The 55243-nt window shown below is 69.5% G+C and carries 52 protein-coding genes (2 of these 52 running past the window's edge); 26 read left to right on the top strand and 26 right to left on the bottom strand.

The window, feature by feature from the left end:
- Positions 1-748: the end of a sensor histidine kinase gene (locus tag DA1_RS15275; protein WP_034389702.1), read on the top strand. 1223 nt of this gene lie to the left of the window's left edge; the window shows 748 of its 1971 coding nt (coding positions 1224-1971); its start codon lies off the left edge, out of view; its stop codon occupies positions 746-748.
- On the opposite strand, the gene DA1_RS15280 is transcribed toward DA1_RS15275, so the two are convergent.
- The gene (locus tag DA1_RS15280) at positions 717-2276 is read right to left on the bottom strand and encodes a serine hydrolase (protein WP_016449576.1); all 1560 of its coding nucleotides are present in this window, start codon (positions 2274-2276) and stop codon (positions 717-719) included. The two genes, DA1_RS15275 and DA1_RS15280, sit on opposite strands and share 32 nt — an antisense overlap.
- Positions 2277-2417: 141 nt before the next feature.
- On the bottom strand, positions 2418-3536 hold the full coding sequence (gene mnmA / locus DA1_RS15285) for a tRNA 2-thiouridine(34) synthase MnmA (RefSeq protein ID WP_034389700.1): 1119 nt from the start codon (positions 3534-3536) through the stop codon (positions 2418-2420).
- A 102-nt stretch (positions 3537-3638) separates the two neighbouring features.
- Here mnmA and DA1_RS15290 point away from each other — a divergent pair, with 102 nt between their 5' ends.
- Complete coding sequence (locus tag DA1_RS15290; RefSeq protein WP_034389698.1) at positions 3639-4565, top strand: LysR substrate-binding domain-containing protein; 927 nt, start codon at positions 3639-3641, stop codon at positions 4563-4565.
- Between the two features lie 2 nt (positions 4566-4567).
- Here the strand turns inward: DA1_RS15290 and DA1_RS15295 are convergent, their stop codons facing one another.
- From DA1_RS15295 to DA1_RS15320, 6 genes are all read right to left on the bottom strand, one after another.
- Positions 4568-5350, bottom strand: a complete 783-nt coding sequence (locus tag DA1_RS15295; protein ID WP_013804640.1) for an enoyl-CoA hydratase — start codon at positions 5348-5350, stop codon at positions 4568-4570.
- 11 nt (positions 5351-5361) lie between these two features.
- Positions 5362-6366 (bottom strand): Bug family tripartite tricarboxylate transporter substrate binding protein, encoded by a 1005-nt coding sequence (locus DA1_RS15300; RefSeq protein ID WP_034389696.1) that lies wholly within the window; start codon positions 6364-6366, stop codon positions 5362-5364.
- 36 nt (positions 6367-6402) lie between these two features.
- Positions 6403-7569: a CaiB/BaiF CoA transferase family protein gene (locus tag DA1_RS15305; RefSeq protein WP_174549396.1), complete on the bottom strand. Its 1167-nt coding sequence runs from the start codon at positions 7567-7569 to the stop codon at positions 6403-6405.
- Positions 7570-7986: 417 nt separating this feature from the next.
- Positions 7987-8748, bottom strand: a complete 762-nt coding sequence (locus DA1_RS15310; RefSeq protein ID WP_034398065.1) for a citryl-CoA lyase — start codon at positions 8746-8748, stop codon at positions 7987-7989.
- A gap of 31 nt (positions 8749-8779) precedes the next feature.
- A complete protein-coding gene (locus DA1_RS15315) occupies positions 8780-10279 on the bottom strand; it encodes a class I adenylate-forming enzyme family protein (protein WP_034389693.1) in 1500 nt (499 codons plus the stop codon).
- A 56-nt stretch (positions 10280-10335) separates the two neighbouring features.
- Positions 10336-11346 carry a tripartite tricarboxylate transporter substrate binding protein gene (locus DA1_RS15320; RefSeq protein ID WP_034389692.1) on the bottom strand — a complete coding sequence of 337 codons (1011 nt, stop codon included), beginning with the start codon at positions 11344-11346 and terminating at the stop codon, positions 10336-10338.
- Between the two features lie 133 nt (positions 11347-11479).
- Here DA1_RS15320 and DA1_RS15325 point away from each other — a divergent pair, with 133 nt between their 5' ends.
- The 5 genes from DA1_RS15325 to DA1_RS15345 all read left to right on the top strand — a co-directional run bounded on the left by DA1_RS15325 (position 11480) and on the right by DA1_RS15345 (position 17048).
- On the top strand, positions 11480-12286 hold the full coding sequence (locus DA1_RS15325) for an IclR family transcriptional regulator (protein ID WP_013804645.1): 807 nt from the start codon (positions 11480-11482) through the stop codon (positions 12284-12286).
- A 56-nt stretch (positions 12287-12342) separates the two neighbouring features.
- Positions 12343-13305: a LysR substrate-binding domain-containing protein gene (locus DA1_RS15330; RefSeq protein WP_012202727.1), complete on the top strand. Its 963-nt coding sequence runs from the start codon at positions 12343-12345 to the stop codon at positions 13303-13305.
- Between the two features lie 87 nt (positions 13306-13392).
- Complete coding sequence (gene tcuA / locus DA1_RS15335; protein WP_034389691.1) at positions 13393-14817, top strand: FAD-dependent tricarballylate dehydrogenase TcuA; 1425 nt, start codon at positions 13393-13395, stop codon at positions 14815-14817.
- 5 nt (positions 14818-14822) lie between these two features.
- Positions 14823-16025: a tricarballylate utilization 4Fe-4S protein TcuB gene (gene tcuB, locus DA1_RS15340; RefSeq protein ID WP_034389690.1), complete on the top strand. Its 1203-nt coding sequence runs from the start codon at positions 14823-14825 to the stop codon at positions 16023-16025.
- A 42-nt stretch (positions 16026-16067) separates the two neighbouring features.
- Positions 16068-17048 (top strand): Bug family tripartite tricarboxylate transporter substrate binding protein, encoded by a 981-nt coding sequence (locus DA1_RS15345; RefSeq protein ID WP_174549397.1) that lies wholly within the window; start codon positions 16068-16070, stop codon positions 17046-17048.
- 15 nt (positions 17049-17063) lie between these two features.
- Here the strand turns inward: DA1_RS15345 and DA1_RS15350 are convergent, their stop codons facing one another.
- The 3 genes from DA1_RS15350 to DA1_RS15360 all read right to left on the bottom strand — a co-directional run bounded on the left by DA1_RS15350 (position 17064) and on the right by DA1_RS15360 (position 19982).
- A complete protein-coding gene (locus tag DA1_RS15350) occupies positions 17064-17567 on the bottom strand; it encodes a carboxymuconolactone decarboxylase family protein (RefSeq protein ID WP_034398063.1) in 504 nt (167 codons plus the stop codon).
- Between the two features lie 147 nt (positions 17568-17714).
- The gene (locus DA1_RS15355; RefSeq protein ID WP_034389689.1) at positions 17715-18701 is read right to left on the bottom strand and encodes a tripartite tricarboxylate transporter substrate binding protein BugE; all 987 of its coding nucleotides are present in this window, start codon (positions 18699-18701) and stop codon (positions 17715-17717) included.
- Positions 18702-18752: 51 nt separating this feature from the next.
- The gene (locus tag DA1_RS15360; RefSeq protein WP_013804649.1) at positions 18753-19982 is read right to left on the bottom strand and encodes an alpha-hydroxy acid oxidase; all 1230 of its coding nucleotides are present in this window, start codon (positions 19980-19982) and stop codon (positions 18753-18755) included.
- Positions 19983-20093: 111 nt separating this feature from the next.
- Between DA1_RS15360 and DA1_RS15365 the strand changes: the two genes are divergently transcribed.
- A complete protein-coding gene (locus DA1_RS15365) occupies positions 20094-21011 on the top strand; it encodes a LysR family transcriptional regulator (protein WP_013804650.1) in 918 nt (305 codons plus the stop codon).
- A 34-nt stretch (positions 21012-21045) separates the two neighbouring features.
- Positions 21046-21393 carry a helix-turn-helix domain-containing protein gene (locus DA1_RS15370; RefSeq protein ID WP_155294164.1) on the top strand — a complete coding sequence of 116 codons (348 nt, stop codon included), beginning with the start codon at positions 21046-21048 and terminating at the stop codon, positions 21391-21393.
- 92 nt (positions 21394-21485) lie between these two features.
- On the opposite strand, the gene DA1_RS15375 is transcribed toward DA1_RS15370, so the two are convergent.
- Positions 21486-22520 (bottom strand): LacI family DNA-binding transcriptional regulator, encoded by a 1035-nt coding sequence (locus tag DA1_RS15375; RefSeq protein WP_230590697.1) that lies wholly within the window; start codon positions 22518-22520, stop codon positions 21486-21488.
- A 177-nt stretch (positions 22521-22697) separates the two neighbouring features.
- Between DA1_RS15375 and DA1_RS15380 the strand changes: the two genes are divergently transcribed.
- From DA1_RS15380 to DA1_RS15405, 6 genes are read left to right on the top strand one after another with little or no spacing between them, the layout of a single operon-like run.
- Positions 22698-23687, top strand: a complete 990-nt coding sequence (locus DA1_RS15380) for a substrate-binding domain-containing protein (protein ID WP_034389684.1) — start codon at positions 22698-22700, stop codon at positions 23685-23687.
- A 13-nt stretch (positions 23688-23700) separates the two neighbouring features.
- Positions 23701-25200: a sugar ABC transporter ATP-binding protein gene (locus DA1_RS15385; protein WP_034389682.1), complete on the top strand. Its 1500-nt coding sequence runs from the start codon at positions 23701-23703 to the stop codon at positions 25198-25200.
- A complete protein-coding gene (locus DA1_RS15390) occupies positions 25193-26227 on the top strand; it encodes an ABC transporter permease (RefSeq protein WP_034389680.1) in 1035 nt (344 codons plus the stop codon). Before DA1_RS15385 ends, DA1_RS15390 begins: the two co-directional genes overlap by 8 nt.
- Positions 26224-27261: an ABC transporter permease gene (locus DA1_RS15395; protein WP_034389678.1), complete on the top strand. Its 1038-nt coding sequence runs from the start codon at positions 26224-26226 to the stop codon at positions 27259-27261. Before DA1_RS15390 ends, DA1_RS15395 begins: the two co-directional genes overlap by 4 nt.
- A complete protein-coding gene (locus DA1_RS15400) occupies positions 27258-28127 on the top strand; it encodes a sugar phosphate isomerase/epimerase family protein (protein WP_034389676.1) in 870 nt (289 codons plus the stop codon). The genes DA1_RS15395 and DA1_RS15400 overlap by 4 nt, the downstream gene beginning before the upstream one ends.
- Positions 28124-28765 carry a nucleoside/nucleotide kinase family protein gene (locus tag DA1_RS15405; RefSeq protein ID WP_034389673.1) on the top strand — a complete coding sequence of 214 codons (642 nt, stop codon included), beginning with the start codon at positions 28124-28126 and terminating at the stop codon, positions 28763-28765. The genes DA1_RS15400 and DA1_RS15405 overlap by 4 nt, the downstream gene beginning before the upstream one ends.
- Before the next feature lie 22 nt (positions 28766-28787).
- Here the strand turns inward: DA1_RS15405 and DA1_RS15410 are convergent, their stop codons facing one another.
- The gene (locus DA1_RS15410; RefSeq protein ID WP_034389671.1) at positions 28788-30389 is read right to left on the bottom strand and encodes a gamma-glutamyltransferase family protein; all 1602 of its coding nucleotides are present in this window, start codon (positions 30387-30389) and stop codon (positions 28788-28790) included.
- A gap of 18 nt (positions 30390-30407) precedes the next feature.
- Positions 30408-31415 carry a Bug family tripartite tricarboxylate transporter substrate binding protein gene (locus DA1_RS15415; protein WP_034389669.1) on the bottom strand — a complete coding sequence of 336 codons (1008 nt, stop codon included), beginning with the start codon at positions 31413-31415 and terminating at the stop codon, positions 30408-30410.
- Between the two features lie 153 nt (positions 31416-31568).
- Between DA1_RS15415 and DA1_RS15420 the strand changes: the two genes are divergently transcribed.
- The 5 genes from DA1_RS15420 (at position 31569) to DA1_RS15440 (ending at position 34967) form a co-directional block, all read left to right on the top strand.
- On the top strand, positions 31569-32489 hold the full coding sequence (locus tag DA1_RS15420; RefSeq protein WP_034389667.1) for a LysR family transcriptional regulator: 921 nt from the start codon (positions 31569-31571) through the stop codon (positions 32487-32489).
- 436 nt (positions 32490-32925) lie between these two features.
- Positions 32926-33594, top strand: a complete 669-nt coding sequence (locus tag DA1_RS15425) for a hypothetical protein (protein ID WP_034389665.1) — start codon at positions 32926-32928, stop codon at positions 33592-33594.
- Complete coding sequence (locus DA1_RS15430) at positions 33591-34139, top strand: GTP-binding protein (protein ID WP_034389663.1); 549 nt, start codon at positions 33591-33593, stop codon at positions 34137-34139. The genes DA1_RS15425 and DA1_RS15430 overlap by 4 nt, the downstream gene beginning before the upstream one ends.
- Entirely contained in the window at positions 34129-34512 is a 384-nt protein-coding gene (locus DA1_RS15435; RefSeq protein ID WP_016449547.1) for a roadblock/LC7 domain-containing protein, read from the top strand. The genes DA1_RS15430 and DA1_RS15435 overlap by 11 nt, the downstream gene beginning before the upstream one ends.
- Positions 34513-34607: 95 nt before the next feature.
- Positions 34608-34967, top strand: a complete 360-nt coding sequence (locus DA1_RS15440; protein ID WP_034389661.1) for a hypothetical protein — start codon at positions 34608-34610, stop codon at positions 34965-34967.
- 59 nt (positions 34968-35026) lie between these two features.
- Here DA1_RS15440 and DA1_RS15445 read toward each other — a convergent pair whose 3' ends face one another.
- Positions 35027-35740, bottom strand: coding sequence for a Crp/Fnr family transcriptional regulator (locus DA1_RS15445; RefSeq protein WP_034389659.1), 714 nt, complete (start codon positions 35738-35740; stop codon positions 35027-35029).
- A gap of 87 nt (positions 35741-35827) precedes the next feature.
- Here DA1_RS15445 and DA1_RS15450 point away from each other — a divergent pair, with 87 nt between their 5' ends.
- Positions 35828-37861 (top strand): alkyl/aryl-sulfatase, encoded by a 2034-nt coding sequence (locus tag DA1_RS15450; RefSeq protein ID WP_034389657.1) that lies wholly within the window; start codon positions 35828-35830, stop codon positions 37859-37861.
- Here the strand turns inward: DA1_RS15450 and DA1_RS15455 are convergent.
- From DA1_RS15455 to DA1_RS15505, 11 genes are all read right to left on the bottom strand, one after another.
- Positions 37855-38586, bottom strand: coding sequence for a uracil-DNA glycosylase (locus DA1_RS15455; RefSeq protein WP_034389655.1), 732 nt, complete (start codon positions 38584-38586; stop codon positions 37855-37857). The genes DA1_RS15450 and DA1_RS15455 overlap by 7 nt on opposite strands.
- 157 nt (positions 38587-38743) lie before the next feature.
- Positions 38744-40237: a fibronectin type III domain-containing protein gene (locus tag DA1_RS15460; RefSeq protein WP_080736781.1), complete on the bottom strand. Its 1494-nt coding sequence runs from the start codon at positions 40235-40237 to the stop codon at positions 38744-38746.
- An 18-nt stretch (positions 40238-40255) separates the two neighbouring features.
- Positions 40256-40999: a right-handed parallel beta-helix repeat-containing protein gene (locus DA1_RS15465; RefSeq protein ID WP_051940489.1), complete on the bottom strand. Its 744-nt coding sequence runs from the start codon at positions 40997-40999 to the stop codon at positions 40256-40258.
- 185 nt (positions 41000-41184) lie between these two features.
- Positions 41185-41988, bottom strand: coding sequence for an indole-3-glycerol phosphate synthase TrpC (gene trpC / locus DA1_RS15470; protein ID WP_012202702.1), 804 nt, complete (start codon positions 41986-41988; stop codon positions 41185-41187).
- Positions 41989-42038: 50 nt separating this feature from the next.
- On the bottom strand, positions 42039-43073 hold the full coding sequence (gene trpD, locus DA1_RS15475) for an anthranilate phosphoribosyltransferase (protein WP_013804671.1): 1035 nt from the start codon (positions 43071-43073) through the stop codon (positions 42039-42041).
- A 29-nt stretch (positions 43074-43102) separates the two neighbouring features.
- Positions 43103-43690 carry an anthranilate synthase component II gene (locus DA1_RS15480; RefSeq protein WP_012202700.1) on the bottom strand — a complete coding sequence of 196 codons (588 nt, stop codon included), beginning with the start codon at positions 43688-43690 and terminating at the stop codon, positions 43103-43105.
- Positions 43691-44088: 398 nt separating this feature from the next.
- Positions 44089-44712 (bottom strand): hypothetical protein, encoded by a 624-nt coding sequence (locus DA1_RS15485; RefSeq protein ID WP_034389651.1) that lies wholly within the window; start codon positions 44710-44712, stop codon positions 44089-44091.
- Between the two features lie 28 nt (positions 44713-44740).
- On the bottom strand, positions 44741-46351 hold the full coding sequence (locus tag DA1_RS15490; RefSeq protein ID WP_034389649.1) for a vWA domain-containing protein: 1611 nt from the start codon (positions 46349-46351) through the stop codon (positions 44741-44743).
- 2 nt (positions 46352-46353) lie between these two features.
- Entirely contained in the window at positions 46354-47598 is a 1245-nt protein-coding gene (locus tag DA1_RS15495) for a toxic anion resistance protein (RefSeq protein ID WP_034389647.1), read from the bottom strand.
- Positions 47599-47620: 22 nt separating this feature from the next.
- Positions 47621-48733, bottom strand: a complete 1113-nt coding sequence (locus DA1_RS15500; protein ID WP_034389645.1) for a hypothetical protein — start codon at positions 48731-48733, stop codon at positions 47621-47623.
- A 167-nt stretch (positions 48734-48900) separates the two neighbouring features.
- Positions 48901-50397: a hypothetical protein gene (locus DA1_RS15505; RefSeq protein ID WP_034389643.1), complete on the bottom strand. Its 1497-nt coding sequence runs from the start codon at positions 50395-50397 to the stop codon at positions 48901-48903.
- Between the two features lie 382 nt (positions 50398-50779).
- Between DA1_RS15505 and DA1_RS30455 the strand changes: the two genes are divergently transcribed.
- The 5 genes in view from DA1_RS30455 to rbbA are tightly spaced (at most 33 nt apart) and all read left to right on the top strand, a layout consistent with a single transcriptional unit that may run on beyond the window.
- The gene (locus DA1_RS30455) at positions 50780-50944 is read left to right on the top strand and encodes a hypothetical protein (protein WP_155294163.1); all 165 of its coding nucleotides are present in this window, start codon (positions 50780-50782) and stop codon (positions 50942-50944) included.
- 15 nt (positions 50945-50959) lie between these two features.
- On the top strand, positions 50960-51727 hold the full coding sequence (gene fabI, locus DA1_RS15510; RefSeq protein ID WP_013804678.1) for an enoyl-ACP reductase FabI: 768 nt from the start codon (positions 50960-50962) through the stop codon (positions 51725-51727).
- Between the two features lie 33 nt (positions 51728-51760).
- Positions 51761-53236, top strand: a complete 1476-nt coding sequence (locus DA1_RS15515; protein ID WP_034389642.1) for an efflux transporter outer membrane subunit — start codon at positions 51761-51763, stop codon at positions 53234-53236.
- A gap of 17 nt (positions 53237-53253) precedes the next feature.
- Complete coding sequence (locus DA1_RS15520; RefSeq protein WP_012202692.1) at positions 53254-54345, top strand: HlyD family secretion protein; 1092 nt, start codon at positions 53254-53256, stop codon at positions 54343-54345.
- Positions 54342-55243, top strand: the start of a protein-coding gene (gene rbbA, locus DA1_RS15525; RefSeq protein ID WP_034389640.1) for a ribosome-associated ATPase/putative transporter RbbA. It continues 1855 nt past the right edge of the window; only the first 902 of its 2757 coding nucleotides appear in the window; the start codon lies at positions 54342-54344; its stop codon lies beyond the right edge, outside the window. The genes DA1_RS15520 and rbbA overlap by 4 nt, the downstream gene beginning before the upstream one ends.

The following is a 55243-nucleotide window of genomic DNA, read 5'->3' on the forward strand; positions in this document are numbered from 1 at the left end:
GCTGACCGACAGCGTGGCACGTGCCTGCGACGAGCTCGGCGGCACGCTGGCGCGCGAGCATGCGCTGGCGCTCAGCCACTCGCGGCTGCAGGAACGGATGCAGCTGGCGCACGACCTGCACGACAGCCTGGGCGGCTCCCTGGTGCGCTCCATCGCCATGGTGGAGCAGGCGGGTGGCCCCATGCACAACCGCCAGTTCCTGTCCGTGCTCAAGCTGCTGCGCGACGACCTGCGCCAGATGATCGACAGCGGCACCAGCGTCTCCGTCACCGTGCCGGACACACCCCAGGCCTGGATCGCGCCGCTGCGCCACCGCTTTGCCAGCCTGTTCGACGCGCTGGACATGCAGTCCGACTGGCAGGTACCTGCCGCCTGGCCGCAGCCGCCCGGTGCGCTGCAGTGCCTGGCGCTGACGCGCGTGCTGGAGGAAGCGCTGGCCAATGTGATCAAGCACAGCCGCGCCCAGTGCGTGCAGGTGCAGCTGCAGTGGCCCGAGCCGCATTGGCTGATGCTGCGCATCACCGACGACGGCGCAGGCTTTGACGTGGCCGCCGTGCAGCAGGCCGGCATGGGCGTGGGCCTGCGCAGCATGCAGGCGCGCCTGCAGCGCCTGGGCGGCCATCTGGACATGGATTCAGAGCCCGGCGCCACCGTGCTGGCCGCCTGGCTGCCCGTGCCCGGCGATCACCTGCACGACGGCACGGAGCAGGCCACCCTCAGCGGGAAAAGCGCCCTATCCCCGCACTGACGCCGGCCGGCGTCAGCACATCGTCGAAATACTCCAGCGTGAGCTGGTTGCCGTCGAACGTGGCCTTGGACAGGCTGCCCGGCGAATCGCCCTCGGGCACGAAGCTGAAGACCTCGCCATCCCAGTGGCTGAGCAGCATGCGCTGCGAACCCAGGCTGACCTGCAGTCCACCGCCACCCGTCTGCAGGCTGACCTGGGCCGGCCCGTAGAAGCGGTTGGCGTAGCTGCCCACATAGGCGCCCAGCGGCCGGGGCGGTCGGGGGAAAGGGGGCCGGGTCTTGCCTGCCAGCTCGCCGTGCGGCTGCATGATGGGTGCCAGCCGCTTGGTCCAGATGCTCTCCCAGTCCTGGCGCTGGCGGCCCCATTCGACCTGGTCCAGGAACTGCGAGACCACGATCTCGGGCACGCCGATGGGCATGCCGTTGGTCAGCACCACGATGCCCAGCTTGAGCTCGGGCATGACGGTGAAGCTGGTCGCGCTGCCCGTGCCGAAGGCACCCGAGTGGCTGTAGGTGGTGCGCCCCGCCTCGGACACGCCCACGTTGAAGCCGAAGCCGTAGTAGCGCGCAGGCTCGCCGTTGCCGGCCGGCGACTGCAGCATCTGCGGCGACAGCGCCGTGCGCAGCGCCTGCGCATCGACCACCTGGCGGCCCTCGAAGCGGCCCTCGTCCAGCAGCATGGTCATCCAGCGCGCCATGTCGCGCACCGTGGAGCTGACGCCGCCGGCGGCCGACTGCGCATCGGGCCGGCGCACCGGCCCCGTCTGCCACACGCCGTTGACGCGCAGGTGGCCGGCCGCGCGGTTGGCGCGCGCCTCGAAATCGGCAAACAGCGAGCTGGTCTGCGTCATGCCCAGCGGGCCGTAGACGGCCTGCTGCGACAGCGCGGCCCAGGACTGGCCCGCGATGGCAGCCACCGCCTCGGCGCCCGTGGTCAGGCCGAAGTTGCTGTAGGCGTACTGGGTGCCCACGGGCCGCAGCGGCAGGTAGCGCAGTCGCTCCAGGATCTGGCGCTGGCTGTAGCCCAGCTCCTCCAGCGCATCGCCGGCCTGGCCGGGCAGGCCCGAGCGGTGGGCATACATGTCGCCCACGGTGATGCGCTGGGCCGCGTCGGCATCCTCCAGCGTCCACCAGGGCAGGCCCTGCTGCACGCGCGTGTCCCAGGACACGCGGCGCTGGCCCACCTGCTGCGCCACCACGGTGGCGCCCACGGACTTGGAGACGGAGGCGAGCTGGAACACCGTGTCCGCATCCACGGCCAGCGACGAGCCCAGACGGCGCACGCCCATGCCCTGGGCATAGACCAGGCGGCCTTCATGCACCACCGCCACGGCCACGCCGGGCACGCCCGTGCGCCGCATCTGCGCGCGCACCTGGCCGTCGAGTTGATCGAGCGCACGCTTGACGCGGTCCGTCACGGGCGGATCGATGGGATCGCCCCAGGACACCTCGCCGTTGCATCCGGCCGTGGCCACGGCGCCCAGGGCCGCTCCCAGAAAATGCCGGCGCGCAAGAATCGATGAAGCCATGGGGTCTCCTGTGGTGCTGTCGTGAAGAACAAAAGGAAAAAGAAAAAGGGGCGGTTGTGCCGCCCCCCGTGACGATAGCAAAACGCGCCGGGCCGAATCCTGCCCGGCGTCAATCCGCATCAGTGCCGCGTCAGTGCTGCATCAGTGCGGATCCACTGCCGCGATGATGCCGCCGCCCAGGCACACGTCGCCGTCGTAGAGCACGGCCGACTGGCCGGGCGTGACGGCCCATTGCGGCTCGGGAAAATCCAGCCGGAAGCCTTCGGGCGTGGCGCCCGAGACCAGGGCCGGCGAGTCGGGCTGGCGGTAGCGCGTCTTGGAGCCGTAGGCCTTGCCCTCGGCGGGCGCGTGGCCGGCCACCCAGCTGACCTGGTCGGCCAGCAGCGACTGCGACAGCAGCCACGGATGGTCATGGCCCTGCACCACGCGCAGCGTGTTGGTGTCCAGCTCCTTGCGCGCCACGAACCAGGGCTCGTGGTCGCCGCCGCCGCGCGGCGCGCCCTTTTCCTTGACGCCGCCGATGCCCAGGCCCGAGCGCTGGCCCAGCGTGTAGAACGACAGGCCCACATGCTTTCCCAGCTTGCGGTTGCGGTCGTCGAGGATGTTGCCGGGCTCCTTGCTGATGTAGCGGTTCAGGAAGTCGCGGAACGGCCGCTCGCCGATGAAGCAGATGCCCGTGGAGTCCTTCTTCTTCGCGTTGGGCAGGCCGATCTCCTCGGCAATGCGGCGCACCTCGGTCTTCTTCAGTTCGCCCACGGGGAACATGGACTTGGACAGCTGTGCCTGGTTGAGGCGGTGCAGGAAGTAGCTCTGGTCCTTGGCCGGGTCCAGCCCCTTGAGCAGCTCGAACAGCTGCGTGTCGGGGTTCTGGCGCACGCGGGCGTAGTGGCCCGTGGCGATCTTTTCGGCGCCCAGGCGCATGGCGTGGTCCAGGAAGGCCTTGAACTTGATCTCGGCATTGCACAGCACGTCGGGGTTGGGCGTGCGGCCGGCCTGGTACTCGCGCAGGAACTCGGCGAAGACGCGGTCCTTGTACTCGGAGGCGAAGTTCACATGCTCGATCTCGATGCCGACCACGTCGGCCACGGCGGCGGCATCGATGAAATCGACATTGGACGAGCAGTATTCGCTGTCGTCGTCATCTTCCCAGTTCTTCATGAAGATGCCGACCACTTCATGGCCCTGTTGCTTGAGGAGATGGGCCGTGACAGCGGAGTCCACACCGCCCGACAGGCCCACCACGACGCGGTGTTTAGTCATGGCAGCGATTATCCCCGCGCCCTTCAAAGGCTGCGCGCCACGGGCTTTGCAGCCCTGCGCCAGCAGGAATAATGGCCCTCTTGCCCCCTAGGAAACGCCCGCATGCGCTACGACCTGACCGATCTGAAGCTGTTCATGGCCATCGCCCAGGCCGGCAATCTCTCGCGTGCCAGCCAGGCGCGGCACCTGACGCCCTCGGCCGCCAGCCAGCGCCTGCGCAACCTGGAGCAGGCCCTGGGCTGCCAGCTGTTCACGCGCGAGCACAAGGGCATGCGGCTGACCGAGGAAGGCCACGCCATGCTCGAGCATGCGCGCGGCGTGTTCGCTGCCATCGACGGCATGGAGGCCGAGGCCGCCCTGCTGGGCAGCAGCCTGCAGGGCAAGGCAACGCTGGCGGCCAACAGCTCCTCGCTGCACGGCTTCATCGGCCCGCACATCGGCGAGTTCCTGACCGCCTTTCCCGAGGTGAACCTCACCCTGGTGGAGCAGACCAGCGAGACGATTGCCGCCAGCGTGGCCGAGGGCGAGGCCGACCTGGGCGTCTACGCGGGCGAGCCCATGGCGGGCGCCGTGGCCTGCGAAACCTTTGCGCTGGACCGCCTGGTGGTGATTGCCCCGCCCGGCCATCCGCTGGTGCCCCAGCCGGGCGAGAGGCCAGAGGACGGCGAAGGCCCTTCCTGCCGGTTCTTCGACACCCTGTCCCATGCCTTCGTGGGCATGGCGCTGACCAGCAGCAACTACGCCTTTCTGCGCGAGCTGGCCAAGCGCCATGGCCGGCCGCTGCGCTGCCGCATCCACGTGGACGATTTCACCTCCATCGTGCGGCTGGTCTCGCAGGGTGTGGGCCTGGCCATCATTCCGCACAGCATCTACCGTAGGCTCGGCACCGCGCATGCGGTGGCCTGCCTGTCGCTGGAGGAAACCTGGGCACGGCGCCCGCTGCAGCTGGTGCGCTCCAGCGAACGGCCGCTGACGCCCACCGCGCAGCGGCTGCGCAGCTTTCTGAAAGGGCTGGCCGACAAGGCCTAGGTTCAGGGCTGGGGCTGGGCTTGGGCCTTGGCCTGCTTGCGCTCCAGGAAGGCATTCATGTGGTGCTGCGGCTCGCCCGTGTTGAAGGCCGCGCCGAACTCGGCCACGCTGTCGGTGATGGCCGAGTCCACGCCCATGCCCTCCCAGCGGCGCAGCAGGCGCTTTTGCTGGCGCAGCGCCTCAATGCCGATCCCGCCCAGCCCCTCGGCAATCTGCGCGATGCGCGCATCGAGCTGGTCGCCGGGCACGCATTCGTTGAGCAGGCCCCAGCGCTCGGCCTGCAGGGCGCCGATGTTCTCGCCCGTGAGCAGCAGCCAGCTGGCGCGCGTGCCGCCGATCTGCGCGGGCATCATGGCCGCGTGGATCACCGAGGGAATGCCGACCTTGACCTCGGGCATGCCCACCACGGCATCATCGGCCGCGATGCGCAGGTCGGCCGCCATGGCCAGCTCCAGCCCGCCGCCCAGCGTATGGCCCTGCAGCCGGGCGATCACGGGCACGGGGAAATGCCGCACCGCGTTGCACAGGTCGCGCAGCCCGCTGATGAAGGCGCGTGCCGAGGCGGCGTTGAGCGACGCCATCTCGCGGATGTCCGCCCCCGCAACGAAGGCGCGCGTGCCCGATCCGCGCAGCACCAGGCAGTGCAGATCAGGGCGCTCGGCCAGCTCGGCCAATTGCGCGGTCAGCGCGCGGATCACGGGCGTGCCCAGGATGTTCAGCGGCCCGCCGCCGGTGATGGTGAGCACGGCGGTCTGCGGGGTGGGAAAGGTCACTTGTGCATGCACGGCAGATCTCCTCAAAGTTTCTCGAATCCGATGTCGCGGATCAGTTGGGACCAGGCGCGGTTGGAGCGCTCCACCGTCTGCCTGAACTGCGCAGGCTCCTGGAAGTCCACGACGGCGCCCTGCTGCTCGATGGTCTTGATCAGCTCGGGCTTTTGCAAGGTCTTGCGCATGGCTTCGCTGAGCCTGGCAAGAATGGCGGGATCGAGCCTGGCAGGCGCGCCCAGGCCGTACCAGGACATGTCGTTCATGGGCTTGAGACCGGCCTCGGCATAGGTGGGCACGCCGGGCAGGGCCGGCAGGCGCACGGGGCTGGACACGGCCAGGGCACGCAGCTGGCCGCCTGCGATCAGCGCGCCCGAGGACGGCATGTTGTCGAACACCACATCGAGCTGCCCCGCCATCAGGTCGTTGAGCGCCGGCCCCAGGCCCTTGTAGGGCACATGGGTGAGGGTGGTGCCCGTGGTGCTGCCGAACAGCGCACCGCTCAGGTGGCTGAGCCCGCCATTGCCCGAGGAGCCGTAGTTGAGCCGGCCCGGCGCGGCGCGCGCCGCGTCGCTCACATCCTTGGCGCTCTTGTAGGCCGAGCCTGCGCTGACCACCATCACGCCCGGCACATTGGCGATGTTGGTGATGGGGGTGAAGTCCTTCACGGGGTCATACGCGGGCTTGGCGTAGACGTTGGGATTCACGGCATGCGAGCTCTCCACCATCATCACCAGGGTGTAGCCGTCGGCCGGCTGCTTGGCCGCATAGGCCGAGCCCGTGCTGCCGCCCGCGCCGGGGCGGTTTTCCACCACCACGGGCTGGCCCAGCGTCTCGCCCAGGTAGCGGGCCGCCACGCGCGCGATCACATCGGTGGCGCCGCCCACCGCATAGGGCACGACCAGGCGTACGGGCCGCTCGGGATAGCTTCCTGCCCCTGCCGCCCCCGCTGCCCCTGCTGCATATGCCAGCGGCATCCCCGCCAGCGCGGCGGCTGCCACGGCGGCCTTCAGTGCTTTCATGCGTTTCGTCATCCTTGTCTCCTTCTTGGCTTGTCGATGTCTAGGGATTCAGAGGTCCTGCGGCGCCGCACCGAGCACGGGCGGCGGCGGCACCTGGGCGCCGCTGCCGGCCGGCACCATGGGGTTGCGCACCAGCTTCAGCGTGCCCAGCTGCGGGTGCTCCACCGTCTGCAGCATCTGGCGGTACCGGACCTGCGGATGGGCGAAGACCTGTTCCATGGTGTTGATGCAGCCCCAGGGCACCTGGGCGGTGTCCAGCGCATCGGTCAGGGCCTGCAGCGGCCAGCGGCCCAGCGCCGCGCGCAACAGCGGGCGCAGCTGCGGCATGCCGGTCAGGCGCGCGGCATTGGTGGCGAAGCGCGCGTCCAGGTGCCAGTCCGTGCCCAGCACGGAGCACAGGGCGGCGAACTGCCCGTCATTGCCGATGGCCAGGATGAAATGCCCGTCTTCGCAGGCAAACACCTCGTAGGGCGCGCAATTGGGATGGGCGTTGCCCGTGCGGCGCGGGTTCTCGCCGCTGACCAGGTAGTTGGCCGCCTGGTTGGCATTCATGGCCACGGCCACGTCCAGCAGCGCCAGGTCGATGTGCTGGCCGCGCCCCGTGCGCTGGCGCTGCACCACGGCCGCCAGCACGGCGCTGGTGGCATACATGCCCGTCATCAGGTCCACCACGGCCACGCCCGTGCGCAGCGGGCCCGCGCCCTCCTCGCCATCGGCCACGCCCGTGTAGCCCATGAGGCCGCCCAGCCCCTGGAACACATAGTCGTAGCCGGGCTTGTGCGCAAAAGGGCCGCTCTGGCCGAAGCCCGTGATCGACAGGTAGATCAGCCCGGGGTTGATCGCGGCCAGCGCCGCATAGTCCAGGCCGTGGCGCGCCAGCGCGCCGGCCTTGTAGTTTTCCACCAGCACGTCGGCATCGCGGATCTGGCGCAGCAGCCAGGCATGCGAGGCCGGCTCGGTGAAGTCCAGCGCCACCGACTGCTTGCCGCGGTTGCAGGACAGGAAGTAGGCCGACACGGCCTCGCCACCGGGCGCCTGCACGAAGGGCGGGCCCCAGGCGCGCGTGTCGTCGCCCGTGCCGGGACGCTCGATCTTGAGCACCGATGCGCCCAGGTCGGCAAGGTTCTGGGTGCACCAGGGTCCCGCCAGGATGCGGGACAGGTCCACCACGCGCAGGCCGTCGAGGGCGCTGGACAATCCATGGGTTTGTTGCATGGACTCCATGCTCGCGGCATGGCGCGCGGTGGTCCATCGGTCATTGCTTCATGCTGCGTTCGCGTGGGCTTCATGCTGCTTGTGCCTTGGCGCGTCCAGCGGCTTGCCTGCGCGGCAGGCAGGGGCCGGGTCTCGGCCCGGCGGCCGACCCCCTTTCTTGATCGCCAAGAAAGGGGGACAAAGAAGGCGACCCCGAATGTCCGCGACCCTTCGCTTCGCTGCGGGCAACCTGCACCGGGCCGCCTGCGGGGTTCGCCGTGAAACTCACTTCGCGCTGCGCGCTCCGTTCAGACAATCACGGCGAGTCAGATGACGAGGCAGTCCTGTCCTTCGGCAGGACTGCAACCCCGCAGACAACCCGGCGCAGGCGCTGACATACGGGGGAGTTGCTGCGGGCCGTCGCTGCGCTCGGCCCCTTTACCGGGCATGGGCTACTGCTTCCTCCACCGTTTCCCAGATGAACCGGCCCGACGGGCTTTGCTGCTCCTCCACCACATGCGCCACCAGCCCGGCCGCCCGCGAGATCACGGCAAAGCCGCGCATCACGGCTGTGGGCACGCCGATCTCGCCCAGCAGGGCGGCCACGGCCCCCGTGGCATTGATGGTGATGGGCCGGCCCGCTGCGGCGTCCACGGCGGCAGAGAGGATTTCGAGCGCGCGGATTCTGCTGCCCGCCAGTTCGGGTTCGGCGCGGCCCATGTCCAGCAGCTTGTAGGCGCGCGGGTCCACGGGCTTGTGCAGGTGGTGGCCAAAGCCGGGGACGGGGCTTTTCAACGCCTTGTGGTGCTGGGCGATGGCGCGGGCCTCGGCCTCGGGGTCGGCGGCGGCGGCGATGCGGTCGAGCAGCGCGGCGCAGTTCTCCATGGTGCCCACGAAGGAGCTGCCCACGGCCAGCAGGCCGGCCGAGACGGCGCCCTGCAGGTTCTCGGGCGCGCTCATGTAGATGAGGCGCGTGGCGATGGCGCTGGGCGTGAGGCCATGCTCCATGAGCACGATGAGCACCACATCGGCGATGCGCAGGTCCACGGGGCGCGGCGTGCGGCCCAGGATCTGCATCAGCATCACCTCGGTGAAGGTCTTCTTGCCCATCAGGTCCTCGACCAGGTCGGCATCGCGGTAATGCAGGCTGGTGAGGGTGTGGGTGCACAGGCGGGTGACGGGGGGTTGGGGGGTTGCCATGGCCAGGGTCTCCTTGTGATGGTGTGCGGGATCAACGGGGTGCCAGCGCAAGCTCGCGCACGGCCGTCTTGAGCAGCTTGCCCACGGGCGAGCGCGGCAGGCTGGCGTGAAAGTGGATGCGCTTGGGTGTCTGCACGGGGCCCAGGCGCTGGCGCACGAAGGCGATCAGCTCGGCCTCGTCCGGCCGCTGGTCGGGACGCAGTTCGGCGCGCAATTGCACGGCGGCCTGCACGGCCTCGCCCCAGTGGTCGTCGGGGATGCCGAAGACCACGCACTCGTGCACGGCCGGGTGCTGGCCCAGGGCGTTTTCCACATCCACGGGATAGACGTTGAAGCCGCCCGTGATGACCAGGTCCTTCAGGCGGTCCTTGAGGTGCAGGTAGCCCTGCGCATCGATCAGGCCCCGGTCCCCCGTGTGCAGCCAGCCGTCCACCAGGGTCTCGGCCGTCTTGCCGGGCAGGCGCCAGTAGCCGCTCATCAGCAGATCGCCGCGCGCCACGACCTCGCCCACCTCGCCCCGGGGCAGCAGGCGGCCGTCGGGCGACATGATGGCCAGGTCGCTGAACCAGGTGGCCCGGCCCACGGAGGTCCACAGGCCTTCGTCCTCGAAGTCCTCGGGCCGCATGGCCGTGAGGATCTGCGGTGCCTCGGTCTGGCCATAGGTGGTGGCCAGCACGGGGCCGAAGAAGGCGCGCACCTGGCGGATTTTCTCGGGCGGCATGGCGGCGCCGCCGTAGATGAGGCGGCGCAGGCCGGGGAAGTCCGCACGGCTGGCGTCCGGCAGCGCCATCAGCATGTAGATCAGGGTGGGCGGCATGAAGCACACGGTGCCGCCGCGCAGGGCAAAGGCGCTGCGCACGGCCCCGGCACCCACGCCGTCCAGCAGCACATGGCAGCCGCCCTGCGCCAGGATGGGCAGCAGATAGGTGGACGTGCCATGCGTGATGGGCGCGGCCATGACGTAGCGGTCATGCTCATCGAACCCCCAGGCCTGGATCTGGTTGGCAATGCCGGCCATCCAGGCGCGGCAGGGCTGCATCACGCCCTTGGGCAGGCCCGTGGTGCCGCCCGTGAACTTGATGGCCTGGATGGCATCGGCGGGCAGGTCGGGCACCACGGGAACGGCGCCACTGTGCGCCTGCTCCAGCGCCGCCGTGCCCTCGCCCAGCACCAGGTGGATGCCCGGCGCCCCCTGCACCAGTGCAGCGCCGCCGGCATCGCACAGCACGATGGAAGGCTCGGTGGCATCGATGATGCGGCGCACCTCGGACTGCGTGCTCTTGGGATTGAGCGGCACCCAGACCTTGCCGCTGGCCATCACCGCCAGCAGGGCGGCGATATGGTCTGCGCTGTTGCCCGCGCAGATGCCCACGCGGCTTTGCACGGCGGGCTCCAGCGCCTGCAGGCCGGCCGCCAGCGCGGCCACCTTGCGGGCCAGCGCGTCATAGCGGATGCAGCCGCCCGGCGCGTCGATGGCGATGCGCTGCGGCCAGCGCTCGGCCGCGCGCCAGAAAAAATCAATGGGTTGCATGGGGGTCGTCTCCTTGTGGGGCGGTTGTGTCGAGCTTTTGCCGAACGTGTGTCGAACTACTGGGCGGTGGCGCCCGAGGCCTTGACCACCTCGCGCCAGCGCTTGATCTCCGACGCCGCAAAGCTGCGCATCTGCGCCGGGGTGCCGGGTTCGGGCGTGGCGGCCATCTCGCCCAGGCGCTGGCGCAGCTCGGGTGCGGCCAGGGCGGTGTTCAGGGCATGGTTCAGGCGCTCGATCACGGCGGGCGGCGTGCCCGCAGGGGCAGCCAGGCCGAACCACGACTGCACATCGAAGCCCGCATAGCCCGACTCCGCCAGCGTGGGCACATCGGGCAGCAGCGCCGAGCGCCGGGCGCTGGTGATGGCGATCGCGCGCAGCTTGCCGGCCTGCACATGGGGCAGGGCCGAGGGCGCGTTGTCGAACATGGAATCCACCTGCCCGCCCAGCAGGTCGGTGATGGCCGGTGCGCTGCCCCGGTAGGGCACGTGCAGCATGCGCAGGCCCGACAGCTGCCGGAACATCTCGCCCGACAGGTGGATCGACGAGCCGCTGCCCGACGAGGCGAAGCTGATGCCCTGCGCACTCTGCCGGGCGTGGCGCACATAGTCGGCCACGTTCTGTATGGGCAGGCGCGGGTTGACCACGAGGATGTTGGGAATCTTGGCGATCAGGCCGATGGGCTCGAAGTCCTTGACCGGGTCATAGCCGAGCCGGGGGTAGAGCGAGGCATTGATGGTGTTGGCAATGGTGTAGACATACAGCGTGTAGCCGTCCGCAGGCGCCCGCGCCACGGCTTCGGCGCCCACATTGCTGTTGGCGCCCGTGCGGTTGTCCACCACCACGCTCTGGCCCAGCTGCTCGCCCATCCGGGCGGCCACCAGACGTGCGATCACATCGGTGGCGCCGCCGGCCGCATAGCCCACCACCAGCCGCACGGGCCGGGCCGGCCAGGCCGCCGGCTGCGCCAACGCGGCGGTCGCGGCGGCCATGCCGGCCAGTGCGCAGGTGAAGGAACAGGCCAGCAGGCGCCGGCGCGCCCACGGATTGAAACGGGCAGGGGTTGTCATGTCTTGTCTCCAGGTGATCGTTCTGATGTCCGCTTATGTCTGCCTGTGTGGGCTTTCGACGGCCTGCGGCACACTGCGCGCTGCACGCAGGCCCTTTTCTGCCCTGCCTGCAATCACCGGGAAATTCTTTTCCATGCCTTCGCGCAGCACCAATCCAAACGTCCGGCCAGCGGACATTCCAGTCTCCGCCGACGATGCCGGCAGCCGCACGCTGCGCCGTGGCCTGCAGGTGCTGGACGCCGTGCTGGCTGCAGGCCGCGAAGGCCTGCGCGTCGCTGACCTGTGCCGCGCCACCGGGCTGGAGCGCGCCACGGTGTACCGCCTGCTGTCTACCCTGGTGGACAGCGGCTATGTGGCGCACAGGGGGCGCTTCGGCTATGCGGCCGGCCACCGGCTGGCGGCCACGGCCGCCAGCGCGGGCCAGCCCAACATGGCCGTGCGGCTGCAGCCCGTGCTGGAGCGCGTGAGCGCGGGCTGCGCGGACGCGGCGTTTGCCATCGTGCGCGAAGGCGCGGCATCGCACTGCATCGCCCGCCATGTGGGCACGCATCCGGTGCAGATCCTGGTGATCCAGGTGGGCACGCGCCAGCCGCTGGGCGTGGGAGCTGCGGGCCTGGCCCTGCTGGCCGCCCTGCCCGATGCCGAGGTGCAGGCCGCGATGGCGGCCAACGCGCCCGTGCTGGAGCAGTACGGCGGCATGACGCCCGAGCGCATGGCCCTGCTGGTGAAGGCCACGCGCCAGCGCGGCTGGTCCGTCATCGGCAACCACGCCACGCGCGGCGTGCTGGCCGTGGGCATGGCGGTGCGCAATGCCGAAGGCGAGCCCGTGGCCGCCGTCAGCGTGGCCTCCACGCTGGAGCGCATGCCCGGCGAGCGCCAGAAGCTGATTGCGCGCTCGATAGGCGAGGCCCTGGCGGCCCTGCTGCCGCGCGGCATCTGAGGCCAAGCCCCGGTCTGCACCGACAATCGGCGCTGCACACCACGAGCGCCGCCCCCATGGAACTGAGACAACTCCGCTACTTCGTCCGCATCGTCGAACTGGGCTCCATGAGCCGCGCCGCCCTGGACCTGGACATGGTCCAGTCCGCGCTGAGCCAGCAGGTCAGCCGCCTGGAAAGCGAGCTGTCCACCCGGCTGCTGCAGCGCACGCCGCGCGGCGTGGTGCCCACCGAGGCGGGCGTGGCCTTCTTCCGCGAGGCCCAGCTCACGCTGCGCCATGCCGAGCAGGCCGTGCGCAGCGCGCAGCAGGCGCGGCTGTCGGGCTCGGTCAGCGTGGGCCTGGCGCCCACCACCTCGGCCATGCTGGGCCTGCCCATGATGCAGGCCATGCGCGCGCGCTACCCCGATGTGCGCCTGCACATGGTGGAAGGCATGTCCGGCCACCTGACCGACATGCTCAATGCGCGCGCGCTGGACATGGCCGTGCTGTTCGACGCCCGCCTGCACGGCGGTCAGGCCCGCGCAGGCGGGCGGCGCTGGCAGGTGCACCCGCTGATCGAGGAAGAGCTGTTCCTGATCCGCGCACGCGGCCACCACCCCGAGCCGCTGCCGCCGCAGATGGCGCTGGCCGACCTGGCCGGCGAATCGCTGATCCTGCCCACGGGTCTGCACGGCCTGCGCAGCACGCTGGACACGGCCTTCTCGCAGGCGCGCTTCACGCCGCATCTGGTGCTGGAGGTGGACTCGCTGTCCATGGTCATGGCGGCCGTGGATGCAGGCCTGGGCAGCACGGTGCAGCCCTGGGCCTCCATGGGCCGCTATGCCGATGCCGCGCAGCGCTTCGAGTGGTCGCGTATCACGGACAAAGATGCCCTGCGCACCAACTTGCTGTGCAGCCTGTCCGAGGATGAGCTGTCGCCCGCCGCCCTGGCCGCGCGCGTGGTGCTGATCGACTGCGTGCGCCAGCTGCTGCGCGGCGGTGCCTGGGCTGGCACGGCCCTCATCCATCACGAAGACTGATACCCCCATGCCGGCGGGCCCCTGCCCGCCGCGCGGCGTTCTCCCTACATTCGCACTCCCCACGATGGCGAATGCAAGGAGAACTCCATGGACCCCGATGTCCTGGTCATAGGCGGCGGCAATGCCGCCCTGTGCGCGGCCCTGATGGCGCGCGAGGCAGGCCGCAGCGTGCTGCTGCTGGAGGCGGCGCCGCGCGACTGGCGCGGCGGCAATTCCGGCCACACGCGCAACCTGCGCTGCATGCACGACGCGCCCCAGGACGTGCTGGTCGAGGCCTACCCCGAAGAGGAGTTCTGGCAGGACCTGCTCAAGGTCACGGGCGGCATCACCAACGAGCACCTGGCGCGCATGGTGATCCGCGCCTCCTCCACCTGCCGCGACTGGATGCGCCGCCACGGCGTGCACTTTCAGCCGCCGCTGTCGGGCGCCCTGCATGTGGCGCGCACCAATGCCTTCTTCATGGGCGGCGGCAAGGCCCTGGTCAATGCCTACTACCGCAGCGCCGAACGGCTGGGCGTGCAGGTGCGCTACGCGTCGCCCGTGGACCGGCTGGAGATCGAGGACGGCGAGTTCAAGGCCGCCTGGGTGGGCGAGCAGCGCATCACCGCAAAGACCTGCGTGCTGGCGGCGGGCGGCTTCGAGTCCAACCGCGAGTGGCTGCGCGAGGCCTGGGGGCAGAACGCACGCGGCGAATGGCCGTCCGACAACTTCCTGATCCGCGGCACGGCCTTCAACCGCGGCGTGCTGCTGCGCCACCTGCTCGAAGACCATGGCGCCGACCGCATCGGCGACCCCACCCAGGCCCACATGGTGGCCATCGATGCGCGCGCGCCGCTGTACGACGGCGGCATCTGCACGCGCATCGACTGCGTCTCGCTGGGCGTGGTGGTCAACCGCGAGGCCGAGCGCTTCTACGACGAGGGCGAGGACTTCTGGCCCAAGCGCTATGCCATCTGGGGCCGCCTGGTGGCCCAGCAGCCGGGCCAGACCGCCTGGTCCGTCATCGACGCCAAGGCCATTGGCCGCTTCATGCCGCCGGTCTTCCCGGGCGTGCGCGCCGACTCCCTGCCCGAGCTGGCACGCAAGCTGGGCCTGGACGAGGAACGCTTCATGCAGACCCTGGATGCCTACAACGGCGCCTGCCGCGTCGGCCACTTCGACCACACGGCGCTGGACGACTGCCACACCGAGGGCCTGGCGCCCGCCAAGACCCACTGGGCCCGCCCCATCGACACGGCGCCCTTCTACGGCTACCAGCTGCGCCCCGGCGTGACCTTCACCTACCTGGGTCTGGAGACCGACGACACGGCGGCCGTGCGCTTTGCCGGCCGGCCCAGCACCAGCCTGTTCGTGGCCGGCGAAATGATGGCCGGCAACGTGCTGGGCAAGGGCTATACGGCCGGCGTGGGCATGTCCATCGGCACGGCCTTCGGCCGCATCGCGGGCCGCAACGCAGCCCTGGCCGCCGCGGGCCACCCCGCCGTGCGCGGCGCAGTGACAGAGAAGGCTTGACCGAGATGCAGACCCTGAACGCCCTGGCCCAAGAAGCCCAGGACCTGGCCGCCGGCCGGGTCATTCCCATCCTGCCGGTTTCCACCGAAACGGCCGCCGAAGGCGAGGTGGCGCGCGCCCTGCAGATCTGCAACGCCTGCCGCTACTGCGAAGGCTTTTGCGCGGTCTTCCCGGCCATGACGCGGCGCCTGGAGTTCGGCAAGGCCGATGTGCACTACCTGGCCAACCTGTGCCACAACTGCGGCGCCTGCCTGCATGCCTGCCAGTACGCGCCGCCGCACGAGTTCGCCATCAACATCCCCAAGGCCATGGCCGAGGTGCGCGGCCAGACCTATGCCGACTACGCCTGGCCGCCCGCCCTGGGGCGCCTGTACCAGAGGAACGGGCTCACGCTGTCGCTGGCCCTGGCCGCAGGCCTGTCCCTGTTCCTGGTGCTGGCCGTGGCCCTGCAGGGCGGCCTGGGCCGGCTGTGGGGCGCCGACCTGGGCGCCAACTTCTACAACCTGTTCCCGCACAACCTGCTGGTGGGCATCTTCGCGCCCGTGTTCCTGTTCGTGGTGCTGGCACTGGCCATGGGCGTGCGCCGCTTCTGGAAGGACGTCAAGCCCGCCACCGGCGGCGTGGACGTGGGCACGCCGGCGGCGGCCGAGGCCGCGCACGACGTGCTGCGCCTCAAATACCTGGACGGCGGCCACGGCGAGGGCTGCCACAACGACGACGATGCCTACACCCTGAGCCGCAGGCGCTTTCACCACCTGACCTTCTACGGATTCATGCTGTGCTTTGCGGCCACGGCGCTGGCCACGGTCTACCACTACGTGTTCGGCTGGGCCGCGCCCTACGAATTCCCCAGCCTGCCCAAGCTGCTGGGCGCCGTGGGCGGCACCAGCCTCATGCTGGGCACCGCAGGCCTGTGGCGCCTGAACCGCAGGCGCCACCCGCTGCATGGCGACGCGCGCCAGAAACCCATGGACCTGGGCTTCATCGCCCTGCTGTTCCTGGTCGCCGCCAGCGGCATGGCGCTGTGGCTGGGCCGCGGCACGCCGGCCCTGGCCCTGCTGCTGTGCCTGCATCTGGGCGCGGTGATCGCCCTGTTCGCCACCCTGCCCTACGGCAAGTTCGCGCACGGCGTGTTCCGCACGGCATCCCTGCTGCGCCACAACACCGAAAAGCGCCAGCCCAGCCCCATCGGGCTGGGCGCCGACTAGCCGCATCCGCCCCGATTCCCAGCCAATGACGGAGACAACCCCATGATGAACAAGCGCAACTTCCTGCACGCCAGCGCCCTGGCCGCCTCCCTGCTCGCACTGGCCGCCAGTGCGCAGGCCCAGGACTTTCCTCCCAAGAAGCCCGTGTCCCTGGTCGTGGGCTTCGCCGCCGGCGGCGCCGCAGATGCGGCCGCGCGCCTGATCGCCAAGAAGCTGGGCGAGAACATCGGCCAGAGCGTGGTGGTGGAGAACAAGGGCGGCGCGGGCGGCAACATCGCCCACCAGCAGGTGGCCAACGCGGCGGCCGACGGCTCGGTGCTGCTGTTCGGCTCGGTGGGGCCGCTGACCATTGCGCCGCACCTGATGAAGCTGCCCTACGACCCCTTCAAGGACCTGGCGCCCATCTCGGGCGGCGTGAACTTTCCCAACGTGCTGGTGGTGCACAAGGGCGCGGGCGTGAAGACCCTGGCCGAGTTCGTGGCCAAGGCCAAGAAGAACCCGGGCACGGTGGACTACGCCTCGACGGGCGCGGGCTCGGCCTCCCACCTGGCAGGCGAGCTGTTCAACCAGCGCGCGGGCATCGACATGGTGCACGTGCCCTACAAGGGCGGCGCGCCCGCGCTGCAGGACCTGCTGGGCGAGCGCGTGACCAGCTACTTCGCCGCGCCGCCCACGGCCCTGCCCCACATCGAGGCCGGCAAGCTGATCCCGCTGGCCACCACGGGCCTCACGCGCCCGGCGTACATGCCCGACATCCCTACGGTGGCCGAAGCCGGCTATCCCGGCTTCGAGGCGCTGAACTGGTATGCCTTCGTGGCACCGGGCAAGACGCCCAAGCCGATGCTGGACCGCTGGAACACCGAGATCGTCAAGGTACTCAATGACCCTGGCGTCAAGGAGGCGCTGAACAAGCACGGCCTCACCCCCCAGCCCACCACGCGAGCCGAGTTCGCGGCCTTCATGAAGAAGGAATACGAGCAGTGGGGCAGGCTGGTGAAGGAGCGAAAGCTCTCGGCGGAGTGAGCGGCTTGCGCCCGTTCAGAGCTTGATCGGCTTGCGTGCCACGGGCGCTGCAAATCCCGCGCACAGGCGGTTCCAGACATTGATGCTGCCGATGGCATAGGTCAGCTCCACCATCTCGCGCTCGCTGAAATGCGGGCGCAGCGCCTCGAAGTCCTGCTGCTCGGGATGGGCCTGGCTCAGGCGCGTGCAGCGCTCGGCCCAGTTCAGGGCGGCGCGCTCGCGCCCGTCGTAGAAATCCACCTCGGGCCAAGTGACGATGCTGTTGATGCGCTGCAGGTCCTCGCCTCGGGACAGCAGTTCGCGCGTGTGCATGTCCACGCAGAAGGCGCAGCCGTTGATCTGCGAGACGCGCAGGAACACCAGCTCCAGCAGCTGGATGCCCAGGCTGGACTCGTGCAGCAGCGCGTTGATGCCGGCCTGGGCCTTGTACAGCTCGGGGGCGACGGCCTGGAAGTTCAGGCGCGGCGTGGGGGCGGCAAGAGGACGGGCGCCGGTGGCAGCGGAAGATGAAGCGGTCATGGAAAACACTCCTTGAGGGATGTAGCAGCCGGCCGGAATGGCTGGCCCATACCTTCAAGACGCGCGGGGCGTGCGCGTTGTGACAGCGTGGGCAAAAATTTTTTCGCAGCCCCGGCCCCCATCCCCCATTCCCGCCCCGGCTGGCGCTCAATCCGCCACGATGCGCCGCTCCGTGGCGATCTTGCGGTACAGGGCGTTCTCGGCCGCGATCTCGCGCGCGAACTCCTCGGGGCGGTTGCCGATCACGCGCGAGCCCGTGTCCTCGATCTGGCGGCGCACCTCGGGGCTGGCCAGTGCGCGCTGGGCGGCCGCATGCAGGCGCGCCACGATCTCGGGCGACAGCCCCTTGGGGCCGTAGATGCCATAGAAGGCGCTGCGGTTGACAGGCTCCAGCCCCAGCTCCTTGAAGGTGGGCACCTGGGGCAGCTGGGCCAGGCGCTCGGGCGCGGCCACCGCCAGCGCGGTGAGCCGGCCCGCCTTGATGAAGGGCAGGGCCGAGGGCAGGTTGTCGAAGACGATGGGCACCTGGCCCGCCACCGCATCGTTGAGCGCGGGGCCCGATCCCCGGTAGGGCACATGCGTGAGCGACAGCCCCGAGCGGCTGGACATCAGCTCCATCAGCATGTGGCCTATGGAGCCCGTGCCCGCCGTGCCGTAGGCATGCTTGCCGGGGTTCTTCTTCACCTCGTCCACGAAGGCCGTAAAGCTCTGCGCCTTGAAGCCCGGATGCACGGCCAGCACATTGGGCGTGGCCGCAATGTTGGTGATGGGCGTGAAATCGGTGAGCGGGTTGTAGGGCAGGCGCGGGTTGATGGCCGGATTGGTGGCCGTGGTGGACACGGTGGCCACGCCCAGCGTGTAGCCGTCGGGCTGGGCGCGCGCGGCCTCGTGCGCGCCGATGGCGCCTCCGCCGCCGCCCTTGTTGTCCACCACCAGCGGCTGGCCCAGGGCCTCTGCCATGCGCGGCGCGATCGCGCGCGCCACGATGTCGGTGGTGCCGCCGGCCGCAAACGGCACGATCAGGCGCACCGGGCGCGTGGGATAGGCGCCGGCATCGGCCGCCATGGCGCCCGGTGCGGCACCAGCGGCCAGCAGCAGGGCGCACAGGCTGCGGCGTGAAGTGAAGTGGTTCATGGGATGTCTCCTGGGAATGGCTGTGTTTTGAACGGACGGTGGAGGTTTCTGTCAGGCCGATGCGCGGCGCACGATGTGCGAGCGGTCCAGCGCGCCGCAGGAGGAGGCGCCCAGCATGGCCAGGTTGCGGTCCACCTCGTCGCGCAGCAGGCCGATGGCGTGCAGCACGCCGGCCTCGCCGCCCACGGCGGCGGCGTAGTTGAAGGGCCGACCCACCAGCACCATGCGCGCGCCCAGCGCCACGGCCTTGAGCACATCGGAGCCGCGCCTGAAGCCCCCGTCGATCAGCACGGGATAGTCCGGCCCCAGGGCCGCCACCACGTCCTCAAGAATGCGCATGGCCGACACCGCGCCGTCAAGCTGCCGCCCGCCATGGTTGGACAGCACGATGCCGTCGGCCCCCACGCGCCGGGCCTGCAGCGCATCCTCCACGCTGAGCACGCCCTTGATGACCAGCGGCCCCTTCCAGCGGCGGCGGATGGCCTCGATGTGGCGCCAGCTCAGGTGGTCGCGTGCCGAAAAATCGCGCATCACGCTGGACGACATGATGGGCGCGCCGCGCGTGGCAAAGGAGTTCTCGAAATGCGGCATGCCGTGGCGCAGCAGCGTGCGCAGGAACGTGCCCGCCACCCAGCCCGGGCGCACCATGCCGTCCCAGGCCAGGCGCAGGCTGGGCTTGAGCGGCGTGGAAAAGCCGGTGCGGATGTTGTTCTCTCGGTTGGCGGAGATCGGTATGTCCACCGTCACCACCAGGGTGCGAAAGCCTGCGCGCTCCACGCGGTCGATCAGCGCGTCGATGCGGGCCTGGTCCCCGGGGATATAGGCCTGGAACCAGGTGGCCGGGCTCTCGCGCGCCACCTCCTCCATGGGAATCAGCGAAGTGCCGCTCATCACCGAAACAATGCCCGCGCGCTGGGCCGCGCGGGCCAGCACCAGGTCGCCCCGGTAGGTGGACAGCGCATTGATGCCCATGGGCGCAATGCCGAAGGGGCTGGCATAGCGCTCGCCGAACAGCTCCACGGCCTGCGAGCGCTGCGACACATCGGCCAGCACGCGCGTGGTCAGGCCCCATTCGCCGAACACCTCGCGGTTGTCGCGCAGCGAGGCGTTGTCCTCGGCCGCCCCGGCGATGTAGCCGAAGATGGGCCGGGGCAGCCTGCGACGCGCGGCCTCCTCGAAATCATGCAGCGACAGCATGCGGCGCAGCACGGCCGGGGCGCGCGGCGCCGGCAGGGCGGATGCCGAAGGCGTGGAGGCAGAGGAGGAAGCGATGGCGGCCATGGTGCGGACCTCGGAATGTTCAGGAGCCGGCGCCACTGTAGGCCGCCCATCCATTGAATGAAAGTGGATTATTTAGAATTCACTTGTTCGCTTTTTGCCAATGAAAAACCCATGTCCACACCCTCGGTCAAGCAGCTCGAAGCCTTCTGGTGGGCCGCCACCTGCAGCAACTTCGCCACGGCAGCGCAGCGCGTGCACCTGTCCGTGTCCTCGCTGTCCAAGCGCATCACGGAACTGGAGTCCGCGCTGGGCCAGCCGCTGTTCGACCGCAGCGGCCACCGCGCCGTGCTCACCGATGCCGGCCAGCGCCTGCTGCCCGCCGCGCTGGAGGTGCTCAACGCCATGGCTGCGCTGGGCCAGGCCCTGGACACGCGCGAGGCGCTGGCCGGGCATTGCCGCTTCGGCGTGGGCGACCTGTCGGCGCTGACCTGGCTGCCGGCCTTCGTGGCCGCCGCGCGCCAGGCCCATCCGCAACTGGTGCTGGAGCCCCATGTGGACGTGGGCGGCGTGCTGGAGCAGCGCCTGGACGACGGCGAGCTGGACTTTGCCGTCATCGCGGGCCGCTCCTCGCGCAGCAGCCTGCTGTCCCGCCCCGTGGGCGCCGCGCGCTTTGCCTGGGCCGTGGCCCCCGGCCTGGCAGGCGCGGGCCGCCTGGGCGCCACGGCCCTGCTGCAGCGCCATGCGCTGGTCACCCTGCCCCCGCAAGCCGGCACCACGCGCCTGCTGGACGACTGGCTGCTCGCCCAGGGCGCCAGCGTGCGCGAGCGCATCCTGTGCAACAGCTGGGGCGCCGTGGCCGGCATGCTGCGCGCCGGCCTGGGCGTGGGCTTCCTGCCCACCGGCTGGATCGCCGCCCTGGGCCTGCGCGCCGTCGGGGGTGCCCACCCCAAGGCTGCCCTCGCGCCTCTGCACTACGCCTTCCAATGGCGACGCGGCGACGCCCGCGCCCTGATCCCGGCCATGCAGCAACTGGCGCAGGCGCAGGTGGATTTCACGGTGATGCCGGGGTTGGTGGGTGCAGGGCGATGAAGGCAAGGCAGCGGACTATCCGCATGCCTGCGGTATGACCTGGGATCAAGAATCGAAGCGACCGGTAGTCCGCACGGTCAATCCCCACTTCACTGGCAAAGTTCTGCACACTCGCCCGATGCCTGAAAGCTCCCTCAACCAGATCCTTGCCGACAACTTGGCTCTCCACATGGAGAAAAAGGGCTTGAAGCAAATGGCGCTGGCCAAAAAATGCGGAGTGGGCCAGACAACGATCAGCCTGTATCTGAGCCCGGATCGGCGCAAGCCGGGCAAGGATGGCAAGGCCGGCTCCGCCAAGCTCACCGAAGTGGAGATGCTGGCAAGGGCCCTGGAAGTGGAGCCATGGGAATTGCTGCGGCCAGCCCGCAGCGGCAATCCGTGAGCGCAACAGGCAAAGCAGCGGCGTGATCCACGTCAGCCACATTGCGCAGCAAGACGCTGCTGGCGCGCACTGAGCCAGCCGAGGTTTCGCGCCTATGGCGTGGGATGCACGCCCTCCCCCCACTCCACCAACTGCGGCCGCACCTGCACCACCTGCCCCGCGCGCAGGCCTTCGCCATCGATGGCGCGGAAGGCCTCGGCCATCAGGCCTTCGACGTTCTGGCGCACCATGTGCACCGGAAAGCGCAGGCATTCGGCATAGGGGTCCCAGTCATAGCTGCCAAAGCTGCATTGCACCAGTTCCGCATCGGGCAGTGCGCGCAGGAAGCGGATGGCGCCCTGCAGCGTGATGCCCGATGAGAACAGCAGGGCGCGCGGCAGGCCGCCCAGGCGCTGGTAGAGCGCGGCCATGGCAAGGCGGGCCGCTTCGGGGTCGTAGCCGCAGCAAATGATGTGCTCGTCCGCCACCGGCGTGTGGGGCGCCAGGGCTTCGCGAAAACCGGCCAGGCGCTGCTCGGTGGCGTACTCCTTGCGGACGCCGCCCAGAAAGCAGACGGCGTCCTGCGGCGCACCTGCCGGGGGCCTGGAGCGCGCCAGCAGCAGGCGTGTGAGTTCGGCCGCACCCCAGCGGTTGTCGCTGGTGACGGAGGGCGCCTTTTTCCCGGGAAGATCCACGTTGACATGGCGCACGCCGGCCTGGCGGCATTCGGCGCTGATGGCGTCGGGCCGGGTGGCGCCCGTGACGATGAGGTGCTCCACACGAAAGGCGATCAGCGAGCGCACGGTCTCCACCTCCAGCGCGCCGTCGCGCAGCGTGCTGACCACCAGCGGGCACAGGCCGCGCTCATGGGCCATGCGCTCGAAGGCCTGGGACAGCGCGCCGAAGAATCGGTCCTCATGCGTGGGAATCACCATGCCGATCAGCCCCGAGCGCTGGCGGCGCAGGCCGCTGGCCTGGCGGTTCACGGCAAAGCTGTGTTCCTGGGCGAGCTGCTGCACGCGGCGCGCGGTCTCCTCGCTGATGCGCCGCGACTGCCAGCTGCCGTTGAGGATGGCGCTGACCGTCGAGGCCGAGGTGCCGGCCAGTTCGGCCAGGTCGTAGATGGTGGATGTTCGGGGGCGGTTCACGGTGCTCTGCAGGGGTTGGGACGGGAGCGCTCGGCGGCCATCGTAGCCGCTGCGGCAGCGATTCGGGCGGACCGGCACCGGCACGCAGCAGCGGCCCGGGAAATCCCGCATCGGCAATGGAAGTCCATCTGTCTATAGTTTGCGCAATCGATTGTGCAAAACAGAGGGAGGAGCGCCATGTTCCATGGATTCAGCCGGTTCTCGAGAGCACTGCTGGCCTGCACCCTGGCGGTGCTGGCGGGCGCGGCCAGTGCCGAGGATGTGTCGGTGGTGGCCAAGGTCGGGGGCATTCCGTGGTTCAACGCCATGGAGACCGGCATCCGCAAGGCAGGCCGCGAGCTGGGCATCTCCAGCGGCATGGTCGGCCCCACCGAGGCCGATGCGGCCCAGCAGGTGCGCGCGGTCGAGGACCTGATCGCGCGCCGCAGCAAGGTCATCGCCGTGGTGCCCAATGACGCCAGGGCGCTGGAGCCCGTGTTCCGGCGTGCGCGCAGCGCAGGCATCAAGGTGCTCACGCACGAGTCGCCCGACCAGAAGGGCGCCGACTGGAACATCGAGCTGAGCAGCGTCGCGGGCTTTGGCGAGCGCCACATGGACAGCCTGGCCAAGGCCATGGGTGGCGAAGGCAAGTACGTGGTCTTCGTGGGCTCGCTGACCGTACCGCTGCACAACGCCTGGGCCGATGCGGCCATCGCCCACCAGAAAAAGCAGTGGCCGAAGATGCAGCTGGTGTCCGAGCGCTTTGGCGTGGCCGAGAGCCTGGACGACTCCTACCGCAGCGCCCAGGACCTGATGCGCGCGCACCCCGACCTCAAGGGCTTTCTGGCCTTCGGCAGCCAGGGCCCCATTGGCGCGGGCCGCGCGGTGGCCGATGCGCGCAAAGCCGAGCGCGTTGCCGTGGTGGGCTCGTTCTCGCCGGGCCAGGGCGCAAAGCTGGTGCGCGACGGCGTGATCCGCGAGGGCTTCATCTGGAACCCCGCGCTGGCCGGCGAGGTGATCGTGCATGTGGGCAAGATGCTGATCGACGGCCGCGAGCCCACGGACGGCATGGAGATACCGGGCCTGGGCAAGGTCCAGGTGGACCGCGAGCGCCGCAACATCCAGGGCCAGAGGCTGGAGCCGATCAACCGGCAGACCATAGACCGGCTGGTCAGCCTGGGCCTGTGAGCCGCGCGCTGCCATGGATGCCACCACAACGGCGCTGGTCCGCATGCAGGCGGTCACCGTGCGCTTTGGCGACGCCACGGCGCTGCATGCGCTGGACTGGGACGTGATGCCCGGCGAGGTGCACTGCCTGATGGGCAGCAACGGCAGCGGCAAGAGCACGGCGATCAAGGTGCTCAGCGGCGTGCACGCGCTGCAGCCGGGCGCGCGCATCGACATCGGCGGACAGCCCGTGCAGCGGCTGGACCCGGCGCTGGCCAAGTCCCTGGGCATTCAGGTGATCTACCAGGACCTGTCGCTGTTTCCCAACCTGAGCGTGGCCGAGAACATTGCCTTTGACCAGGCCATGGGCCGCTGGTGGGCGCCCGTGCGCCGCAGGCGCCAGCGCGCGGCGGCCCGGGCCGTGATGCAGCGCCTGGGCATTGCGCTGCCGCTGGATGTGCGGGTGGGCGACCTGCCCATTGCGGGCCGCCAGCTCGTGGCCATCTGCCGGGGCATGGCGGCCCGGGCCAGGCTGCTGTTCATGGATGAGCCCACGGCCTCGCTCACGCGCGCCGAGGTCGATGCGCTGCTGGCCGTGGTGCGCCGGCTCCAGGCCGATGGCATGGCCATCGTCTTCGTGAGCCACAAGCTGGATGAGGTCATGGAGATCGCCGACCGCGTCACCGTGCTGCGCGACGGGCGCAAGCTGGGCACCTGGCCCGCCGCGCAACTGTCGGGCAGGCAACTGGCCACGCTGATGACCGGGCAGGAAGTGGATGAACGACTGCATGCGCGTGACATGTCCGCCGCGCCCGCGCTGCTGGAAGTGCGCGGCCTGGGCCGCGACGGCGACTACGAGGACGTGAGCTTCGACGTGCGCGAGGGCGAGATCCTGGGCCTGACCGGGCTGCTGGGCGCGGGCCGCACCGAGCTGGCCCTGGGCCTGTTCGGCATGCGCAGGCCCGATCGCGGCAGCATCCGCCTGGGCGGCCGCACGTTGGTGCTGCGCAGCAACCGCGACGCCATGGCGGCGGGCATTGCCTATGTGCCCGAGGACCGCCAGTCCATCGGCCTGAACCTGCGCCAGTCCGTGCAGGACAACCTGGTGCTGGCCATGCTGCCGCGCCTGTCCGGCCCGCTGGGCTGGCTGCCTGCCAGCCGCCGCGCCGCCACCGCAGCCCAGTGGCGCGACCGCCTGCACATGCGCCTGCCCGCGCTGGACGCACCCGTGCACCAGCTGTCCGGCGGCAATGCCCAGCGCGTGGTGCTGGCCCGCTGGCTGGCGACCGCGCCGCGCGTGCTGATCCTCGACTCGCCCACCGTGGGCGTGGACATCGGCAATCGGCAGGGCATCTTCGAGATCGTGCACGGGCTCGCCGCACAGGGCATGGCGGTGATCGTCATCTCGGACGAGGTGGCCGAGGTCCATGCCCACTGCGACCGCGTGCTGCACATGCGCGGCGGGCGCATGGCCGGCGAGTTCGTGCCGGGGGTGCATTCCGAAAGCCAGATCGAGGAGGCCGTCCATGCCTGAACACGCACACGCGCTGCTGCAACACCCCGTGGCCCGGCTGGGCCTGGCCATTGCCGCCATGGCCCTGCTGTTCGGCGCCCTGGCGCCGGGCTTCTGGACGCTGGGCAACTGGATGGACGTGGCCGAGGGCGCATCGGTCACCGCCATCATGGCCGTGGGCCTGCTGGTGGTGCTGGTCGCGGGCGGCATCGACATCTCGTTTGCCGCCACGGCCACGGTGGCGCAGTACCTTGCGGCCCTCGCGGCCACACGCCTGGGCTGGGCACCGGCGGCCAGCATCGCGCTGGGCCTGGCCACGGGACTGGCGCTGGGCGCATTCAACGCCCTGCTTATCCACCGCCTGCGCGCCACCTCCATCATCATCACCATCTCCACGCTGAACCTGTACTTCGCGCTGCTGATGCATGGCACGGGCGGCCGGTCCATCTACGACCTGCCGTCGTGGTGGAGCGATTCAGTGGTGCTGGCCCGCTTCGCGGGCACCGACGGCACAGACCCCGTGCGCCTGACCCTGCCCATCGCCGTGGCCGCTGCGGCCGCCCTGCTGACCGCACTGCTGCTGGGCCGCAGCGCGCTGGGGCGGCGCCTGTACGCCTTCGGCGGCAACCCCGAGGCCGCGCACCGCATGGGCATCGGGCTGGGCGCCATCCAGGGCGTGGCCTATGGCTGGCTCGGCATGATGGCGGCCATCGCAGGCCTGGTGCAGGCGCACCGCGTGGGCGAGTCGGTGCCCAACGCGCTGGTCGGCACGGAGCTGTTCGTGCTCGCGGCCGCCGTGCTGGGCGGCGCTAGCCTGTTCGGCGGCACGGGCAGCGTGGGCGGCGTGCTGATGGGCGTGCTGCTGCTGGCCGTGCTGCGCAACGGGCTGAACCTGCTGGGCGTGTCGCCGTATTTCTTCCAGGTGCTGCTGGGCGCCGTGGTGCTGGCCTGCGCCGCCGCAACGGGACTGCGGCGCACGCAGCGACGCAACCAGCAGCGCAGCGCTGACGCCACTCCTGCAGCGCCTTTGGCGAGGGCCGCGCCATGAACCGCAGCACTGGCGCGCCGCTGGGCCTGATCGCGCTGCTGGCGCTGCTGTGCGCCGTGTTCACGCTGCTGCTGCCCGGCAGCTTCGCCACCCTGGGCACGCTGCAATCGGTGCTGCTGCAGATCCCGGAACTGGGCCTGCTGGCACTGGCGCAGATGTTGCCGCTGGTCAGCGGCGGCATCAACCTGGCCGTGGTCGCCAGCGCCAACATGGCGGGTCTGGCCATGGCCTGGGTGCTGGTGGGAGGCCTGTCGGCGCTGGGCCTGGACCTGTCGGGCCATGAGGGCCTGCTCATCGCCGCAGCACTGGCCGTGGGCGCCCTCGCCAGCCTGCTGGTGGGGCTGGCCAGCGGCTGGCTGGTGGCGCGCGTCCATGCCCATCCCATCCTTGTCACCCTGGGCACCATGTCGCTGATCAACGGCCTGTGCGTCTGGCTCACGCGCGGCAAGCCCATTGCAGGCTTTCCCGAGGCCTTCCAGGCCCTGGGCTCCGCCCAGTGGCTGGGCCTGCCGCTGCCGTTCTGGATCTTCGCCGCCGTGTGCCTGCTGGTGGGCCTGTACCTGGGCAGCACACGCCACGGGCTGGCCATCCGCATGGTCGGCTCCAATGCCGAGGCCACGCGCCATGCGGGCATCGATACGCGCCGCGTGCTGATCGGCGTCTACACCCTGTCCACGCTGCTGTGCTGGATTGCGGCCGTGCTGATGATGGCGCGCTTCAACTCGGCCAGCGCGGGCTATGCCCAGTCCTACCTGCTGGTCACGGTGCTTGCGGCCATCCTGGGCGGCACCGATCCCATGGGCGGCTTCGGCCGGGTGTCGGGGCTGTTCGTCGCCCTGCTCATCCTGCAGGTGCTGTCCAGCGGGGTGAACCTGCTGGGCGCCAATGCCCAGCTAACGCAGGCCCTGTGGGGCGCCACCATGATCGCCGCCGTGGCCGCGCGCCACCTGCTGGCGCGCTGGCGGGGCCGTGCCCGGGCACCCGCCGAACCCTCCCCTTCACGCTCTCGCAGAGTCCACCCGGAGCCCCTATGAACCCCCTCGGCATCCACGCCCTTGTCTGGGCCGGCGACCTGTCGCCGGCCTCCACCCGCCATGTGATCGAGCGGACGCGCCAGGCCGGTTACGACCTGGTCGAGCTGTCCCTGCACGGCCCCCGGCTCATGGACCTGGCGCTCACGCGTGATCTGCTGCAGGAGCATGGCCTGGGCGTAGGCTGCTCGCGCGGGCTGACCTTCGAGGCCGATGTCTCCAGCGAAGACCCCACCGTGGTCGCGCGCGGCCTGGCGCTGCTGCAAGAGGGCGTGGACATCACGGCGCGCCTGGGCGGGCGCTATTTCGGCGGCATCCTCTACGGCGCCATGGCGAAATACGGCCACCCGTGCACACCACAGGGCCGGCGCAACGCGATCGAGGCCGTGCGGCGCATTGCCGACTTCGCGGGCGAGCGCGGCGTCACGCTGGGCCTGGAGGTGGTCAACCGCTACGAAAGCAACCTGCTCAACACGGCCGAGCAGGCGCTGGAATTCATCGACGAAGTCGGCAAGCCCAATGTCTGCGTGCACCTGGACACCTACCACATGAACATCGAGGAAGCCGACCTGGCCGCGCCCGTGCTGGCCTGCGGCCAGCGGCTGGGCTACGTGCACATCGGCGAGAACCACCGCGGCTACCTGGGCGCGGGCCACATCGACTTCGCGCAGTTCTTCGGTGCGCTCGCGCAGATCGGCTACCAGGGCACCGTCACCTTCGAGAGTTTCTCGTCGGCCATCGTCAACGAGCAGTTGTCGAACGCGCTGGCCATCTGGCGCCCGATGTGGGAAGACGGCATGGACCTGGCCCTGCACGCACGCGGCTTCATGGCAGACGGGCTGGCCAGCGCGCAGCAGGCACGCGCATGACGGCCATCCTGCCGCCCGAAGCCCTGGCGCGTGCGTTTGCGCTGGCGCGCCCCGGCCCCCGACGCCTGCTGGGCCTGACGGGCCCGCCCGGCGCAGGCAAGAGCACGGCCTGCGCCGCCCTGCTGCAGGCGCTGGGCCCGCTGACGGCGGCCGTGCCCATGGACGGCTTCCACCTGGCGCAGTCCGCGCTGGAGCGCCTGGGCCGTGCACAGCGCAAGGGCGCGCCCGACACCTTCGACTCGGCCGGCTACGTGGCCCTGCTGCGCCGCCTGCGCGCGCCCGTGGCCGGTGAAACGGTCTACGCCCCCGAATTCCGGCGCGCCATCGAGGAGCCCATTGCAGGCGCCATCGCCATCGCGCCCGGCGTGCCCCTGGTCATCACCGAAGGCAATTACCTGCTGATGGATGAACAGGATGCGCCGGGCACGCACTGGCATGCCGTGCACACGCTGCTGGACGAGGTCTGGTACGTGGACATGGACGACCGCCTTCGCATCGAACGCCTGACCCGCCGCCACGAACTCCACGGCCGCAGCCCCCAGGCCGCACGCGACTGGGTGGCGCAGGTGGACGAGCCCAATGCGCGCCGCATTGCGGCAACGCGGGGGCGGGCGGATTGGGTGTTGCGCTGGGGGTGAGGCTGCCGGACACAGCCCCCGCTCAGAACGCCACCACGCCCCCATCCTTGCGCGGGTCCGATCCGCCGATGTAGTGGTCGCCGTCGCGCAGCACCAGTTGTGCGCCGCCGAAGGCGAAGACGCCATGGCCTTCCTCGATCGTGACTTCGTGGCCGCGTGCGCGCAGGGCGGCGACGACCTCGGCGTCGAAGGCCGGCTCCACGGCCACGCCCTTGCCGCCCGTCACGCGCCAGCGCGGTGCGTCGGCGGCGGCCTGGGGGTTCTGGCCGTAGCGCAGCACGCGCAGGGCCATCTGCAGGTGGCCCTGGCTCTGCATGGGGCCGCCCATCACGCCGAAGGCCATCTGGGGCGTGCCGTCGGCGTTCATCGCAAAGGCCGGGATGATGGTGTGCGAGGGGCGCTTGCGCGGCGCGACCTCGTTGGCATGGCCGGCTTGCGTGGTGAAGCCGTGGCCGCGGTTTTGCAGGCTGATGCCGGTGCCCGGCACGACCACGCCCGAGCCGAAGCCCATGTAGTTGGACTGGATGAACGAGACCATCATGCCGCTGGCATCGGCCGACGCCAGGTAGACCGTGCCGCCGGGGCGCGGGGCGCCGTAGGTGGGCGCGCTGGCGCGCTCGCGGTCAATGAGCGCCGCGCGTTCGCGCAGGTAGCCGGCGTCCAGCAGATGGGCGGATTCGACGCGCATGTGGTCGCCGTCGGCGTTGTATTCGTGCAGGTCGGCCAGGGCCAGCTTCATGGCCTCGACCTGCAGGTGCACGGACTCCACGCCGTCCAGCGGCTCGGCGCCCACGCCCAGTGCGTCCAGCATGCCCAGCGCCATCAGCGCGGCAATGCCCTGGCCGTTGGGCGGGATCTCGTGGATCACCGAGTCGCCAAAGGTCTGCGACACCGTGCCGACCCAGTCGGCCTGGTGGGCGGCCAGGTCGGCCTCGGTCATGGCGCCGCCGCAGGCCTTGGCGTGCTCGGCCATCGAGCGCGCCAGTGCGCCACGGTAGAAGGATTCGCCCTTGGTGGCGGCGATCTCCTCCAGCGTGCGCGCATGGGCTTCGCTGCGGAAGACCTCGCCCGCCTTCGGGGCCTTGCCATCGGGCAGGAAGCATTCGGCAAAACCGGGCTGGTCGCCGAGCTTGGCTCCGCCCAGCGCCCACAGCGTGGCGATGGTGGGCGAGACCGCAAAGCCGTCGCGCGCATAGCGGATGGCGGGCTGGGCCAGTTGCTCGAACGGCAGCTTGCCGAAGCGGCGCGACAGCTCCACCCAGGCCGAGACGGCGCCGGGCACGGTGACGGCGTTCCAGCCCTTCTCGGGGATGCCGCCCAGCGCGGCGAAGTACTCGGGCGTCCAGGCTTCGGGCGAGCGGCCCGAGGCATTGAGGCCGTGCAATTCCTTGCCATCCCACAGGATGCAGAAGGCATCGCTGCCCAGGCCGCAGCCCGTGGGCTCGACCACGGTCAGCGCCATGGCCGTGGCAATGGCCGCATCCACGGCATTGCCGCCGGCCAGCAGCATGGCCAGGCCGGCCTGCGCGGCCAGCGGCTGCGAGGTGGAGACCATGTTGCGGCCCAGCACCGAAGAGCGGTGCGAGGCGTAGGGAAGTGTCCAGTCCTTGATGGTGCTTGTCATGTCTCGATGGGGAAAAGGTTAGTCAAGAGTGATTTTGTTTTCTTTGATGACCTGCGCCCAGCGGACGCTGTCGGCCTGCACCATGGCAGCGAACTGCGCGGGCGTGCGGGGCGATGCGGCCTCCACGCCCTGCTTGGCCAGGCTGGCCACCACCTCGGGATTCTGGATGGCCTTGTTGAAGGCCTGATTGATCCGCGCCACCAGCTCGGGCTTCATGCCGGCCGGACCATAGACGCCGAACCAGGTGACCGAAGAATAGCCAGGCAGGCCGGACTCGGCCACCGTGGGCAGGTCGGGCGCCAGCGCGCTGCGCTTGTCGCCGGTCACGGCCAGTGCGCGCAGGCGGCCGCTGGCCACATGGGGCATGCCGGTGGGAATGGAGTCGAACAGCAGGTGCACCTGGCCAGCGGCCAGGTCGGTGATGGACTGGGCCGTGCCCTTGTAGGGCACATGGGTCAGCTGCAGGCCCGCGCGTGCCGCGAAGGCCGCCGCGTTCAGGTGGACGATGGTGCCGTTGCCGCTGCTGGCGTAGTTGAGGGCGCCCGGATGGGCCTTGGCATAGGTGATCAGCTCCTGCACATTGCGCACGGGCAGCGAGGGCGTGACCAGCAGGATGCTGGCCGCGCCGCCGATCTCGGCAATGGGCGTGAAATCCTTGTCGGCCTTGTAGGCCAGACGGGTCATCAGATGCGGCGAGATGGCATGCGTGCTGCTGGTGGTGAACAGCAGCGTGTAGCCGTCCGGCGAGGCCTTGGCGGCCTCGCCCGTGCCGATGGTGCCGCCCGCGCCGGGGCGGTTGTCGATGACCAGCTGCTGGCCCAGGTCCTGGGACATGCGCTGCGCCACCACGCGCGCCACGAGGTCGGTGGCGCCGCTGGCCGGAAAGGGCACGACCAGGCGCACCGGGTGCGAGGGCCAGGACGCCTGGCCCTGTGCCACGGCGGGCAGGGCGATGGCGCCAGCCAGGGCACAGGCTGCAGCCACGATGGCGCGGCGTGGAAGTAAAACGCTGGGCAATGCCTTCATGGGCACACTCCTGGACAGGGGTTGGACGGCTGCAGCCGCTGCTCCCCAGCAACGCCGCAACAGGCCATCGTAGAACCCTCGCCCCTTTGCCGCCATCAGCAAATTTGCAAACCTGCGTTGCCTCTGCGGCAAATTGATGACAATCGGGGCGACATGCCCGACGCCCGCCACCTTCTTTTGCAGGACACCGCGCTGCGCTACTTCCACGAAGTGGCGCAATGCGGATCGCTGACCGAGGCCTCGGCGCGGCTGCATGTGGCGGCCTCGGCCATCAGCCGCCAGATCGCGGCGCTGGAGGGGCTGCTGGGCACGCCGCTGTTCGAACGCCACCCGCGCGGCATGGTGCTCAATGCGGCCGGGGAGATCCTGGCCGACCATGTGCGCCGCGCCGGCCTGGATGCCGAGCGCGCGCTGGGCGAGATCGAGGCCCTGCAGGGGCTGCGCAGCGGCCGCGTGCGCATCGCAAGCTCCGACGCCTTTGCCAACGAGTTCCTGCCGCGCCTGTGCGCAGCGTTCCAGCGCGCGCATGCCGGCATCGTCTTCGAGGTGATGGTGCTGCCCACGCCTGCCGTGCCAGAGGCCGTGCGCAGCGGCACGGCCGACATCGGCCTGTGCTTCAGCCGCGCGCCTGAAAAAGGCATTGCCGTGGCCTGCCGCGTGGCGGCGCCGCTGGTGGCCCTGGTCGCACCCGGCCATGCCTTGGCCCAGGCGCGCCGCCTGTCGCTGGCCCAGTTGGTACGCCACCCCCTGGCACTCACACCGGCCGATACTGCCGTGCGCCAGCTGCTGGACGCGGCCTGCAGCCGCCAGGGCCTGATGCTGATGCCGGTGATGGAGAGCAATCACGGCAAGACCCTGCTGAACTTTGCAGCCCAGGGCGCCGCCGTGGCCGTGGCCAGCGAGATCGCCGCGCGCCACATGGTGGCCACAGGCGCACTGGTGGCCGTGGCGCTCAGCGACCGGGGCATGGACCTGCGCGACATCGAGGTGCAGACCCTGGCCGGCCGCACGCTGCCGCATGCGGCGCAGTCCTTCCTGGAAATGCTGCAGCTGCGGTTGCCCGGTCCCTGGTAACCGGAGGGCATCGCGGGCAGCGCCCGCCAGACACCACGGAAACAGGGCAGGCCAGAAAAGAGACCACAGTCCGAACATGGGCGGAGGGGCAAAACTCGGAAAGCTCCGGTTTTTACTGCCCTGCAGACCCGTGATTCATCCATCGCCCTGATCGGTCCACCGAAGACGGGAGCGGATCGGGCATGAATCGGATAGGACTACTCTGATTCTGACTCAGCCGATTCGGATTCTCCTGCGCGACCGGACAGCCAGCCGCCGGCGCCGTTCCTATCATTCGCATCTCTGTCGCCGGGCTTCCTTTACGGAACCCCTTGACTCCCGCTCCTGAATGAATACACGGACAACCCGGCCATCGCCGGACCTGCAAACAAGAGGCAAGGCATGTACACGAACCAGACCGGAGGGCGCAAGCGGCAATTGCAGCGGGAGGCACAGCATGGATGAGCGAACCGAACTGACCTTCATGCTGCATGGCCTGTCGGACCGCGACGCCAAGCTGTTCCGCTCCTATGTGCTGATGGTGAATCACCGCACACGGCACCGCTGGACGTGGCGCGAATCCCAGGCGGACATGACGGTGGCGCATGGCGAACTGGCCGAAGCGCCTGCCGCCCCGCCCGCGTTGACGCTGCGCGTGGGCGGGCAGCCCAAGGGGGCCTTTCCTGCGGGCGGTCATCTGAGCATGCCCCTGCGCGCCGATGCGCTGGAGGAATGCCTCAACACCATGGGCGCACGCATCCTGTCGGTGCACGGCAAACCGGCCAGCGCCAAGGCACACGCCAGCGGCCTGCACACGCAGCATCAGCTGATGCTGCTGCAGCTGCGGCGCTGGCCGTCGCCGCAACTGCTGACGAGATCCCACCATATCCGCCTGGCCACCTTGCTGACAGGCCAGCCCACGACGATGCAGACCCTGTGCCAGCGCTCGGGCCTGCCGCCCGAGATCTGTGCCGGTTTTCTGAACGAGCTGGACGCCGCCGGCCTGCTGCGCTGGGCCTCGGCCCGCCCGCCCGCCGCACCGCCCCCCGGCAACCCTGCGCCGGACAGGGGCGTGCTCGAACGCATACGCCTTCGCCTGGCCCGGTTTGCAGGAGCGCGCCCATGAGCGAACTCAAGATCCTGATTTCCGGCCCTCCAGGCGCAGGCAAGACCACGGCCATCCGCTGCGTCAGCGAGATCGCCCCCGTGAGCACCGACGTGCGCAACACCGATGACACCCTGGACAAGGCGCTGACGACGGCCGGCATGGACTATGGCGAGCTGACCCTGGACAACGGCGAGAAGCTGTACCTCTACGGCACGCCCGGGCAGGAGCGCTTTGACTTCATGTGGCGCATCCTCTCGCGCGGCGCGCTGGGCGTGATCTTGCTGATCGACAACAGCCGCTCCGATCCGCTGGCCGACCTGGATATCTATGTCCAGGGCCTGTCCGATGCCTTGCGCAGCACGGCATGCGTGGTGGCGGTATGCCGCATGCAGGAGTACACAGCGCCTGATCTGGACAGCTTTGCCGTGCACCTGCAATCGCGCGGCCTGCTGTGCCCCGTGGTGCCGGCCGATGTGCGCAACCCCCAGCAGGTGGTGGCCCTGATCGAGCTGTTGCTGCTGCAGATTGAAGCCCTTGCCCAGGAGAAGTCCCATGAAGAATGACGCTGCCTTGAAGGCTGCAGCCCAGGCGGCGGTGCAGTCGCTGATGAGCAGGTTGCACGGCGTGCGTGGCTGCGTGGTCAGCACCGAGGACGGCTTCGAGGTGGCCGCCCGTGCGCAAGGCCAGGGCAGCACGGCGCGGCTGTCTGCAATGGCCAGCTCGATGGCGGCGCTGGGCATGATCGCCGGCGAGGAGAACCAGCTCGGGCATTGCGCCAACGTGGTGGTCGAGGCGGCCGAGGGCTTCATCGTCATGCTGCAGGCACAGCGCCCGGGCCTGACGCTGGTCATCAGCGTGGTGGCCTCGCGCGAGGCCGTTCTGGGCCAGGTTCTCTATGTCTCGCGCGAGGCCGTGCGGACGCTGGAACAAGCGTGATGGCAAAGGCAGGCAAGGGCTGCTCATATGCATCCGGCAAGAAGGCACCGCGAAGGTGCAGAACATTTTCGCAACACAAGGGAGTTAGGAAAACAATGGCCAATATCAAGCAAACCATGGATGAACTGATGCGCTGCGACGGCGCCATGTGCGCTGCACTGGTGGACTACAACAGCGGCATGATCCTGGGGCAGGACGGATCGGGCGTGGACCTGGAGCTGGCTGCCGCCGGCAACACCGAACTGGTGCGCGCCAAACTCAAAACCATGCGCTCGCTGGGCCTGGAAGACACCATCGAGGACATCCTCATCACGCTGAGCAAGCAGTACCACATCCTGCGCCCCTCCACCCACCACGAGGGACTGTTCCTCTACCTGGTGCTCGACAAGGCCAAGGCCAATCTCGCGCTGGCGCGGCGCAAGGTGCAGGACGTGGAAGGCGTGCTGGTGGTCTGAAGCAGGCGGCCTGCAGCGCGTAGCGCCGCCTTGATGGACCCTCTCACAACCGGGCCTTCTCAGAACCGCTCGGCGCACAGCGCCTGCCACTGCAGGATCTCGATCTCGCCGCGCTGCACCCGGATGAGGCCGCGCGCCTGCAGGCCCTGCAGCAGCACGTTGGTGGTCTGGCGCGAGATCGACAGCATGCGCGCCAGCTGCTCCTGCGTGATATCGAGGCGCGGCCGGGCCGGCACATCGTCCAGCCGCTCGCCGTAGCCGCGCGCCATGGCCACCAGGCGGCGCGCCAGGCGCTGGGGTGCGGGCAGCAGGGCCAGATCCTCCAGCGCCGCAAAGGCCGCGCGCATGCGCCCCGACATCAGCACGCCCAGGTCATGCCAGTGCGCGGGGTGCTGCTGCAGCCAGTCCAGCAGCGGCTGGCGCGGCACCTGCAACACCACGCTGGGCTCCATGGCGTGGGCATCGTGGGTGCGCGGCGAACCGTCGAACAGCGCGATCTCGCCAAACCAGGTGGCCGGGCCCATGCGCGTGAGCAGGGCCTCGCGCGCATGCTCGCTCTGGCCACCCACACCGGAGAAACCGATGCTGCCACGGACCACGGCGAACAGCCCACCCTCCAGCGCATCGCCGCGCAGGAACAGGGCCTCGCCCGTCTCCAGGCTGCGCGGCTGGGCCAGCGCCAGCAGCAAATCGGCAAACTGCGGCGCCAGTGCGCTGAACCAGCGGCCGGCGCGCAGCGTGGGCAGGTAGGAAAAGGCGAGGGAAGCTTGCATGGAAAGGGATGTCGGGTGGCTGACAGACACAGCCGGCGGGCCTGCGTATTTTCGCCGCTGACATCGAACATGCCAGGAGACCTTCCCATGCAAGCCTCACACCCCCTGCCCCGCGCGCTGGCGCGCCCTTCCCGCCTGCTGGCCAGCCTGGCCACAGCCGCTTTGCTGAGCGCCTGCGCCCAAAGCACCCTGCCCGTCTCCGACATGGCCAGGCCCCAGCCGGCCAGCGCCGCCACGCGCGCGGCCCAGCAGGCGGCCTTGGCACAGCAGCCGCTGGACGATGCGCAGGCCATGGAGGACGCCCGGCGCGGCCTGATCGCACCGGCCGACACCCTGGTCGTGCGCAATGCCCAGGGCCGTCCCATCTGGAGCATGCAGTCCTATGCCTTCCTGGAGCAGGACCAGGCGCCCGACACCGTGCACCCCGCGCTGTGGCGCCAGGCCCAGCGCAACCGCGTCAGCGGCCTGTTCCAGGTGACCGACAGGCTCTACCAGGTACGCGGCCTGGACCTGTCGAACATGAGCATCATCGAGGGCGAGACCGGCCTGATCGTGGTCGATCCGCTGATGTACACCGAGACCGCCCAGGCCGCCATGGACCTGTACTTCCAGCACCGCCCGCGCAAGCCCGTGGTGGCCGTCATCTACTCGCACAGCCATGTGGACCATTTCGGCGGCGTGCGCGGCGTGGTGCGCCAGGAAGAGGTGGATGCAGGCCGCGTGCAGGTCATCGCGCCGGCTGGCTTCATGGCCGAGGCCGTGGGCGAGAACGTGATCGCCGGCCACGCCATGGGCCGGCGCGCGCTCTACCAGTTCGGCATGCTGCTGCCGCGCAATGCCAGGGGACAGGTGGACGCAGGGCTGGGCAAGGCGGGTGCGCCCGGCACCATGGGGCTGATCGCGCCCACGCGCGTGATCGACAAGCCGCGCGAGACCCTGCGCATCGACGGCGTGGACATCGAGTTCGCGCTCACGCCCGGGGCCGAGGCGCCGGCCGAGATGATCATGTACTACCCCCAGCTCAAGGTGCTGAACATGGCCGAGATCGCCGTGCACACACAGCACAACCTGCTGCCGCTGCGCGGCGCCCAGGTGCGCGATGCGCTGGGCTGGTCGCGCCACCTGAACGACGCCCTGCACACCTATGGCGGCAAGGCCGAGATCCTGATTGCCCAGCACCACTGGCCGGTCTGGGGCCAGCCCCGGCTGCAGCACCTGCTGGCCGGCCAGCGCGACACCTACAAATACCTGCACGACCAGACCGTGCGCCTCATGAACCACGGCTACGTGGGCTCGGAGATCGCCGAGATGCTGAAGATGCCCGAATCCCTGGCCCGCGACGGCGCAACGCATGCCTTCTACGGCCACCTGCGCCACAACATCCGCGCCATCTACCAGCACTACCTGGGTTACTACGAAGGCAATCCGGCGCAATTGGAGGCGCTGCCGCCCGTGCCCGCCGCACGCAAGACCGTGGAATACATGGGGGGCGCCGACGCCGTGCTGCGCCGTGCGCAGGCCGACTACGAACGCGGCGAATACCGCTGGGTGGCGCAGATCGCCTCGCAGCTGGTCTTTGCCGACCCGGCCAACCAGGCCGCGCGCCGCCTGGCCGCCAATGCCTATGAACAGCTGGGCTACCAGATGGAGTCGGCCACGGCCCGCAACGCCTTCCTGCAGGGCGCGGCGGAACTGCGCCAGGGCGTGCCCCAGCTGCCCAGGCCCGGCAGCACCGCACGCGACCTGGTGCGCAGCCTGCCGCTGGAGATGTTCTTCGACTACCTGGGCGTGCGGCTGGACGCCGGCAAGGCCGCAGGCCAGCGCATCGTGCTCAACTGGACCTTCACCGACACCGGCGAGCAGCGCAGCCTGAACCTGGAGAACAGCGCCCTCACCCAGAGCCCGGGCCTTGCGCCCGCCGCCCATGCCAGCCTGCGCCTGACGCGCGCCACGCTGGACGCCATTGCAGGCCAGGAGACCACGATGGCCGAGGCCATCAAGAGCGGCCAGCTGCGCATCGAGGGCGACGCCTCCAAGGTAGCGGCGCTCATGTCCATGCTGGACCGCTTCGACAGCGTGTTCCCCATGGTGGAGCCACGCCCCGAACGAGCCGCTCAGTAACCGTGCTGGGCGCGGAAGTCGCGCGCCTTGCCGAAGTGCCCGTTGCCGATGAAGGGCACGGGCGGGCGCAGCGCCGACAGAGGCGAGGGATGGTTGCTGGTCAGCACCAGATGGCCCCGGTCGGCCGGAATGAAGGCGCGCTTGGACTGCGCATGGCTGCCCCAGAGCATGAAGACCACGGGGCGCGCGCCCTGGGCGATGTGTCGGATCACCGCATCGGTCAGCAGCTCCCAGCCCTTGCCCGAGTGGCTGGCCGCCTGGCCTTCCTCCACCGTGAGACAGGTGTTGAGCAGCAGCACGCCGTTCTTCGCCCACTTGACCAGGCTGCCGCCCGGGTTGGGAAACGGCGGGAAGGGCACGCCCAGGTCACGCTGCATCTCCTTGAAGATGTTCTGCAGCGAGGGCGGCATGCGCACGCCCGGCGCCACCGAGAACGACAGGCCTTCGGCCTGCCCCCGGCCGTGGTAAGGGTCCTGCCCCAGGATGACCACGCGCACTTCCTCGGGCGGGGTCAGCTCCAGCGCGCGCAGCGGCTGGGGCGGGAAGATCACCGCGCCAGCTTCCAGGCGCTGGTGCAGAAAGGTCAGCAGCTGCTGGCCCGTGGCACCCGCGAAGAAGTCCTCGACCAAGGGCTGCCAGTCGGGCGCAACGGGCCAGTCGGAGGGATCGGCGGATTGGAGTTGGTCGGCTTGCGCCGGGGCGATTGCGTCGTCTTGAAGGGCCATGGCGGATGGGGCACCAGCGCACGCATGGCGCGCGATGGTGGTTCCTCGAAGGTACGAAAGAAACGGGAATGCACCGGCGCGCGGCCGGTGCATTGATGTCCTGAGGATACCCGCAGTCGCACAGCCGCCCGGCGTGTGCGACATGCACGTCAGCGCATCAGCGCGTCCGGCGGCGCCGGCGCATTGCCGCCATGGCCAGCAGCACCGAGGCCGATGTGGCCGCCAGACCCGCAAGGTTCCACACGGGAATGGCTGCAGCAGACGTCGCCGCCATCACCATGATGCCGCCCGGATCGACCACCACGCCATTGGCCTGCAGGTCATCGTCGCCCAGGCCACCGTCCTGGACTTCCAGGGTGTAGGTATTGGCCGAGATCACCTTGAAGCCGTCGTTGAAGGCATACCAGTGCGGTGCCGGGTTGGCCGCCGTGGGACCGTATTTCCAGTACTGGGCACCCGCGGGCAGGGCCTGCGGCATGGTGACGCTGAGCTTCAGCGTCGCGCCTGAGTTGCAGCCCGACGAGCGCAGGTTCAGCACGCCCAGCGGATAGGCCGCTGCACCCTGGGGCGGCGCCGTGGGCAGGCTTTGCGCACGCACCAGCGATGCCGATTGCAGGCTGCAGCCGCTGGCCGGATTGCTGACGGTCAGCGTCGCGCTGCCGCCTTGCAGGGTCGAGATGGTGGTGGCGCCAGCGACAGGGGCGTTGACCGTCAGGGGCTGCGAGGCTGGCCCCGCGCCGCTGCTGGACTGTGCCGCCACGCTGCAGTTGTAGGCCACGCCGGGCGTCAGGCCGTTGACCGCCACCGTCGGAGTGCTGGACGTGCCCGTCAGCACCGCGCCGCCGCCTTGCGGGACGCATTGCGCCACATAGCCCGTGACCGTCTGGCCGGGGATGGAGGCGACCGGATCGAAGGTCAGCTGCATGGCCGTGCCCTGCGCGAAAAAGCCCGTATCGGCAGGTGGCTGAAGTGCGCCCGGAACGCTGCCGGACCAGACACTCATCGCATCCACGCCGAAGAACAGGCTTTGCCGGTTGTCCACCTCGGCAATGCGCAGCCGCACGGTCTGGCCCGCGTAGGCCGACAGGTCGAACTGCAGCGACTGGTAGCCGCTGCCGCTGGCCGAAGGGCCGGGCACCGTGGCCGGCGGCCACTGGAAGACATTGGCCAGCACACCGGCGCCCAGGCTGTCGGGCGCGGCTGCAGGGTTCATGACGTCGATGCGCACCTGCTGGTTGGGCGCAGCCACCGTGTAGTCAAGCGTGGCCGGCGCCGCAGCGACCTTGGCCGCATTCTGGACATGGACGCGGGCGCTCAGCGTGGCCGGGCTGCCCGCCGGAATGGCGACGTCCTGGTAGAGCACATGGCTGCCGGGGCCGGGCTGGTCGCTCATGAGGGCAAACGCCCCGTCGGGAGGTGCAGGCACGGCCACGGGCGTGATGGCGCCCCTGGTGCCTTGCTGGGCGGCGAAGCCGCCCTTGGAGCCGGCCTGGGACACGGATTGCCAGCCCGTGAAAACCAGGGAACCCGGACCGGAGTTCTGCTCGAAACTGCCGTTGGCCAGCAGTTCGGCGGCTTGCGCCGGGCCCAGGGCCGCAAACACCGCAAGCCCCAGACAGGACTTGCGGGCAACGCCTTTTACGCTGTGCATGATGCTGCCTTGCGCCGATCAGCGTTCGTAGACGGTGTCGGTGGGCGCGCTGTCCTGGGTGTTGCCCATGACCCGGTTGTTGTTGAACGAGGTGATCTTCCCGCCAGCCACAGCGTTGAACGCCTTGTCATTGCCGAACACCGTGGTGTTGGACAGGTAGACCTGGGCGGCCGTGCTCTGGACACTGATGGCGGCGCGTTCCGGCTCGCCCTGTGCTGGCACTACATTGCCCAGCAATTGCGAGCGTTGCACCAGAACAGACACAGAAGTAGCGCCCGTATCGACCTTCACCGCCGCCTGCGTGAAGCCCTGGATCCTGACGTTGTCCAGCACCACTTTGCCTGCCTGGACGATTCTGACGCCGAACGTTCCTGTGCCGTTGCCGACGATGTCCAGATCCCGCAGCACCACGGTGTCAGAAACACCCGCGTTGATGGTGATGCCCGCGGTACCGGAGACCAGCACGCCGGCAAGCACGCCTGTGCCGTCCACCTGCATGGACTTGGTGATAGTGAGTCCACCGACGCCCGCAGGATCCAGCACGTTGATCTCGCCATTGGCGGCCGTCTTGGAGATGGCCCCCGCAAACGTCTTGCAGGGAGCCGTGCGGCTGCAGGGGTTGACGTCATCGCCCACGCCCGAGACCCAGGTGCGCGTGGCCTGTGCCCAGGCGCCGGAGGATGCCAGCGTGGCCGATGCGCAAACGATGAGGGCAGCCCAGCCGCGGCTGGACAGGAAAGGGGCACGGGGAATGAACGACATCGGAATCTCCGTAGGCGATGGGCTGCGGCCATGTTGCCGGATCGGCATTTCATGCGCATTGTCAATAATTATCATGCGAACGAAAAACTTTCAGAAACACTATTTGCACAAAAAAAAGCCCGCACGCATGGCTGCGGCGGGCTGCTTCGGTGGCGCTCCACCGAGGGACCGATCCGGTCTCGGCTTCAGGCAAACAGCTTGGCCAGCGCCTCTCCCGGCTCCTTGGCGCGCATGAAGGCCTCGCCCACCAGGAAGCTGTGGATGCCGGCATCGCGCATGGCCTTGACGTCCTCGCGGCTGCCGATGCCCGACTCGGTGACCAGCAGGCGGTCGGCGGGCACGTTCTTTTGCAGGTCCAGCGTGGTCTGGATGCTGACCTCGAAGCTGCGCAGGTTGCGGTTGTTGATGCCCACCAGCGGCGTCTTGAGCCGGAGGGCGCGGTCCAGTTCGGCGCCGTCGTGGACCTCGACCAGCACGGCCATGTCCAGGCTGTGGGCGATCTGTTCCATCTCGGCCATCTGCGCGTCGTCCAGGCAGGCGGCGATCAGCAGCACGCAGTCGGCGCCCATGGCCCGCGATTCGTAGATCTGGTAGGGATCGACCATGAAATCCTTGCGCAGCACGGGCAGGTGGCAGCTGGCGCGCGCCTGCTTGAGATAGTCCACGCTGCCCTGGAAGAACTGCTTGTCGGTCAGCACCGAGAGGCAGGCGGCGCTGACACCCTTGCCGTCGCCATCGGCATAGCTTTGCGCGATGTCGGCGGGGATGAAGTCCTCGCGGATCACGCCCTTGCTGGGGCTGGCCTTCTTGATCTCGGCGATCACGCCGGCCTGGCCGGCGGCGATCTTGGCGCGCAGCGCGCCCACGAAGTCGCGCGTGAGCACGCGGCTTTCGGCGTCGCGGCGCATGTCCGCGAAGGGCATGCGCTTCTGGGCGGCGGCCACTTCCTGCACTTTCACGTCGCAGATTTGCTTGAGGATGTCGGACACGTTGCTTTCCTTGGTTTCTTGTATTCGGTGGTCGATGGGGGCTGCGCGGCTCAGGCCGTCAGCCGGGCCGTGTAGGCCACGAGTTCGTTGAGCTTGGCCAGGGCAGCGCCGCTGTCCAGCGCCGCCTGGGCGCGGGCCATGCCGTCCTCAATGCTGGAGGCCACGTTGGCCGCATACAGGGCGGCACCCGCGTTCAGGCAGACGATGTCGCGCGCGGCACTCTTTTCGCCATGGAGCACGCCCAGCAGCATGGCCTTGGATTCCTCGGGATTGTCCACCTTGAAGGCGCGCGTGCCCACCATGCGCAGGCCGAAGTCCTCGGGATGGATCTCGTACTCGCGCACCACGCCGTCCTTGAGCTCGCCCACCAGGGTGCCCGCGCCCAGGCTGATCTCGTCCAGGCCGTCGCGGCCATAGACCACGATGGCGTGCTCGGCGCCCAGGCGCTGCAGCGCGCGCACCTGGATGCCGACCAGGTCCTCGTGGAACACGCCCATGAGGATGTTGGGCGCGCTGGCCGGATTGGTCAGCGGGCCCAGGATGTTGAAGATGGTGCGCACGCCCAGCTCCTTGCGCACGGGCGCCACGTTCTTCATGGCCGGGTGGTGGTTGGGCGCGAACATGAAGCCGATGCCCACGTCGGCGATGCTGCGCGCGATCTGCTCGGGGCTGAGCTGGATGTTGACGCCCAGCGCCTCCATGGCGTCGGCGCTGCCGCTCTTGCTGCTGACGCTGCGCCCGCCGTGCTTGCTGACCTTGCCGCCCGCCGCCGCGATCACGAAGATGGAGCAGGTGGAGATGTTGAAGGTGTTGGCGCCGTCGCCGCCCGTGCCCACGATGTCCACCAGGTGGCGCTTGTCCTCCACATGGACCTTGTTGGAGAACTCGCGCATGACCTCGGCCGCGGCCGTGATCTCGCCGATGGTCTCCTTCTTCACGCGCAGGCCGGTGACGATGGCGGCCGTCATCACGGGCGACAGCTCGCCGCGCATGATCAGGCGCATCAGGTGCAGCATCTCGTCGTGGAAGATTTCGCGGTGCTCGATGGTGCGCTGCAGCGCTTCCTGGGGGGTGATCTGGGTCATTGCGGTGTCTCGGTTGGGTGCCGGCCTGCTCAGGCCTTCTGTTCCAGGAAATTCTTCAGCATGGCGTGGCCATGCTCGGTGAGGATGCTCTCGGGGTGGAATTGCACGCCCTCGATGGCCAGGCTGGTGTGGCGCACGCCCTGGATCTCGCCGTCCTCGCTGGTGGCCGTGATCTCCAGGCATTCGGGCAGGCTGGAGCGCGCAATGGCCAGCGAGTGGTAGCGGTTGACCGTGAACTGCTCGGGCAGGTCGGCGAACACGCCCTTGCGGTCGGTGGTGATGACGCTGGTCTTGCCATGCATCTGCTGGCCCGCGCGCACGATGTCGCCGCCGAAGGCCGCGCCAATGCTCTGGTGGCCCAGGCACACGCCCAGGATGGGCAGGCGGCCTGCAAAGTGCTGGATGGCCGCCACGGAAATGCCCGCCTCGGCCGGCGAGCAGGGGCCGGGCGAGATCACCAGGCGGTCGATCTTCTCGCGCTCGACCAGGGCGATCACCTCGTCCAGCGTGGCCTCGTCATTGCGCACCACGGTGACATCGGCACCCAGCTCGCCGAAGTACTGGACGATGTTGTAGGTGAAGCTGTCGTAGTTGTCGATCATCAGCAGTCTGGTCATACCGGCTCCTGGGTCTCAAAGGGAAAAACGGGTGGCGCGGGCATGCCGCAGCGAAGGCTGGCGCGGGAATGCGCGCAATGCTGCCTGGGTCTGGAAGGGGGAATCTGAGGGCATCTGGGCAATCTCCTGGGTTCTGGGAGCCGCCGTGCCGGGGAGCCATCTGCTGGGTGAGCCTTGCTGCCGTCACGGCGGCAAGGCGCGGTACGCAACCGCAACGACGTGCCGCTTCCTTATTGGAAGCGCCACCACTGTGCAACGATGATCGAAACGGGCGTACCGTTCATGGCTGTCTTGGATCGAGAGTTCAAGTGTCTGGAAGACGGGAATGCAGCAGGCTGCATGGCGGAGCATGCTAACACAGGGTCCGCGCAGCGTGGCGGGACGACCCTGCGGGCGCCTCACTTCAGGAAATCCGGCTGGTCGAACTTCTGCTTCAAAAAGCGCCCGTTGGCCAGCAGCGCCTGCGCATCGCTGGCCGCCACATGGGCCACCACCTGCTGCATCTGCCCGGCCAGCAGCGCCAGCTGCTCGGTCAACAGTTGCCTGGGCGTCTTGCCGTCCTGCACGGGCTGGGTGACACGGAACAGCGGCGGCAGCGCCGCATAGTGCGACAGCGTGGCGGGCAGGTACTCCAGCACCGTCTCGCGCACGGTGAACAGGCCGTCGTTGAAGACCGGGCCGGCCTCGGCCAGCGAGGGCAGCACCTCGTGCACCGAGCCGCGCACGCTGTCCAGGTGCTTTTGCATCTCGGGCGTGAGCATCGGGCGGGCCTTTTGCACCAGTTCGTCGATGCGTTCGCGGATGTCCTCGGCGCTCCAGTGCTGCTGCAGCGCCCGCTCGAAGCTGGCGCCCGCGGGCTGCAGGGCCCAGCCCAGCAGCAGGCCCGCGACGTACAGGCCCAGGGTGATCCAGCCCCAGCCGGCACCGATCACGCCGGCAAACAGCAGCACCGGCCCCAGCAGGGCCAGCGCCAGGCCGGCGAGGTTGCCGTTGCCGTAGAAGAAAAGCTGCAGGCGGCGCATCAGGCGGGTCCGATCGGTGGCGGCGCTGTCACTGGTAGCCCCGGATTTCCTTGAACACCAGCGGCAGTCCGCTCTTGCCGGTGTTGCGCGCATCGAAGGCGCGCCCGCCCGTCAGCGCGGCCAGGGCCTGCATTTCGCCGGACTGCGCCTCGCCAAAGATGATGGGAAAGACGCGCACCAGCGGCGCGCCGCCGTCGCGCGCCATGCGCTGCTCGCGCTCGAACGCGGCCCAGTCGCGGCCGGCCGTGTTGGCGCCATCGGTCAGCAGCACGATGCTGACGAAGCGCTCGGGATCGGCCCGCAGCTCCTGGCGTGCCTGCTGCTGGGCCAGCGTGAGCGCGTCATAGATGGCCGTGCCGCCGTCGGCCACCAGGCTGTCGGCATAGGCCAGCACCTGGGCGCTTGCGGCCTGCAGGTCGCCCGCCGCGAACTGCACGCGCGCGGGCTGGCCGACCAGGCCCGAGAAAGGAATCAGCAGCACGCGCTCGCGCGCCTGGAAGGCGGCATAGCGCTGGCTGGCGGCCGAGGCCTCGGCGCCGGACAGCAGCTTGAGCGCCTCCTTCATCTGCGCCAGCCGCGCACCCTTCATGGAGCCGCTCACGTCCAGCACGAAGATGCTGGTGGCCGGGCGGCGCAGATCGCTCTGGTAGGCCGAGAGCACGGCATCGATCACCTCCAGCCGGTTCGGAAAGCTCAACTCCACCACGGGCGCCGTGGGCAGCGCCGGGCTGGCCTGTGCCTCGGGGCTGGCGGGGCGCAACTGGGCCTGGCGCAGCGGCTGGCCCTGGAAGGCGGGGGCCTTGAACTGGGCGACCAGCTTGTCATAGTCGGCGCGCCGCGCAGCGTTGATCAGCATCAGCGGATAGTCGGCCGAGATCACGCCGTCGCGCGGGTAGACCAGGGTTAGCCGGTCGGCGGCGGGCAGCTTCTCGTTCAGGCGCAGGATCACGGCCTCGTAGTTGACCAGCGCATCGACGGCGCCGGGCTCACGCTCGAAGGCCTCGGCCAGCCAGCCGGAGCTGCCTGCCGTGAGCTTCTGACCCGACAGAAAGTCCTTGAGCACCTTGGCATTGACCTCCCTGGCGTCCAGGTCCTCGGTCTTGCCGGCCACGGCCGAGGCCACGGCGAACAGCGCGCTCATGCCGGTGTTGGAGCTGGCCGGATTGGTCATGCCGTAGCGCAGCCGGCCCTGGGCGGCAGCGCGTGCGATGTCGGCCCAGGTGGGCGGGGCCTTGTCCCAGCCCAGCTTTTGCAGCACCGGTGTCTTCACGCCCAGGGCCACACGCGAGTAGAAAAGCTTTTCGCGCGCCAGCGGCTTGTTCGCCAGCGCCAGCGCGGGATAGGCGCCATTGGGCGGCAGGATGGCGTCGTACTGCTCGCCCGCATTGATGTGTTCGACCATCTCCAGCGTGCCCGCATAGCTGAGCTTGAGCGGCACGCCCGCCGCCGTGGCGGCCTGCTCCAGCGCGGGCGCCACGTCCTTGAGTTCGGAGCCGGCCAGCACGGTGAATGCACCCTGGGGACCAGCAGGCGCATCGGCCTTTGCCGCGGCCTGCGTCGCGGGTTCGGGCGACTTGCCGCAGCCGGCCAGGGCCAGCGCCAGACCCAGCAGCCACCAGGCCGCCAGGCGCCGGAACATGCTCACAGCACCACCTCGCCGGCGGGCGCCTGCAGCGCCTCGCGCACGTCCTCGCGGCGGCTCTTTTCCAGATAGGCGCGGGACTTGTCCACCTCCTGCGACAGCGTGTCCACCGTGGTCTGCATGGAGGCCAGGGCCTTGACCTTGAAGTCGGCCATGGCGTCCATGGTCTGGTAGATGTTGCCGAAGGCCTGCTGCAGCTTGGCGATGTCGATGGTGCTGCTGGCCGCCTGCTCGTGGATCTTGCCGCTTTGCTCGCGCAGCAGCTCGCTGGTGCCGGCGATCAGGTTGCCCGTGGTGGTGTTCAGCGCCGTGATCTGGTCCAGCACCAGCTTCTGGTTGGCCAGCGCCTGCGCCACGATGACGGCCGTGCGCAGGGCAGAGACCGTGGTGGTGGTCGCGCGGTCCACGCCCTTGGCCAGTTCGAGGTTGTTCTTGCGCACCAGGTCCAGCGCCAGGTAGCCCTGCACGTTCACCGCCATCTGGGTGAGCAGGTCGGTGACCTTCTGGCGTGCGTAGAACAGCATGTCCTCGCGCACCACGCGGGCCTTTTCGGGGTCGCTGGCGTCCAGCTGTGCGGCCTTGGCATCCAGCGCCGCGTCCAGCTTCTTGCCGATGTGGATGTATTTTTCCAGCCGCTCCATCAGGCCCCACAGGTTGGCCTTTTCCTGCTCGATGGCGGCGTTGTCGCGCAGCAGCTCGTCCTTGCCGCGCTTGAGGCTGTCGATGATGGCGTTCAGGTGGCTCTGGCTGGACTGGAATTTGTCGAAGTAGTCCACCAGCCTGTTGCCCATGGGGATCAGGCCCAGCAGCTTGCGCGGCTTGAACAGGTCGTCCTGGCGCGAGGGGTCCAGCGCCTCCACCTGGCGGCGCAGCTCGATCAGGCCCTGGCCGATCTGGCTGCCCTGGTCGAACAGGCCGTTGTTCAGCGTCTTGACGGGGCGCTCCAGCATGCGGTTGGAGACGGCGGCAGCGGCCTGCACCTCCTTGTTGCCCATGCCGTGGATGCGCTCGACCGCGCCCTTGAAGGCGGGCGACTGGCTGTCGTTGGCGGTGATGTCGTCGATGAACTGCGCCACCTGTGCGTCCAGCTGCTGCACTTCCTCGGCCTTGAGGCGGACCTTGCCGCTGGCCGACTCGATGGGCACGGGCAGGGCGGGCGCAGGCGGCTCCAGCACGAAATCCTGCTCCTGTGCAGGCACGGCCACGGCGGCGCTGGCAGTGGTGGTCTGGGGGGTGTTGCTCATCGGTTGCTCCTGGAACGTTCGGTCATTTGAAGCGCTGCTCCATGTCCACGATCATTCGCTCCAGCCACTCCTGGCTGGGCGGATCGATCACATCCACCAGCTGCGCGGGCGCCTGCACGCCCTGCCCGGCCCAGCGCTCGGGCCCGTGCGTGTCGCCGCCGGTGCGAAAGCCGTATTCCTGCGCCAATGCGCGCAGTTGCGGATCGGATTCGAGCAGCTGGCCCACGCGATCGCCCGCAGGCGTGTAGGGCACGAGCACATGCTTGGAATACAGCGTGGGCTGCGGGTAGAGCATCACCATCTCGCCGCTTCTGCGCTGCGGGTGGCGCAGCAGGAACTCCACCAGCTGCGATTCATAGGCCACCAGCAGCGGCGCCTTGCCCATGCCCAGGGCCAGGTAGTCCTCGAACGGCCCGGCCGACGAGCTTTCCTGGAAGCCCTGGCGCAAAAACAGCGGCGCCACCTGGGGCATCACGCGCTCCAGGTCGGCCGGGCTTTGCACCACCTGCTGGCCGTTGAGCACATAGCTGGCCAGCGCCAGGTACATGGCCGCGCTGTTGGAGCTGCGCACATCGGTGCTGGCGGGCAGCACGGCCTTGCCGGTGGCAAAGGCGCCGGAGGCCTTCAGGTCACGCCAGCGCGTGCCCTTGCCGGCCATGGCCAGCAGGGAGGGAAGATCGGTCACGTAAAAGAAGTCGCCCTGCTTTTGCGCAACGCCGTTGGCGATCAGGATCTCGGCAATGGGCCGCCAGCTGGCGAACACGATGGGCGTGTAGAACGGCGTATAGACGGTAGCGGCCCTGGCCGCCGCCTTGAGCTGGGCTGCAGCCGGCGCACCCGAGGGAAAGCCGAAGTCGTACTGCTTGGGGTCGTAGCTGTTGGCAATGCTGCGCGAGCCGGCCTTTTGCACCGTCACCGTCACGCCGTGGCGCGCCAGCACGTCGCGCACGCGCTCGTCCTGGAAGAAGGCTTCCTTCTCGGAGCCGATCAGGCCGCGTGCCGTCACGGACGGCTGCTGCGTCAGCTGCGCCTGGCGGTCCTGCACCAGGGCCGTGCGCGAGTACCAGACGCCGCCGCCCACGGCCGCCAGCAGCAGCGCCGCCAGCCCCGCCGCCAAAGCACGGCGCGCGTTCATTGAGAGGCTCCGCCCTGGATGACGGCAAGATGAAATTCGGTCATGAACGCGCGGGCCGTTGTCATGTTTTGTTCAAAAAAACTTCTTATACGGAAGTTTTGTGACACAACGACGACACGCGGCCCGGCCCGCGCCGCGACTACCTCAACGCGACTATCTCAGCGCGACTACCTCAGCGCGAGTTGCTCAGTGAAGCTGCGCCCACCGGGCGTTTCGCGGTGCTGCTGGGTGCGGTGCTCCACCAGCTGGTCCCACGTCTGCATCTGGCGCTCTTGCGTCTTGCGCAGCGCGCCGGTGACCTGCTTGCCGGCTGTCTCGATCAGCGTGGTGATGGTGCGGCTGTCCTGCACCTTGGTCAGGTCATAGTTGCCCGACTGCAAATCCAGCATGCTGCGGTTGCGCGCCTTTTTGGACTCGGCGTTCAGGGACTCGGTCACCACCTGGGCGATCGACTCGCCCTCCCTGCCGCGGGACTGCCGGGTGGTCTTCTGGCCCACCTGGTACTCGGCGCGGCCGATTTCGGTCACGGCGCCGAATTCGTTGGTGTTCTCGAAATCACCGCTGAAGCTGGCCTGGAAATCGGCCAGACCGCTTTGCAGGGACTGCACGGAACGCTCCAGCCCGGAGAGCGCGACGATGGCGCCCGGCGCGGCCGGCGCCTGCGCGTTGTGCAGCTGACTGAAGGCACTCTTGAACATGTCCACCAGCGCCGCATCCGCACGGCCGCGCTGCGCGGCGGCATCAAAGCGCTTCAGATGCTGGTCCAGCGCGGACTGGCGCTGTGAAGCGCTGGCGCCCACGGGGGCATCGGACTCCAGGTTGACGGCCAGCTCGCCAGCCGCGCCCTTCATCGCCACCGATCGGCCATCGGCGCCCACATGCAGGCTGAACGAGGACAGGGACTGCGAAGGCTTGGGGTTCTTGATGTCCAGGTCCAGGCCGGACAGCACGCTGCGGTCGAAGTCCATCAGCTTGCCCAGTTCCAGCTGGGGCTTGCCCGGCTTTCCCAGGCCTTCCAGCGCTTCGTCCAGCCCGTCGGCCAGCTGGGCAATGGCCGCGCTCTCGGCCTGGCTCAAGGTGCCGGAACTCTTGACCTCGACCCGCAGCCCGCTGCTGCTGCCCGCTTCGCTGCCGTCGTTCGTGGCAATCCGCAGCTCCACGGTCTGGCCCGATTGCGTGCGGATCTTCAGGCTCACGGTGGCAGCGCCCACGGACACATCGCTCAGTGCGGACTTGTCCAGGGCCTGCGCATCCGCGCTGCCTGCGACGGAGTCGGCCGCCGTGGGCGCCTGGTACTCCGCAACCGTCTGTTGGTAGTCCGACGGCGTGGCCGCAAAGCGCGACAGCAGGGCGCCGCCCAGGCCGCGCCAGCGGTCGGCCAGGCTGGCCGACGGGCCCAGGCCCAGGTTGCGCGCCATCAGGGTGCTGATGTCGTCCCTGTCTTGCGAGGCCCAGGCCCGGGTCAGCCTGAACTGGCCCAGTTCCACGGGCTGCGGTTTGGCATAGATGACGCTGGACCCTGTGGACTGGCCCAGCGTGACCTGCGTGCCCGGTTCGGCGGGTGCAGCAGCTGCCGTGGTCGCTGACGACCTCACGGACACCGTGGGCCGCATGCCCGCTGCGCTGGCGGCAAAGCTGGCGCCGGTGGATGAAATGCTGGTCATGGATTGATCGTCTTCCTTCGGTCTTGTCCTGACTGAATGTGGCGGCCCAGGCCTTTGCAGGCAGGGGATTTTCTCTGTTCATGGACCATCGGCAGATTTCCGATTTTCTTTACCCCCCGTGCACCAATATGGTGTGAAAACCTTGTATTCATTGAAATCCGGCCAATACAGGGAATGTTTGGCTGTTGGCGCAGAAAAGACGCCATTGCTCTACTGGACGCAGCGACCGGCGGCAAGCGACATTCTCTCAGTGACGCCGCCCTCTTTGACCTGAGTCAAGACTATGGAGTGAACTGCATCGATATAACGAAACGGCATCGCCAAAATCGGTCGCTGCAGTGCAACATAGATAGAATGAAAAAGACCAGGAGACGATATTGGCATGCAAACCTTTGATTTGCATGCATCAAAACAAGCTATCAAAAGCTTCGTAGTCACAGGAAATACAAACATTCGCCGTGGCGCATATGTCGGCAATGCCGCGCCATGCCCCGTGATTCCTGACGAAGCCGCCCCAAGGCGGCCTGTTTCCCGGCAGACCTTCTGATCTGGAGCATTCGAGATGACGCTATTGGCTGGCAAAAAGGGCCTGATCGTCGGCATCGCCAACCGCGACAGCATTGCCTGGGCCTGTGCCCGGGCCATGCATGCGGCGGGCGCCGAGATCGGCGCGACCTGGCAGAACGACAAGGCCCGTGTGCATGTGGAGCCCCTGCTCGACGAGATCGGTGCCGAGCTGCGCATGCCGCTGGACGTGGGCGACGACGAGCAGATGCGCGCACTGTTCGATGCCGCCGCCGTGCGCTGGGGCCGGCTGGACTTCGTGCTGCACGCCGTGGCCTACGCCCCGCGCAAGGACCTGCAGGGCCGCGTGGTGGACAGCTCCCGCGAGGGCTTTGCGCTGGCCATGGACATCTCCTGCCACTCCTTCATCCGCATGGCGCACCTGGCCGAGCCGCTGATGGCCGCCAGCGGCGGCAGCCTCATGACGCTGAGCTACCTGGGCGCCAGCGAGGTCATGCCGCACTACGGAATCATGGGCCCGGTCAAGGCCGCGCTGGAGTCCACCACGCGCTACCTGGCGGCCGAACTGGGCCCCTCGCGCATCCGCGTCAATGCCGTCTCGCCCGGGCCCATCGCCACGCGCGCGGCCTCGGGCATTGCCGCGTTCGATGAACTCGTGGCCGACAGCGTGCGCCGCTCGCCCATTGCCGGCGAATTGCAGCCCGACGACGTGGGGCCGCTGTGCGCCTTCCTGGCCTCGGACGGGGCGCGCGCCATCACGGGCTGCACGCTGTATGTCGATGGCGGCCACCACATCCTCAACTAGCGGCTGCCGCACCGGCGCCCCGCAGCACTGCAGATGACCCTCCCATTCCCCCGAACCGCCGCCGCCGCGCTGGCAGCCGCACTGGCCGCAGCCCTGGCAGGATGTGCCTCCCTGGCGCCGCCGCACGAGCCGCCGCCCCTGCCCACGCCCGAGGCCTGGCCTGCCCATCTGCAGGCGGGCGCCCAGGGTGTCGCCGCCGCCGGCCTGCCCTGGCGCGAGTACTTCACCGACCCCGTGCTGCGCCAGCTCATCGCCACCGCGCTGGAGCACAACCGCGACCTGCGCGTGGCCGCGCTGCGCGCCGAAGAGGCGCGCGCGGCCTTCCAGATCCAGCGCTCCGAGCTGTTCCCGGCCATTGGCGTGGGCGGCCAGGCCGCACGGGCTCGCGTGCCTGGCGACCTCAACCTCTCGGGCCGCTCCGTGGTCAGCGGCGAGTACCGCGCCGAGGTCGGCTTCAGCAGCTGGGAGCTGGACCTGTGGGGCCGCGTGCGCAGCCTCAAGGACGCGGCCCTGCAGACCTGGCTGGCCAGCGATGCGGGCCGCCACGCCGTGCAGACCGCGCTGATCGCCCAGGTGGCCGACGGCTACCTGGGCCTGCGCGAGCTGGACGAGCGCGTGGCCATTGCGCGCGAGACGCTGGCCACGCGCCAGGAATCCTTTCGCATCTTCACGCGCCGCGAGGCCGTGGGCGCCAGCTCGCGCCTGCAGCTGGCCCAGGTCCAGACCCTGCTGACCCAGGCGCAGGCCCTGCTGGCCCAGCTGGAGCTGGCACGCGCGCAGCAGCTGCATGCCCTGGCCCAGCTGGTCGGCGCCCACCCGGGCCCGCTGCCCGCCGCCGCACCCTTTGACGACGCCCTGGTGCTGGCCGAGCTGCGGCCGGGCCTGCCCTCGGAACTGCTCACGGCGCGGCCCGACATTGCCGCGGCCGAGCACCAGCTGCGCGCGGCCCGGGCCCAGATCGGCGCGGCGCGCGCCGCCTTCTTCCCGCGCATTGCGCTCACGGCCCGCTGGGGCACGGCCAGCGCCGAACTCGACGGCCTGTTCGACGGCGGCAGCCGCGCCTGGGCCTTCGTGCCCACGGTGTCCCTGCCCATCTTCGACGGCGGCCGGCGCCGCGCCAACCTGGAGCTGGGCGAGATCCGCAGCGACATGGCCGTGGCCCAGTACGAGAAAGCCATCCAGACCGCCTTCCGCGAGGTGGCCGATGGCCTGGCCGCACGCCGCTGGCTGTCCGAGCAGATCACCGTGCAGCGCACCGCCGTGCAGGCCCAGGCCGAGCGCGCGCGGCTGGCGCAGCTGCGCTACGACAACGGCTCGGCCGCCTACCTGGAGGTGCTGGACGCCCAGCGCGACCTGCTGGCCGCACGCCAGCAACTGGTGCAGGCGCGGCGCGCCCTGCTGTCCAGCCAGGTGGGCCTGTATGCCGCCCTGGGCGGCGGCAGCGGCGCGGAACCTGCCGCGCTGCCCGCCACCCTGCCGGCCACGCCTGCCGATCCCCCGAATTCCTGAAGCCTCCGGACCCGCCCATGGACAAGAACACCTCTCTGAAGAACAAGATCGTGCCGATCGCCGCCGTGGCGGTCCTGGCCCTCGTGGCCTGGTGGGCCTGGAAGACCTTCACGCCCAAGGGCCCGGGCGAGGGCTTCGTCGGCAGCAACGGCCGTGTCGAGGCCACCGAGATCGACATCTCCACCAAGCTGCCCGGCCGCGTGGAGGAAATCCTGGTGCGCGAGGGCGACTTCGTGCAGGCCGGCCAGCCCGTGGCGCGCATGCAGATCGACACCCTGCGCGCCCAGCGCCAGGAAGCCGACGCCATGCGCCAGCAGGCCGAGCACAGCGTGGCCGCGGCCGAGGCCCAGGTCACCCTGCGCCGCAGCGACCTGGCCGCCGCCCAGGCCCTGATCGTGCAGCGCGAGACCGAGGTGGATGCCGCGCAGCGCCGCTTCAAGCGCTCGGAAACGCTGGCGCGCGAGGGCGCCTCTTCGGTGCAGGAGCTCGATGACGACCGCGCCCGCGTGCGCGGCAGCGAGGCGGCGCTGGCCGCCACGCGCGCCCAGGCCGCCGCCGCCCAGGCCGCCGTGAAGGCGGCCGAGGCCCAGGTGGTGGGCGTGCGCTCCCAGGTGCAGGCGGCCACGGCCACGGTGGCGCGCGTGCAGGCCGACATCGACGACGGCGTGCTCAAGGCCCCGCGCGACGGCCGCGTACAGCTGCGCGTGGCCCAGCCCGGCGAAGTGCTGGGCGCAGGCGGGCGCGTGCTCAACCTGCTGGACCTGTCCGATGTCTACATGACCTTCTTCGTGCCGGAAACTGCAGCCGGGCGCATTGCACTGGGCAGCGAGGTGCGCCTGGTGCTGGACGCCGCGCCCGAGTACGTGATTCCGGCCCGCGTCTCCTTCGTCGCCAGCCAGGCCCAGTTCACGCCCAAGACCGTGGAGACCGCCAGCGAGCGCCAGAAGCTGATGTTCCGCGTGCGCGCCCAGATCCCGCCGGAGCTGCTGCGCCGCCATCTGGAACAGGTCAAGACCGGCGTACCCGGCATGGCCTGGCTGCGCACCGATGCCAGCCATGAGTGGCCCGCCAACCTGGCCATCAAGCTGCCAGCCCAGCCTGCGCAATGAGCGAGAGCACGACGCCCCACGCCAGCGGCTGGGTCGTGCGCCTGAAGGGCGTGCACCAGCGCTATGGCCAGGTCGAGGCCCTGGCGGGCATCGACCTGGACATTCCCGAAGGCCGCATGGTCGGCCTGATCGGGCCGGACGGCGTGGGCAAGTCCAGCCTCATGGCGCTGATCTCCGGGGCGCGCAAGATCCAGGAAGGCAGCGTCGAGGTGCTGGGCGGCGACATGGCCCAGCGCCGGCACCGCGAGGCCGTCTGCCCGCGCGTGGCCTACATGCCGCAGGGCCTGGGGCGCAACCTCTATCCCACGCTGTCGGTGGAGGAGAACCTGCAGTTCTTCGCGCGCCTGTTCGGCCATGACGCGGCCGAACGGCGCCGGCGCATCGACGATCTCACCCAGGCCACGGGCCTGCGCAAATTCCTGGAGCGGCCGGCCGGCAAGCTGTCGGGCGGCATGAAGCAGAAGCTGGGCCTGTGCTGCGCGCTGATCCACGACCCCGACCTGCTGATCCTGGACGAGCCCACCACGGGCGTGGACCCGCTGGCGCGCGCCCAGTTCTGGGACCTGATCGCGCGCATCCGCCGCCAGCGCCCCGGCATGAGCGTGCTGGTGGCCACGGCCTACATGGACGAGGCCCAGCGCTTCGACTGGCTGGTGGCCATGGACGAGGGCCGCGTGCTGGCCACGGGCACGCCGGCCGAGCTGCTGCAGCGCACGGGCAGCCGCTCGCTGGAAGAGGCCTTCATCGCCCTGCTGCCCGAAGAGAAAAAGCGCGGCCATGCGCCCGTGACCATCGCTCCCCTGCCCGAGGGCGGCGAGGACGACATCGCCATCGAGGCCAGGGACCTGACCATGCGCTTTGGCGACTTCGTCGCCGTGGACCATGTGTCCTTCCGCAT

The organism is Delftia acidovorans NBRC 14950 (genome assembly GCF_001598795.1).
GTDB classification, from domain to species: Bacteria; Pseudomonadota; Gammaproteobacteria; order Burkholderiales; family Burkholderiaceae_C; genus Comamonas; species Comamonas acidovorans.

What these genes read in the sequence shown, in the direction of transcription:
- DA1_RS15280 (WP_016449576.1), bottom strand. Translation starts at nt 2,276, where the DNA reads ATGGCTTCATCGATTCTTGCGCGCCGGCATTTTCTGGGAGCGGCCCTG.
- mnmA (WP_034389700.1), bottom strand. Translation starts at nt 3,536, where the DNA reads ATGACTAAACACCGCGTCGTGGTGGGCCTGTCGGGCGGTGTGGACTCC.
- DA1_RS15290 (WP_034389698.1), top strand. Translation starts at nt 3,639, where the DNA reads ATGCGCTACGACCTGACCGATCTGAAGCTGTTCATGGCCATCGCCCAG.
- DA1_RS15300 (WP_034389696.1), bottom strand. Translation starts at nt 6,366, where the DNA reads ATGACGAAACGCATGAAAGCACTGAAGGCCGCCGTGGCAGCCGCCGCG.
- DA1_RS15305 (WP_174549396.1), bottom strand. Translation starts at nt 7,569, where the DNA reads ATGCAACAAACCCATGGATTGTCCAGCGCCCTCGACGGCCTGCGCGTG.
- DA1_RS15310 (WP_034398065.1), bottom strand. Translation starts at nt 8,748, where the DNA reads ATGGCAACCCCCCAACCCCCCGTCACCCGCCTGTGCACCCACACCCTC.
- DA1_RS15315 (WP_034389693.1), bottom strand. Translation starts at nt 10,279, where the DNA reads ATGCAACCCATTGATTTTTTCTGGCGCGCGGCCGAGCGCTGGCCGCAG.
- DA1_RS15320 (WP_034389692.1), bottom strand. Translation starts at nt 11,346, where the DNA reads ATGACAACCCCTGCCCGTTTCAATCCGTGGGCGCGCCGGCGCCTGCTG.
- DA1_RS15325 (WP_013804645.1), top strand. Translation starts at nt 11,480, where the DNA reads ATGCCTTCGCGCAGCACCAATCCAAACGTCCGGCCAGCGGACATTCCA.
- DA1_RS15330 (WP_012202727.1), top strand. Translation starts at nt 12,343, where the DNA reads ATGGAACTGAGACAACTCCGCTACTTCGTCCGCATCGTCGAACTGGGC.
- tcuA (WP_034389691.1), top strand. Translation starts at nt 13,393, where the DNA reads ATGGACCCCGATGTCCTGGTCATAGGCGGCGGCAATGCCGCCCTGTGC.
- tcuB (WP_034389690.1), top strand. Translation starts at nt 14,823, where the DNA reads ATGCAGACCCTGAACGCCCTGGCCCAAGAAGCCCAGGACCTGGCCGCC.
- DA1_RS15345 (WP_174549397.1), top strand. Translation starts at nt 16,068, where the DNA reads ATGATGAACAAGCGCAACTTCCTGCACGCCAGCGCCCTGGCCGCCTCC.
- DA1_RS15350 (WP_034398063.1), bottom strand. Translation starts at nt 17,567, where the DNA reads ATGACCGCTTCATCTTCCGCTGCCACCGGCGCCCGTCCTCTTGCCGCC.
- DA1_RS15355 (WP_034389689.1), bottom strand. Translation starts at nt 18,701, where the DNA reads ATGAACCACTTCACTTCACGCCGCAGCCTGTGCGCCCTGCTGCTGGCC.
- DA1_RS15360 (WP_013804649.1), bottom strand. Translation starts at nt 19,982, where the DNA reads ATGGCCGCCATCGCTTCCTCCTCTGCCTCCACGCCTTCGGCATCCGCC.
- DA1_RS15365 (WP_013804650.1), top strand. Translation starts at nt 20,094, where the DNA reads ATGTCCACACCCTCGGTCAAGCAGCTCGAAGCCTTCTGGTGGGCCGCC.
- DA1_RS15370 (WP_155294164.1), top strand. Translation starts at nt 21,046, where the DNA reads ATGACCTGGGATCAAGAATCGAAGCGACCGGTAGTCCGCACGGTCAAT.
- DA1_RS15380 (WP_034389684.1), top strand. Translation starts at nt 22,698, where the DNA reads ATGTTCCATGGATTCAGCCGGTTCTCGAGAGCACTGCTGGCCTGCACC.
- DA1_RS15385 (WP_034389682.1), top strand. Translation starts at nt 23,701, where the DNA reads ATGGATGCCACCACAACGGCGCTGGTCCGCATGCAGGCGGTCACCGTG.
- DA1_RS15390 (WP_034389680.1), top strand. Translation starts at nt 25,193, where the DNA reads ATGCCTGAACACGCACACGCGCTGCTGCAACACCCCGTGGCCCGGCTG.
- DA1_RS15395 (WP_034389678.1), top strand. Translation starts at nt 26,224, where the DNA reads ATGAACCGCAGCACTGGCGCGCCGCTGGGCCTGATCGCGCTGCTGGCG.
- DA1_RS15400 (WP_034389676.1), top strand. Translation starts at nt 27,258, where the DNA reads ATGAACCCCCTCGGCATCCACGCCCTTGTCTGGGCCGGCGACCTGTCG.
- DA1_RS15405 (WP_034389673.1), top strand. Translation starts at nt 28,124, where the DNA reads ATGACGGCCATCCTGCCGCCCGAAGCCCTGGCGCGTGCGTTTGCGCTG.
- DA1_RS15410 (WP_034389671.1), bottom strand. Translation starts at nt 30,389, where the DNA reads ATGACAAGCACCATCAAGGACTGGACACTTCCCTACGCCTCGCACCGC.
- DA1_RS15415 (WP_034389669.1), bottom strand. Translation starts at nt 31,415, where the DNA reads ATGAAGGCATTGCCCAGCGTTTTACTTCCACGCCGCGCCATCGTGGCT.
- DA1_RS15420 (WP_034389667.1), top strand. Translation starts at nt 31,569, where the DNA reads ATGCCCGACGCCCGCCACCTTCTTTTGCAGGACACCGCGCTGCGCTAC.
- DA1_RS15425 (WP_034389665.1), top strand. Translation starts at nt 32,926, where the DNA reads ATGGATGAGCGAACCGAACTGACCTTCATGCTGCATGGCCTGTCGGAC.
- DA1_RS15430 (WP_034389663.1), top strand. Translation starts at nt 33,591, where the DNA reads ATGAGCGAACTCAAGATCCTGATTTCCGGCCCTCCAGGCGCAGGCAAG.
- DA1_RS15435 (WP_016449547.1), top strand. Translation starts at nt 34,129, where the DNA reads ATGAAGAATGACGCTGCCTTGAAGGCTGCAGCCCAGGCGGCGGTGCAG.
- DA1_RS15440 (WP_034389661.1), top strand. Translation starts at nt 34,608, where the DNA reads ATGGCCAATATCAAGCAAACCATGGATGAACTGATGCGCTGCGACGGC.
- DA1_RS15445 (WP_034389659.1), bottom strand. Translation starts at nt 35,740, where the DNA reads ATGCAAGCTTCCCTCGCCTTTTCCTACCTGCCCACGCTGCGCGCCGGC.
- DA1_RS15450 (WP_034389657.1), top strand. Translation starts at nt 35,828, where the DNA reads ATGCAAGCCTCACACCCCCTGCCCCGCGCGCTGGCGCGCCCTTCCCGC.
- DA1_RS15455 (WP_034389655.1), bottom strand. Translation starts at nt 38,586, where the DNA reads ATGGCCCTTCAAGACGACGCAATCGCCCCGGCGCAAGCCGACCAACTC.
- DA1_RS15460 (WP_080736781.1), bottom strand. Translation starts at nt 40,237, where the DNA reads ATGCACAGCGTAAAAGGCGTTGCCCGCAAGTCCTGTCTGGGGCTTGCG.
- DA1_RS15465 (WP_051940489.1), bottom strand. Translation starts at nt 40,999, where the DNA reads ATGTCGTTCATTCCCCGTGCCCCTTTCCTGTCCAGCCGCGGCTGGGCT.
- trpD (WP_013804671.1), bottom strand. Translation starts at nt 43,073, where the DNA reads ATGACCCAGATCACCCCCCAGGAAGCGCTGCAGCGCACCATCGAGCAC.
- DA1_RS15480 (WP_012202700.1), bottom strand. Translation starts at nt 43,690, where the DNA reads ATGACCAGACTGCTGATGATCGACAACTACGACAGCTTCACCTACAAC.
- DA1_RS15485 (WP_034389651.1), bottom strand. Translation starts at nt 44,712, where the DNA reads ATGCGCCGCCTGCAGCTTTTCTTCTACGGCAACGGCAACCTCGCCGGC.
- DA1_RS15490 (WP_034389649.1), bottom strand. Translation starts at nt 46,351, where the DNA reads ATGTTCCGGCGCCTGGCGGCCTGGTGGCTGCTGGGTCTGGCGCTGGCC.
- DA1_RS15495 (WP_034389647.1), bottom strand. Translation starts at nt 47,598, where the DNA reads ATGAGCAACACCCCCCAGACCACCACTGCCAGCGCCGCCGTGGCCGTG.
- DA1_RS15500 (WP_034389645.1), bottom strand. Translation starts at nt 48,733, where the DNA reads ATGAACGCGCGCCGTGCTTTGGCGGCGGGGCTGGCGGCGCTGCTGCTG.
- DA1_RS15505 (WP_034389643.1), bottom strand. Translation starts at nt 50,397, where the DNA reads ATGACCAGCATTTCATCCACCGGCGCCAGCTTTGCCGCCAGCGCAGCG.
- DA1_RS30455 (WP_155294163.1), top strand. Translation starts at nt 50,780, where the DNA reads ATGCAAACCTTTGATTTGCATGCATCAAAACAAGCTATCAAAAGCTTC.
- fabI (WP_013804678.1), top strand. Translation starts at nt 50,960, where the DNA reads ATGACGCTATTGGCTGGCAAAAAGGGCCTGATCGTCGGCATCGCCAAC.
- DA1_RS15515 (WP_034389642.1), top strand. Translation starts at nt 51,761, where the DNA reads ATGACCCTCCCATTCCCCCGAACCGCCGCCGCCGCGCTGGCAGCCGCA.
- DA1_RS15520 (WP_012202692.1), top strand. Translation starts at nt 53,254, where the DNA reads ATGGACAAGAACACCTCTCTGAAGAACAAGATCGTGCCGATCGCCGCC.